The sequence below is a fragment of the Chitinibacter sp. GC72 genome, from assembly GCF_009760905.1.
GTDB lineage: Bacteria > Pseudomonadota > Gammaproteobacteria > Burkholderiales > Chitinibacteraceae > Chitinibacter.
In genome coordinates this window covers 1-57,671 of record NZ_VIRW01000003.1, presented here as the reverse complement: position 1 = coordinate 57,671, position 57,671 = coordinate 1, and the positions used below count along the sequence as shown (strand labels likewise).

The 57,671-nt window shown below is 49.9% G+C and carries 53 protein-coding genes and 3 pseudogenes (1 of these 56 running past the window's edge); 32 read left to right on the top strand and 24 right to left on the bottom strand.

The window, feature by feature from the left end:
• The 17 genes from FLS37_RS03585 to FLS37_RS03505 all read left to right on the top strand — a co-directional run.
• A protein-coding gene (locus FLS37_RS03585; protein ID WP_157314563.1) for a hypothetical protein crosses the window boundary here: on the top strand, positions 1 to 27 show its 3' portion. It extends 705 nt beyond the left edge of the window; only the last 27 of its 732 coding nucleotides appear in the window; its start codon lies beyond the left edge, outside the window; it ends in the stop codon at positions 25 to 27.
• Positions 28 to 36: 9 nt separating this feature from the next.
• On the top strand, positions 37 to 363 hold the full coding sequence (locus tag FLS37_RS03580) for a hypothetical protein (protein ID WP_157314562.1): 327 nt from the start codon (positions 37 to 39) through the stop codon (positions 361 to 363).
• A 115-nt stretch (positions 364 to 478) separates the two neighbouring features.
• Positions 479 to 3,811 carry a phage tail tape measure protein gene (locus FLS37_RS03575; RefSeq protein ID WP_157314561.1) on the top strand — a complete coding sequence of 1,111 codons (3,333 nt, stop codon included), beginning with the start codon at positions 479 to 481 and terminating at the stop codon, positions 3,809 to 3,811.
• Positions 3,808 to 4,182: a hypothetical protein gene (locus FLS37_RS03570; RefSeq protein ID WP_157314560.1), complete on the top strand. Its 375-nt coding sequence runs from the start codon at positions 3,808 to 3,810 to the stop codon at positions 4,180 to 4,182. The genes FLS37_RS03575 and FLS37_RS03570 overlap by 4 nt, the downstream gene beginning before the upstream one ends.
• A 24-nt stretch (positions 4,183 to 4,206) precedes the next feature.
• The gene (locus FLS37_RS03565) at positions 4,207 to 5,202 is read left to right on the top strand and encodes a hypothetical protein (protein WP_157314559.1); all 996 of its coding nucleotides are present in this window, start codon (positions 4,207 to 4,209) and stop codon (positions 5,200 to 5,202) included.
• Complete coding sequence (locus tag FLS37_RS03560; protein WP_157314558.1) at positions 5,199 to 6,239, top strand: hypothetical protein; 1,041 nt, start codon at positions 5,199 to 5,201, stop codon at positions 6,237 to 6,239. Before FLS37_RS03565 ends, FLS37_RS03560 begins: the two co-directional genes overlap by 4 nt.
• A complete protein-coding gene (locus FLS37_RS03555; RefSeq protein WP_157314557.1) occupies positions 6,236 to 6,994 on the top strand; it encodes a hypothetical protein in 759 nt (252 codons plus the stop codon). The genes FLS37_RS03560 and FLS37_RS03555 overlap by 4 nt, the downstream gene beginning before the upstream one ends.
• A gap of 479 nt (positions 6,995 to 7,473) precedes the next feature.
• Entirely contained in the window at positions 7,474 to 8,733 is a 1,260-nt protein-coding gene (locus tag FLS37_RS03550) for a hypothetical protein (protein WP_157314556.1), read from the top strand.
• Positions 8,730 to 9,236, top strand: a complete 507-nt coding sequence (locus tag FLS37_RS03545; protein WP_157314555.1) for a hypothetical protein — start codon at positions 8,730 to 8,732, stop codon at positions 9,234 to 9,236. The genes FLS37_RS03550 and FLS37_RS03545 overlap by 4 nt, the downstream gene beginning before the upstream one ends.
• Positions 9,229 to 9,537: a hypothetical protein gene (locus tag FLS37_RS03540; RefSeq protein ID WP_157314554.1), complete on the top strand. Its 309-nt coding sequence runs from the start codon at positions 9,229 to 9,231 to the stop codon at positions 9,535 to 9,537. The genes FLS37_RS03545 and FLS37_RS03540 overlap by 8 nt, the downstream gene beginning before the upstream one ends.
• Before the next feature lie 3 nt (positions 9,538 to 9,540).
• The gene (locus tag FLS37_RS03535; RefSeq protein WP_157314553.1) at positions 9,541 to 9,765 is read left to right on the top strand and encodes a hypothetical protein; all 225 of its coding nucleotides are present in this window, start codon (positions 9,541 to 9,543) and stop codon (positions 9,763 to 9,765) included.
• Positions 9,762 to 10,412, top strand: a complete 651-nt coding sequence (locus tag FLS37_RS03530; RefSeq protein WP_157314552.1) for a DUF6441 family protein — start codon at positions 9,762 to 9,764, stop codon at positions 10,410 to 10,412. Before FLS37_RS03535 ends, FLS37_RS03530 begins: the two co-directional genes overlap by 4 nt.
• A 112-nt stretch (positions 10,413 to 10,524) precedes the next feature.
• Positions 10,525 to 10,815, top strand: coding sequence for a DUF6127 family protein (locus FLS37_RS03525; RefSeq protein ID WP_157314551.1), 291 nt, complete (start codon positions 10,525 to 10,527; stop codon positions 10,813 to 10,815).
• Positions 10,812 to 11,288, top strand: coding sequence for a hypothetical protein (locus tag FLS37_RS03520; RefSeq protein WP_157314550.1), 477 nt, complete (start codon positions 10,812 to 10,814; stop codon positions 11,286 to 11,288). Before FLS37_RS03525 ends, FLS37_RS03520 begins: the two co-directional genes overlap by 4 nt.
• Positions 11,285 to 11,782 (top strand): lysozyme, encoded by a 498-nt coding sequence (locus FLS37_RS03515; protein ID WP_157314549.1) that lies wholly within the window; start codon positions 11,285 to 11,287, stop codon positions 11,780 to 11,782. Before FLS37_RS03520 ends, FLS37_RS03515 begins: the two co-directional genes overlap by 4 nt.
• 49 nt (positions 11,783 to 11,831) lie before the next feature.
• Positions 11,832 to 12,968, top strand: a complete 1,137-nt coding sequence (locus tag FLS37_RS03510; RefSeq protein WP_157314548.1) for a hypothetical protein — start codon at positions 11,832 to 11,834, stop codon at positions 12,966 to 12,968.
• A 359-nt stretch (positions 12,969 to 13,327) separates the two neighbouring features.
• Positions 13,328 to 14,464 (top strand): hypothetical protein, encoded by a 1,137-nt coding sequence (locus FLS37_RS03505; protein WP_157314547.1) that lies wholly within the window; start codon positions 13,328 to 13,330, stop codon positions 14,462 to 14,464.
• 130 nt (positions 14,465 to 14,594) lie between these two features.
• Here the strand turns inward: FLS37_RS03505 and FLS37_RS03500 are convergent, their stop codons facing one another.
• The 11 genes from FLS37_RS03500 to FLS37_RS03450 form a co-directional block, all read right to left on the bottom strand.
• Positions 14,595 to 16,577 carry an N-6 DNA methylase gene (locus FLS37_RS03500; protein WP_157314546.1) on the bottom strand — a complete coding sequence of 661 codons (1,983 nt, stop codon included), beginning with the start codon at positions 16,575 to 16,577 and terminating at the stop codon, positions 14,595 to 14,597.
• 310 nt (positions 16,578 to 16,887) lie between these two features.
• Positions 16,888 to 17,769, bottom strand: coding sequence for a plasmid partitioning protein RepB C-terminal domain-containing protein (locus FLS37_RS03495; RefSeq protein WP_157314545.1), 882 nt, complete (start codon positions 17,767 to 17,769; stop codon positions 16,888 to 16,890).
• Positions 17,766 to 18,665: a plasmid partitioning protein RepB C-terminal domain-containing protein gene (locus tag FLS37_RS03490; protein WP_157314544.1), complete on the bottom strand. Its 900-nt coding sequence runs from the start codon at positions 18,663 to 18,665 to the stop codon at positions 17,766 to 17,768. The genes FLS37_RS03495 and FLS37_RS03490 overlap by 4 nt, the downstream gene beginning before the upstream one ends.
• The gene (locus FLS37_RS03485; RefSeq protein ID WP_157314543.1) at positions 18,662 to 20,227 is read right to left on the bottom strand and encodes a recombinase family protein; all 1,566 of its coding nucleotides are present in this window, start codon (positions 20,225 to 20,227) and stop codon (positions 18,662 to 18,664) included. The genes FLS37_RS03490 and FLS37_RS03485 overlap by 4 nt, the downstream gene beginning before the upstream one ends.
• Positions 20,228 to 21,636: 1,409 nt before the next feature.
• Complete coding sequence (locus tag FLS37_RS03480; protein WP_157314542.1) at positions 21,637 to 22,689, bottom strand: hypothetical protein; 1,053 nt, start codon at positions 22,687 to 22,689, stop codon at positions 21,637 to 21,639.
• Between the two features lie 102 nt (positions 22,690 to 22,791).
• Positions 22,792 to 24,645: a WYL domain-containing protein gene (locus tag FLS37_RS16720; RefSeq protein ID WP_198314470.1), complete on the bottom strand. Its 1,854-nt coding sequence runs from the start codon at positions 24,643 to 24,645 to the stop codon at positions 22,792 to 22,794.
• 142 nt (positions 24,646 to 24,787) lie between these two features.
• On the bottom strand, positions 24,788 to 25,489 hold the full coding sequence (locus FLS37_RS03470; protein ID WP_157314541.1) for a hypothetical protein: 702 nt from the start codon (positions 25,487 to 25,489) through the stop codon (positions 24,788 to 24,790).
• 268 nt (positions 25,490 to 25,757) lie between these two features.
• Positions 25,758 to 26,225 (bottom strand): LacI family transcriptional regulator, encoded by a 468-nt coding sequence (locus FLS37_RS03465; protein WP_157314540.1) that lies wholly within the window; start codon positions 26,223 to 26,225, stop codon positions 25,758 to 25,760.
• Positions 26,222 to 27,562, bottom strand: a complete 1,341-nt coding sequence (locus FLS37_RS03460; RefSeq protein WP_157314539.1) for a recombinase family protein — start codon at positions 27,560 to 27,562, stop codon at positions 26,222 to 26,224. The genes FLS37_RS03465 and FLS37_RS03460 overlap by 4 nt, the downstream gene beginning before the upstream one ends.
• On the bottom strand, positions 27,559 to 28,038 hold the full coding sequence (locus FLS37_RS03455; protein WP_157314538.1) for a DUF2924 domain-containing protein: 480 nt from the start codon (positions 28,036 to 28,038) through the stop codon (positions 27,559 to 27,561). The genes FLS37_RS03460 and FLS37_RS03455 overlap by 4 nt, the downstream gene beginning before the upstream one ends.
• Positions 28,035 to 28,226, bottom strand: coding sequence for a hypothetical protein (locus FLS37_RS03450; protein ID WP_157314537.1), 192 nt, complete (start codon positions 28,224 to 28,226; stop codon positions 28,035 to 28,037). The genes FLS37_RS03455 and FLS37_RS03450 overlap by 4 nt, the downstream gene beginning before the upstream one ends.
• A 246-nt stretch (positions 28,227 to 28,472) precedes the next feature.
• Between FLS37_RS03450 and FLS37_RS03445 the strand changes: the two genes are divergently transcribed.
• Entirely contained in the window at positions 28,473 to 29,648 is a 1,176-nt protein-coding gene (locus tag FLS37_RS03445) for a hypothetical protein (protein ID WP_157314536.1), read from the top strand.
• Positions 29,645 to 30,568, top strand: coding sequence for a hypothetical protein (locus FLS37_RS03440; protein ID WP_157314535.1), 924 nt, complete (start codon positions 29,645 to 29,647; stop codon positions 30,566 to 30,568). The genes FLS37_RS03445 and FLS37_RS03440 overlap by 4 nt, the downstream gene beginning before the upstream one ends.
• A gap of 42 nt (positions 30,569 to 30,610) precedes the next feature.
• Here the strand turns inward: FLS37_RS03440 and FLS37_RS16715 are convergent, their stop codons facing one another.
• Both FLS37_RS16715 and FLS37_RS03430 read right to left on the bottom strand, forming a co-directional pair.
• Positions 30,611 to 31,213, bottom strand: a complete 603-nt coding sequence (locus FLS37_RS16715) for an AAA domain-containing protein (RefSeq protein ID WP_374756828.1) — start codon at positions 31,211 to 31,213, stop codon at positions 30,611 to 30,613.
• A 121-nt stretch (positions 31,214 to 31,334) separates the two neighbouring features.
• Positions 31,335 to 31,706 (bottom strand): annotated as a pseudogene (locus FLS37_RS03430) (IS21 family transposase); the annotation flags it as partial.
• A 104-nt stretch (positions 31,707 to 31,810) separates the two neighbouring features.
• Between FLS37_RS03430 and FLS37_RS17085 the strand changes: the two are divergent.
• Positions 31,811 to 32,074, top strand: a pseudogene (locus FLS37_RS17085) (integrase core domain-containing protein); the annotation flags it as partial.
• Positions 32,075 to 32,081: 7 nt separating this feature from the next.
• Positions 32,082 to 32,504 (top strand): annotated as a pseudogene (locus tag FLS37_RS17080) (DDE-type integrase/transposase/recombinase); the annotation flags it as partial.
• A gap of 42 nt (positions 32,505 to 32,546) precedes the next feature.
• Here the strand turns inward: FLS37_RS17080 and FLS37_RS03415 are convergent.
• The 3 genes from FLS37_RS03415 to tssH form a co-directional block, all read right to left on the bottom strand.
• A complete protein-coding gene (locus FLS37_RS03415; RefSeq protein WP_157314533.1) occupies positions 32,547 to 34,016 on the bottom strand; it encodes an inorganic phosphate transporter in 1,470 nt (489 codons plus the stop codon).
• A 336-nt stretch (positions 34,017 to 34,352) separates the two neighbouring features.
• Positions 34,353 to 35,018 carry an HAD family phosphatase gene (locus FLS37_RS03410; protein WP_157314532.1) on the bottom strand — a complete coding sequence of 222 codons (666 nt, stop codon included), beginning with the start codon at positions 35,016 to 35,018 and terminating at the stop codon, positions 34,353 to 34,355.
• Between the two features lie 285 nt (positions 35,019 to 35,303).
• Positions 35,304 to 38,006 carry a type VI secretion system ATPase TssH gene (tssH, locus tag FLS37_RS03405; protein WP_157314531.1) on the bottom strand — a complete coding sequence of 901 codons (2,703 nt, stop codon included), beginning with the start codon at positions 38,004 to 38,006 and terminating at the stop codon, positions 35,304 to 35,306.
• 60 nt (positions 38,007 to 38,066) lie between these two features.
• On the opposite strand from tssH, the gene FLS37_RS03400 reads away from it, so the two are divergent.
• Positions 38,067 to 38,702, top strand: coding sequence for an FHA domain-containing protein (locus tag FLS37_RS03400; RefSeq protein WP_157314530.1), 636 nt, complete (start codon positions 38,067 to 38,069; stop codon positions 38,700 to 38,702).
• Between the two features lie 25 nt (positions 38,703 to 38,727).
• Here the strand turns inward: FLS37_RS03400 and tssG are convergent, their stop codons facing one another.
• From tssG to tssJ, 8 genes are read right to left on the bottom strand one after another with little or no spacing between them, the layout of a single operon-like run.
• Complete coding sequence (tssG, locus tag FLS37_RS03395) at positions 38,728 to 39,705, bottom strand: type VI secretion system baseplate subunit TssG (RefSeq protein ID WP_157314529.1); 978 nt, start codon at positions 39,703 to 39,705, stop codon at positions 38,728 to 38,730.
• The gene (gene tssF / locus FLS37_RS03390; RefSeq protein ID WP_157314528.1) at positions 39,702 to 41,570 is read right to left on the bottom strand and encodes a type VI secretion system baseplate subunit TssF; all 1,869 of its coding nucleotides are present in this window, start codon (positions 41,568 to 41,570) and stop codon (positions 39,702 to 39,704) included. The genes tssG and tssF overlap by 4 nt, the downstream gene beginning before the upstream one ends.
• Positions 41,567 to 42,058: a type VI secretion system baseplate subunit TssE gene (locus FLS37_RS03385; protein ID WP_157314527.1), complete on the bottom strand. Its 492-nt coding sequence runs from the start codon at positions 42,056 to 42,058 to the stop codon at positions 41,567 to 41,569. The genes tssF and FLS37_RS03385 overlap by 4 nt, the downstream gene beginning before the upstream one ends.
• Before the next feature lie 13 nt (positions 42,059 to 42,071).
• Positions 42,072 to 42,752 (bottom strand): type VI secretion system-associated protein TagF, encoded by a 681-nt coding sequence (tagF, locus tag FLS37_RS03380; protein ID WP_157314526.1) that lies wholly within the window; start codon positions 42,750 to 42,752, stop codon positions 42,072 to 42,074.
• Positions 42,753 to 42,760: 8 nt separating this feature from the next.
• Positions 42,761 to 46,357 (bottom strand): type VI secretion system membrane subunit TssM, encoded by a 3,597-nt coding sequence (gene tssM / locus FLS37_RS03375; protein ID WP_157314525.1) that lies wholly within the window; start codon positions 46,355 to 46,357, stop codon positions 42,761 to 42,763.
• Positions 46,358 to 46,377: 20 nt separating this feature from the next.
• Entirely contained in the window at positions 46,378 to 47,634 is a 1,257-nt protein-coding gene (gene tssL, locus FLS37_RS03370; RefSeq protein WP_157314524.1) for a type VI secretion system protein TssL, long form, read from the bottom strand.
• A gap of 40 nt (positions 47,635 to 47,674) precedes the next feature.
• Positions 47,675 to 49,000, bottom strand: coding sequence for a type VI secretion system baseplate subunit TssK (tssK, locus tag FLS37_RS03365; protein WP_157314523.1), 1,326 nt, complete (start codon positions 48,998 to 49,000; stop codon positions 47,675 to 47,677).
• A 39-nt stretch (positions 49,001 to 49,039) separates the two neighbouring features.
• Positions 49,040 to 49,714 carry a type VI secretion system lipoprotein TssJ gene (gene tssJ, locus FLS37_RS03360; RefSeq protein ID WP_157314522.1) on the bottom strand — a complete coding sequence of 225 codons (675 nt, stop codon included), beginning with the start codon at positions 49,712 to 49,714 and terminating at the stop codon, positions 49,040 to 49,042.
• Positions 49,715 to 49,903: 189 nt separating this feature from the next.
• Between tssJ and tssA the strand changes: the two genes are divergently transcribed.
• The 10 genes from tssA to FLS37_RS03310 all read left to right on the top strand — a co-directional run.
• On the top strand, positions 49,904 to 50,899 hold the full coding sequence (gene tssA / locus FLS37_RS03355) for a type VI secretion system protein TssA (protein ID WP_157314521.1): 996 nt from the start codon (positions 49,904 to 49,906) through the stop codon (positions 50,897 to 50,899).
• A 27-nt stretch (positions 50,900 to 50,926) separates the two neighbouring features.
• Positions 50,927 to 51,445, top strand: a complete 519-nt coding sequence (gene tssB / locus FLS37_RS03350) for a type VI secretion system contractile sheath small subunit (protein WP_157314520.1) — start codon at positions 50,927 to 50,929, stop codon at positions 51,443 to 51,445.
• Positions 51,446 to 51,467: 22 nt separating this feature from the next.
• A complete protein-coding gene (gene tssC / locus FLS37_RS03345; RefSeq protein ID WP_157314519.1) occupies positions 51,468 to 52,976 on the top strand; it encodes a type VI secretion system contractile sheath large subunit in 1,509 nt (502 codons plus the stop codon).
• Between the two features lie 487 nt (positions 52,977 to 53,463).
• On the top strand, positions 53,464 to 53,949 hold the full coding sequence (locus FLS37_RS03340; RefSeq protein ID WP_157314518.1) for a type VI secretion system tube protein Hcp: 486 nt from the start codon (positions 53,464 to 53,466) through the stop codon (positions 53,947 to 53,949).
• 55 nt (positions 53,950 to 54,004) lie between these two features.
• Positions 54,005 to 54,388 carry a CHAP domain-containing protein gene (locus FLS37_RS03335; RefSeq protein ID WP_157314517.1) on the top strand — a complete coding sequence of 128 codons (384 nt, stop codon included), beginning with the start codon at positions 54,005 to 54,007 and terminating at the stop codon, positions 54,386 to 54,388.
• Positions 54,389 to 54,554: 166 nt separating this feature from the next.
• Positions 54,555 to 55,058: a hypothetical protein gene (locus FLS37_RS03330; RefSeq protein WP_157314516.1), complete on the top strand. Its 504-nt coding sequence runs from the start codon at positions 54,555 to 54,557 to the stop codon at positions 55,056 to 55,058.
• 169 nt (positions 55,059 to 55,227) lie between these two features.
• On the top strand, positions 55,228 to 56,028 hold the full coding sequence (locus FLS37_RS03325) for a type VI secretion system accessory protein TagJ (RefSeq protein WP_157314515.1): 801 nt from the start codon (positions 55,228 to 55,230) through the stop codon (positions 56,026 to 56,028).
• Positions 56,029 to 56,057: 29 nt separating this feature from the next.
• On the top strand, positions 56,058 to 56,765 hold the full coding sequence (locus FLS37_RS03320) for a hypothetical protein (protein ID WP_157314514.1): 708 nt from the start codon (positions 56,058 to 56,060) through the stop codon (positions 56,763 to 56,765).
• Complete coding sequence (locus tag FLS37_RS03315) at positions 56,755 to 57,279, top strand: hypothetical protein (RefSeq protein ID WP_157314513.1); 525 nt, start codon at positions 56,755 to 56,757, stop codon at positions 57,277 to 57,279. The genes FLS37_RS03320 and FLS37_RS03315 overlap by 11 nt, the downstream gene beginning before the upstream one ends.
• A 2-nt stretch (positions 57,280 to 57,281) precedes the next feature.
• Positions 57,282 to 57,671, top strand: a 390-nt coding sequence (locus FLS37_RS03310; protein ID WP_255446412.1) for a contractile injection system protein, VgrG/Pvc8 family, incomplete at its 3' end; no start/stop codon positions are given.

Sequence of the window (57,671 nt, the reverse complement as noted above, 5' to 3'; positions counted from 1 at the left end):
CAGTACTTCCGATACGCCTTTGTCTAAGGAGGCCAGATGCGCGCCGTTAAAACACTGACCGTGAGCTCGTTCGCCGTTGAGGTTCGCGAGCTGACCGTGGCAGACATCCGGCTTTGGCTACAGGACCTGCTCACGGTTCCTGAGCCGGATCTGATCGCAGAAGCCTTGTTTGATGAACTGTCTCTCACCGACTTACCCCGGCTGACCAGCCTGATGCCGGCGCAAATCGACAGCCTGACACCCTCGGAATTACGTCAGGTAATTGAGGCCGCCAAGGCAGTGAATGCGGATTTTTTCGGGTTGCGGCAGAAGCTGACGCTGGCTGCCCGAACAGTTCCCAACATAGTCCCCAACACAGCCTGAACTGGCTCACCCGCACCGCCTGCACCCTGATACGCCTTGGGCATGCCGAGGTGTGGGCTTATCCGTATTCGATCTTTATCGCTGCCATCTGCGAAGCTTCTGACCCGAGAAAATAGTGCCGAATAACCTTGCCCTTGCCATCAAAATTGGTCTGGATAGTGCGGATGTCGAAAAAGGCCTGTCACGTCTGCAGTCCCAGTACCACTCGGCGCTGAACCAAATGCAGGCGACGTCAGGCAAGCTAACAGCCTTCGGCCAGATGAAACGGGAGGTCGAAGAAACCCGCAAATCCTGGGAAGCGGCGCAAGCCGACGTAGCGCGATTGGCGCGCGAAATCAAAGCGACTGATGCACCCGCCAAGGCATTGACAAGCAGTTTTGCCGCCGCCAAGCGTGAAGCGCAAGCCGCCAAGCAGGCCTATCAGGCCCAGCAGCAAGCTCTGGAAGGGTTGCGGCGTGAACTCAAACAGGCCGGCGCATCCAGTAATGAAGCTATTAGCCAGCAGGCGCGACTGCGCAGCAGCATCAAAGCAACGCAGGATGCGCTGGCCAAAATTAAAGTGACTGATGCATCCCGGCAAACGCTGGGCATTCGCAGCAATGACAGTATTCTCGGTGAAATCAGCCAGGCTCGCGCTGCTTATGACGCTCTAAAGGCATCCGGGCTCGCGTCCAGTCAAGAGCTCGCCCGTGCCAAGTTGGCCATGACCCAAAAAACCCGCGAGCTACGCGGAGAGCTTTCCGGCATTCCCATTTTGCTGGATCGGGTGCGTGCCGGTGCACTGGGTCTGGCAGCGGCCAGTACCGGCATCGCCGTTGCGGCTCGGGAGGCTATCCGGTTTGAATCGGCGATGGCCGACGTCAAAAAGGTCGTCGACTTTGATAGCACGGCCGGTTTTGCCCAGCTCAGCCGCGACATCAAAAACCTCTCGCGCGAGTTGCCACTGAGCGCCGATGGTTTGGCACGGATTGCCGAGGCCGGTGGCCAGATGGGCATTGCCAGCAAGGACATCAAAGGCTTTGTGGAAATCACCGCCAAGATGTCGGCGGCATTCAAACTCATGCCCGATGAAGCCGGTACGGCGATTGGCAAGCTGATGAATCTGTTTTCGCTGTCAGTCCCGCAGGTCGAAAAACTCGGCGATGCGATTAATCAGCTGGGCAATAAAACCAACGCCACTGAAAAAGACATTATCGATGTGCTGGTGCGCACCGGCGGCATGGCCAAGCAGTTCGGCCTTTCCGCCCAGCAAACTGCAGCGCTGGGTACGGCCTTGCTCAGTCTGGGCAAAACACCGGAAGTCGCCGCCACCGGCATCAATGCACTGTTGCTGAAACTGCAAACCGCTAAAAATCAGGGCAAAGAATTTCAGGATGCCTTGGCCCGCCTTGGTCTTTCGAGCCGCCAACTGGCCAACGACATCGCCAGCAATCCGCAGCGGGCGCTAGAGCAGTTCCTGGCGACACTCGCCCGACTGGACAAACAAAGCCGAGCAGAAACGCTGGCCAGCCTGTTTGGCATGGAATATTCCGACGATATTGCCGCACTGGTGGAAGGCTTGTCGCAATATCAAAAAGCCGTCGGCATTGCTACGGACGGCACCGCGAGCGCGGGCTCAATGAACCGCGAGTTTGCCGAGCGCATCAAAACTACCGAAGCCCAGCTGCAACTGGCCAAAAATGCCATGAGCGAAGCCGGCATTGCGCTGGGCTCTGTGTTTTTACCTTTGATTGTCAAAGCTGCCCAAGCCATCGCCAGTCTGGCACAAGGCTTGGCCGATTTGATTGAGCGCTTCCCGAAACTCTCAGCCACGGTGGCGACGGCGCTCACGGCCTTTGCCGGTTATAGCGCCTTGCGTGGCGTCTTTGGTCTGGGCAGTGTCGCCGTTGCCAAACTGGCCGAAGGCATTGGCGCGCTGGGAGGAGCCGCTACATTGACGGCCAGCGGTGGTTTGACCACCTTGGGTGCAAGGCTAGCAGCATTGGCACCGCAAGTCGCCGTACTGACTGCCGCACTGATGGCGGGTTACTGGGCCGGAGAAAAGCTGGCTGAAGCCATGTTTGGCGAAAGCGAGGCACAACGTAAAGAGCGAGAAACACTGGCGCAAACGGTGCAGATCTACCGTGAGTTCAATGCCCAGAAAGAACGTCTGGCTCAGTTGGGCGCACCGGCTGGGGCACTGCAGCAGGTTGAACAGGCCAAGCAGGCCGCGCTGGCCAATCGGCAAAGTTATCAGCAACAGCTTGAAGCCACTCGTGCTTATGTCGATGGCGCGGCTGCACTGGTGCAAAAGCTTGGCAACGAACGGCAACGCGTCAGCCAGCTTGAAAAAAACCTGTTCATGGCCCAAGTCGCCGAAGAAAAACGCCTCACCGAAGAAGGCTTGCGCAACAAAATTCAGGCGCTGGAGCAAGAAGCGCAGCAGCATAAATCCGCCGTGCAGGCTGCGCTCAATGAGGAGAGGCAATACGTCGAGCGGGTGCGCGAGCTGCGCGGCAAGCTGTACGACGCCCAGACCAGCACAGAAGATCGCCTGCGCGAAATCAAGCGCAAAGGCATGAGCGAAGAGCAGCAGCAAGCCGATCTGGCCGCCCAAGCCCGCGAAAAACAGGCGCGTGCCGCGCAGTTGGCGACGATGGCCGAGCAAGCTGCTGCCAGTGGTCGCAGCAAAGATGCAGAACGGCTGGCACAGCTGGCGCAGCGCGAAGCCGAGGGCTCGCAGTCACAGGCCGAACGGCTGACCGATAATGCGCAGGCTTATCAGCTGGTCGCGGAAAGTAGCCAACTGATCGAACGCGCCATTCAGGCCGAAATTGATGCCAATGAAGTCGCCGCAGCGCTGTCGGCACAAAAAGCTACTTCTGAACAGGCCGCTTACGAGCGCACCCTCGGACAGATTGAGGATCTGAAAAATGAACTCAAGAGCCTGACCGAAGAAGATCAGCAAGTACAGATTCGCGCCGAAATTGCGGATGCCCAAGCCAATGTCGCCCGCCTGCAAAATGAACTCGACGGTCTGAAGGATAAAACTGTCACCGTTACGGTGGTCGAACAGACGGTGGCGGCACGTCAGCATGGTGGGCCAGTGGGATTACAGCGCGGCGGATCGCTGAGTGGCTACGGCGGTGGCGACCGGATTCCAGCCCTGCTGGAAGCGGGTGAGTTTGTGCTGCGCAAAGAAGCCGTGCGGCGCTATGGCCTGGGCTTGATCTGGCAACTGAACCAGCTGCGCGTTGACCCTGGACGTATTGCTCGCTACGCCATGGGCGGTCTGGTGGGCATGTCATTACCCATGGCGAGTATGGCCAGCACCACCGCCAGCCCCTTGCAGGATGTGGTGACCGTCAATCTGAACGTCGGTGGCAAGACGTTTCCAATGCACACCGAACGACAGCAAGCCCGGCAACTCGTTGCCACCCTCAAATATCTTGAGCGAGGCAGTGTATGAGTCTGCCCGAAATCAGGCTCGCACACCTGACCTTGCCCAGCCAGCTGGAGTGCCCAGAGCTACTGGAAAGTTTCGGCATCGCCCAGACCAGCAAAACCACGCTATCCGGACATCAGGTGGTGTTTAGCCACCCCCTGCACAGCCGACCGCTGACGCTGATCGCCCGCGATGGTCTGGCGTGGTTGAACCAAGCCCAGTGCGTGCAATTGCAAGCCATGGCCACGCAGTCTGATGGCGTCTTCGAGTTATACCGAGGCGATCAACGCTGGTCGGTGCGCTTTCGGCATGAAGAACCGCCAGCACTGCGTCTCACCCCGGTTTGGCCGTTTGCCGACCGTTACTTTGGCGAAATTCGCCTGATCACCGTCTGATCCGTCTTCGGATCTGGAGAAACCATGCCCATTCAACCCGCTGAAATTCGCTGGATGCGCGCCAGCGCGATCAATGACGGCCCCAGCAATGGTGGCCGAATGAGCAAAAACATTGTGCCCGATGGCGTCAAGAACAACATTTTCCCGGATGTCCCCCAGGCCGAACGCATGGCGGGCTCGATCCGTTACCGTAAATTGTTTATCCAGTTTGCCAATCCGGATAATCTGGAAGCTATTACACCCAAGGTGTTTGTCGAATCACACACCCCAGCGGGTGATTCGGTGCTGATTATGGCTGGTACATATATCGACACACAGAACGATCTGAACGGCAACGAACGCCTATATGGCGCTGGTATCTTGCAAACCAATGCCGCCTCTGGTGCGACACTGATCGAGGTGAGTACCGAGGGCGCAGCGCTTAATTTGTTCCGGGCTGGAGACCTGCTGCGGATTACCAGTAAAAGCTCGATCAGCGACCCAGCTGGTTCGGAGGAGTTTGTGTCGGTAGCGAGTGCTCCCAGCTATATTGGCGATCTGGCGCGAATTACACTGACAGTGCCACTGGCCAATCCCTTCAACGCGGGAGCCAAGGTCGCCAGCTGTTATCAGCCCGGCAATATCAAAGCCAGTTGCACGGCACCGCAAGTGAATGCTGGCAGCGGCAGCTTCAACCATGCCAGCTTCCCGATCAAGGTCGATCACATTGGCGGCATCACCCAGAACTGGCTGCTGACCTTTGTCTCGGCAACGGCATACAATGTCGTCGGTGATCTGCTCGGTGCAATCGGAAGCGGTACGATTAATGCGCCATTTAGCCCCAACAACGCTGATTTTGGGCGGCCGTTCTTTACGCTGGATCAGCGTGCATTTGGCGGGACGTTCAAGGCGGGTGACACGCTGGCGTTTACCACGCATCCGGCCGCCATTCCACTCTGGTACAAACGCGTCGTGCCTGCCGGTGCGCTTGCCTATTCCGGCAATCAGGTTATTGTCGGCGTGGATTGCGAGTCGGCATGAGCGCAGTCAATACCAATCTGACCGTCCAGATCGACCCGGCAGGCCTGGCGCCGATTCAACTGGAAACGTCCAGCAAAGACAGCAAGCTCAATCGCCCGGTGCAGGTGAATTACACCGAACCCGCCAGCCTGTTCTTTAGCGCCAGCTGGCGCTTACTGGAGCAAACTACCGAGCGCATCGAGCCTTGGGACAAAGTGCTGGAAGTTACCACGCCCGGCCAGAGCCATGTACGAGCCTACTGCCAGCCAGATCATCGCTTACAGTATCACCTGTCCGAGCCCGCGCCATTTATTCCCGGCCGAGAAGCTGTGCATTACGACTCGATGGCGGGCAAGTTTGACTACACATCTCTTTCGATGATGTTGCCGCGTTACACCTTCACGATCCCCGGCAGAACCGATCAGCAATTTGTGCCTGTTGAGGATCTGGGCTCGCGGTTCGATGAGGAAGTTGAAAGCCTGAGTTTCTCGTTCCAGCGCGAGCTCATGCTCAAACGCCCGCATGCGGCGCAGCATGAAATCCTGTTTGCCAGCCAATTTATCGACCGCCAAGGGCAAGCCACCACTCCTCCACGACTCGACCCAAACAATCCACGTCGCTTGCTGGCCGATCGAGAGGTGGCTGGCGGGATGATCGTGCGCTATCAGACACATTATCGGCTGCTGCGCTGTAACGTCGGCCTGCCCACTGGCGAGATTCTGGATGAGCTCAAGCTCGCTTGGTTGCGCGGAGATATTACCGACGCACCGATGCCGGAACTGCTGCTGATCGCCATGAGTGAATTTGGCGTGGCCCAGTGCGCTCTGGAGCGTAAAGTCTGGCCCAAAGGTATCGCCAGTGTCAGCCTGCGCCAGATGCTGGACCGGGACAAAACCGACAAGCAGCTAACCGAAGTTTCCCGGCAAAGTCGTACCGAGCGCATTGTTTCACCAACAGATCCGAATGCCTACATTGATGTTGAGCGAGCCCAGTCAATCACTTTGCAGGATGCGCATGGCAGGCCATGGGAGCTCAAACTCAAGGATAACGGGGCATGAGTATTGATCTTGGTCCGTTTAGTCGAATTACAGCCTGCCAATTTGGACCGCCAGCTGAGTGGGATTGGGGTGAAGAGTATATTGAATATGGCGTTAATCCCCGGTATGAATTTGTCTACTTCGCTCCATTCGACAATGCGCTGTTTAACTACCATATTTCTGAACAATACCTAGGCTATAAGCTGCTCACATTTACTTTCGACCCCAATGATCCGGTTGAAGAAAATGAGGAATATCACCCACCTTATGAAGAAAAAACTCGGCTTTCATACGGTGAGCCATATGGTGCAGTTGTTGAATTTATAATGGTGAAGCCAAGCGTGTATCGACGCGAACTCAGTTTTATCTCGGGCAAAACACTTGTCCAGCAGATACAAATCAAGAACACTAGTGGTACACCAAAACGATTGTTCTACGGCGTTAATTACGGCGTTTTTCAAGCCTGGTATCAAGCGCCCCCGGGACAAAATCCTTATCGAGAAATTTTTACTGCCAGTGGTTCAGAGTTCACAGCATCCTTTTGGGGTGGGATCAGGCAGCTCACCGGCCGTTTTGAAAACTGCGACCATTTCAATCCTCAATGGTTATGGCCACATGATTATCCGAGCGTAGCCTTACTTCGTGAAATCCTAGCGGGCACCAATCCCAGCGCCGAATACTTGGATTACATCCTAGGACTGATTGATCTGGGCACACTCGCGCCTGGAGAGGAAGTCCACTTCACTGCAAGATACACAACTGCTGCAAGTGCTTAATTCGATAAATTATGGCGATAGTCATTCGGCGACAGCACAGCGCCAAATATCATGTGCGTTTGAGCGCCTGGCACAGTGCTTTATGGCGATCGCCTCTGCTTCAATTTCATCAGTCGAGCTTTACATATAGGATTTCGAGCCAACTGATCGCTGAGTATTCGGTCGCCCAAACGATCCGAAACCAACATGCTCAGGCCTGCCCACTGCAGGACATTAACCGGATAGTTGGCAAATTGAGTTGTGCTTGGTCTTACCGAACAGGCAGTGCCCATTGCAGTCCTTATGCGAACTTGCCACGCATACAGCAAACTTTGGTAAGCCGCTACGCCAAAAGGCAAGCAGCACAGAACGAACTGACTGCACGTTACGATCAGCGTGAGCACCACCAAGTACAAGCCGACTTCTCGAGCCGCTACGTACATTTGGTGGGACGAAGCCTTGCTGCCCATTGGAGCACATCACCTCGATGCCGAAATGCAATGAGTTGCGGGTATAGCCTGCAAAGCTATGTATTCACTGGCCATTCGGTCGGATACGCCTTGAATGAACGAGTGCAAACCGAACTCAATGCGCCATATGATTTGACCCACAATAATCGCAGCCTGAAGCAGCTACGAGCACACTTCGACTGCCAGGATCAATCCAGCCGCGTGGTCATGCTCAGCCCCTATATTCGCTACCAAGGGCTGGAAGTGTCTGTGGAGTCGTTCAGCGTGAGCAGTGATGAGCGTTCTCCCTACTGGTTGGCCCGGATTGAATTAGCTGATCCGCTGAGCTTGAATCGTTTGGAACTAGGCGAGCAGATCGAACTGGTTTTGCCGCAGGTGAGCTTTGTGTTGCGCATCGATGGCCGCGCACTAAGCCGCTCGGCGCCGAGTAATGTGAGGCTGAGCATCACAGCCATTTCGCCGCTGGCCTGGCTGGCACCTCCGCATGGTTTGCCCGTCAGTCGATCCTGGGCTGAGCCGGTGTGGGCCAGCGAGGCGGTAGCGGAACTGCTGGCTGGATTGGAATCGGACGGCACAGCCATCGACTGGCAACTGGAAAACTGGCTGATTCCACCCGGCAAACTGCAGGCCATTCAAGCCAACCCGCTGGAGCTAGTCAGCCAGATTGTTGCCACCGCCGGTGGCCTGCTGGAATCACTGCCCGATGGAGGGCTGCGTGTTCGGCATCTTTTTCCGCTGACTCCTGTCCGCTACGGTGAAAGCATTCCAGCGCTAACGGTTAGCGATCACGATGTTTTTGAATGGGGCGATGCCGATGAGCTGCGGCCCGACTATGACCGGATTCGCATCAGCGATGGCAGCAGCTTGGGTCGACAGGATCAGATTGAGTACGTTGCTGACGAGCACGACCGGCATAGCGGGCTGGTGCATGTTATTCCTCAGCCCTGGCGGGTAATTACGCTGGCGCATACTGGCAATATCGACACACGCATTAGTGCGTGCGGCATCGTTGAGCTTACCGAGACGGAATTGCTGGAGTTCAAAGCGGGTAGGGCCAGCTCTCGCTATCCGATAGATGAACTCATTAGCATGCGCTGGCAATACGCTGAGTTGGGCCCGATCAGTATCGCTACCGATGGCCGGACGCTGTCCACTCTCACCACAGTGTGTGGTGGTTACAGCCTGGCGCAAGTTCACTACCGCACCCGGGCGTACACCTTTCAGGTACAGCACCCACAACAGGAAAGCATCCAGTTTCTGGTGCTTGAAGGCAGCGAAGGAAGCCCATGAGTCAGATTACTACGTCGATCACCATTCAATTTGGCGATGGTAGCGCTCAATCCGGCAGTCTGTCGGCAGAAATCGATAACCGCAGCGATGGACTCAATGGCGGACGCAGCCAGTTCGCGCCGGACGAAGTGGTATGGTTTCTGGTTTACCCTGGCCCGAATGTCCAATACAGCCCCCCCATTTTGTCGGATGGAGAGCTGTTGCAAGGCAGCGAAGTGAATGTGCCGCAGGAAGAAACGCTGACGTTTGCGAATAGCCGCGAAACGCGCCTGGCCAAACCCGCCATCGCCATGCCCGCATTGACGTGGTTCGGTACGGCGTTAGGTGCTGCCACACTGGGTGCTGATGGCAGCACGATCACTTGCGCGAACGCAGGTGTGGCTGTTGCCAAAGCGGCATATCAAAGTCGCGCATACAGCTGGGGCATCAAAGCACCAAGGACTTCTGGTGGCAGCAAGGTGTACAGCATCGCTGTCTATATCGAAGGCAATTTGCGTGCTTGATATCACGGTACAACGCAATGCCGGCCAACATTCAGCACCGGATTTGAGCGATCCGCTGATTACCAATGTGCCAGTCGCGATTAGTCGCGCCCGCGCAGAACTGGATGCCAGCACCAGCGTGCGCAAGCTGCGCATTGTCTGCACCTTTCAGCCGACATTACGACTGGGACAACTGATGGCACTGGATGACAGCCTTCGAGGCGAAACCGCACGCGGCAAAGTCGTTGGTATTGAGCATGTCGCCACGGACGGCGCGCTGCTGACTCATATCGATCTGGAAGTACCTGCGACCCAAAGGTAAAAAATGGACGCCTTGAAACAACTTCAGCAACTAGTCACCCCGCCTACCGGCACGATCACAGGCATCATCACGGCAGCCCATGACAACATGGTTTCAGTGGCTACGGCACAAGGTCTGATTCAAGTCCGCAGCACCAGCCCGGTGCGTGTGGGTGATCAAGTGCGCATTCAGTCTGGCCAGATCATCGAAATTCGCCCCACCCAAAGTAGCGAGCGGTATTACTTGTGACGCTGACCATCAAACTGGATTCCGCGCAGCTGCAACAGCAGATTCAAGCCTGGGGACAGCAGGCGCAGCGGGAAATCTACGCCGCCGCTGCCGAGGCCATGAAAACCGAAGGCCAGCAAATCGCGCTGGCGATGCAACAGCATGCTGAAGCCCGCCTGCAGGTGCAGCGGCGCAGCTTCGCCAAAAGCTTCAAGGCCCGGGTGTACGCCAAGCGCAAGGACAAGCCGCCGATGCTGATCGTCGGATCAAAGATTCCGTGGATTGGCCTGCATGAATATGGCGGAACGCTGAACGGAAAGATGCTCATCCCCTTCGGGAGGCGAATCGGGCGCAAGCAGTTCAAGCAGATCATCAGCACGCTGATGCGCTCAGGCAATGCCTTTTTCCAGAAAACCCGTCACGGCAAAATCCTGCTGTTTGCAGAAAATATTGCAGAAAACGACCGGGCGTTGAACCGCTTCAAACGCGCACACCGGCAAGCCACTGGCCAGAAAACGCTCAAACGTGGTGCCGAAATCCCCATTGCCCAGCTGGTGACGCGCGTGCAGATCAAGCGCCGACTGGAAATCCGCCGTCTGGTCGCCAGCCAACTGCCCGCGCTGCGCGACGCGATTCACGCCGCAGCACAGCAGCGATTTATCCGCTGATGGGTATCTAAACCCAACCAAGCTAATAAATAGCCTGTAAGGCTATACGCTCAGAAGAACTCAATCCGCCGCCGGTTTATTCCGAGGCGGTTTTTTTACGTCGGAGGCCGCGATGCGAACACCCAACCTGAAAGACGGCATGGTGGTCATGCCGCGAGAAGAATTCGAGCAACTGCTCGAGCAAGCAGCCCAATTGGGCGCCCGCCGCGCCTTGGTGGATGTTGGTCTGGATGGCGAAAACGCAGCTGCCGACATCCGTGAACTACGCGGCCTGCTGGAAGCATTCCATGCCGCCAAAAGCACCGCATGGCAAACCGTGATCAAGATGCTGACCACCGGCTTTGTACTAGCGCTGGTGGCCGGTGCCGTCATCAAATTCAAACTGTTCGGAGGTGGACAATGATCGAGACGCTACTTGGAGGCCTGCTCGGCGGCGCATTTCGCCTTGCTCCGGAAATTCTGAAATGGCTGGATCGCAAAGGCGAGCGCAATCATGAACTGGCCATGCAGGACAAGGCGCTGGAGTTCGAAAAACTACGCGGTGCACAGCGAATGGAAGAAATCAGTGCCAGCGCCACCGCTGCGTGGAATACCGGCGCACTCGACGCACTGAAAGAATCCATCATCGGCCAAAGCCGTCACAGTGGCGCCAAATGGGCTGACGCGCTGTCCACTAGCGTACGCCCGATTCTGACCTACTGGTTCATGGCGCTGTACTGCCTGGCGAAAATCGCTATTTTCGCCTGCGCTATGCAAGGCTGCATGGAGTGGGCAGCGGCTGCAACACTGGCTTGGCAAGAAGCTGATCAAGCCCTCTGGGCTGGCGTGCTTAACTTCTGGTTCCTCGGGCGCGTATTTGACCGGGTGCGGCCATGATCCAAGTACCGAAAGCAGCTATCGAGTTGGCCAAACACTTTGAGGGTTTCGAGCGCAAGGCAAAGCGAGGAATCGAAATCACCGCCGTGCCATACCTTTGTCCCGCTGGCTACTGGACTATTGGGTATGGTCATCTCTGCGACCCCAAGCACCCTCCAATCAAACTGGCAGAAGCCGAAATCTATCTTGCGCGCGATCTGCAGACTGCACTGGCAGCGACGCTGCGCTACTGCCCAGTACTGGCCACCGAGCCGGAGGTTCGACTAGCAGCCATCGTGGACTTCACGTTCAATCTTGGGGCTGGGCGGCTGCAGACGTCGACGCTGCGACGGAGGATCAATCAGCGAGACTGGGCTGCAGCTGCAAAAGAGTTGCGGCGTTGGGTTTATGGCAGCGGCAAAATTCTGCCGGGATTGGTAATGCGACGAGCAACTGAAGTATATTTTTTCCTGACAAAATCCACTGATGGATCTCCGTTCCGCTCTATTCAATAAAAATGCTTTCAGATAGAATCAGAAAAAAGTCAATAAAATGGTGGATTTTATGCTTCAGGACGAAATTAGGGCGCTTCTGGAAGAAGAGGAACGTAACACCGTAAGCGATGCTTTTGGTGGCCGTAAAACAGGAGACCAAAAGAAAAGTTATTCTGTGGCTCGGATTCGAGATGCGCTGCTTGCAAAGACCTTTGAACAAAATTCACCAGATGTTGAAGCGGCATTAGCAACCTTACAAGCAAGCCTTCCAAAAAAAGTGTTCAAACTGGTATTGGGTAATTTAATACGATTTTCGTTTCTAATTGAGCTCACAAACCTGAAAATTGGCTCAACAAAAATGAAGACTCGTTGGCTACCAGGTGACATTCTCATGCCTCAAGCTGGCTCGTTTGAGCCTGTCAGGGGCCGCTTTCAACCAGGGAATGATCCTCGATCATCTTCCTTCGAAGAATGTCTTTCTGTTTTCACACACTGTTTGAAAGAGGTGGCTGAAAAATACAATGAGAACTCATCTGTTACCGATAAGATTCTTAATCTTGATGCGTCATCCAGCGTCCCATATGAATTTTTTTTCGACTATACAAACCCGCAAGCAAACCCGGTTCATACTCGAGAAAACGTTTCATGGGTGTTAAATCATGATGTTGTTTGGCTTCTCAAGGCTCGCCCTTTAATAAAGGATCTTCTTGAGAAAAAGCTTCTCGATAAGATTCAAACAAAAACATATAAAACAGATCGGGCGCTCACGGGCAAAGACAAGACGAACCGAGCAAAGCGATGGGAAGTGCTAGCTGGTGATTTTCAGCACTCCACACTAACTGAATGCTGGTCTGTTGAACGTAAACTCTATGAAGATTTGGTCTGTTTTAAAAACTTCCCCGTTGCCACTCGCAACAACTTCGAGTTGGCTGGGCTAATTGAAATTGGACGACCTGTGAGCCGGTGTCCAGTTACACATGAAGTCCTCGACTACGAAATACTATCTGGTGATCCAGTTCACGGAAAGGCCGAATATCAGGTTGGGCACAAACACCCTCTGAAACGCGCGGGACGGCATAGGGGTGATAATGTTTGTTGGCAATCTGCAGATGGAAATAGAATCCAGGGTGACCTAACCATAGAAGAAACCAATTTGCTGCTGGATGGCATTTTTCAAAGGAAAATGACATTATTTCCATCAACATAAGTTATGTTGCATAACCAAGTGGATAACATTCAACTCCCACGGCATAGATGCTGCTTGTTGATTGGCTTTGCCACGGCATAGGTTCGAAGTTTTTTCATTGGGTTACAACAGGCAACTTGAATAAGTTGTGCAATTTTCCGCCATTCGGATTAATTAAAAAACTCTGGCCTATTTGTGCGGAGTCTTATTTCTTTTTGGGATTCGGGTGCAAGTGGGGGATTTCTGTTACTTCTGGAGGTTCATTTTTACGCAAAGATTCAACGGACTTATGTTGAACAATCGCCAGGTCACTGTGCTCACTATTAAAATGAAGTTATTTCATATAAGATCACAAAAATGTCAACATAATGGTGATTTTTGTGTTTCAAGAAGATATAAGGCAGCTATTAGAACAAGAGGAACTCGACACGGTAAGTGATGCTTTCGGGGGGGATAAAACACAAGGCAGGACAAAAAAATATTCTGTGGTCAAGATTCGAGATGCGATTCTGAAAAAGACTTTTGCTAAGGCCCCATCAGATGTCGAATTGGCACTGGCAAAAGCAAAAGCAGCCCTTCCTCGCAAAGTTTTCAAATTGCTTTTGGGCAATTTAATTAGATTTTCTTTTTTGATCGAGCTCACAAATCTCAAAGTAGGTTCAACGAAGTTAAAGACTCGGTGGCTGCAAGGTTACATTCTCATGCCTCAAAAAGAATCGTTTAAGCCGGTAAGGGGAAGCTTTCAGCCTGGAAATGATCCTCGTTCATCGTCCTTTGAGGTATGCCTTTTAGTGTTTATAAAGTGCTTAACAGAAGTAACTAAAAAGTATGAAGAAGACTCGACTGTTGGCCAAAAGATCCTTCGTCTTCATGCATCATCTAGCGTTCCCTATGAATCCGTTTTCGATTATACAAACCCGCACGCAACCCCGGTTCATACGCCCGAAAACATATCTTGGGTTTTGAATGATGACGTTGATTGGCTTCTAAAAGCGCGTCCATTAATAAAAAGTAGTCTTAAGAAAAAGCTACTTGATAAGATTCAAACAAAAACGTACAAAACAGATCGGGCGCTCACGGGCAAAGACAAGACGAACCGAGCGAAGCGCTGGGAAGTGCTAGCTGGTGATTTTCAGCACGCCACACTAACTGAATGCTGGTCTGTTGAACGTAAACTCTATGAAGATTTGGTCTGTTTTAAAAACTTCCCCATTGACACTCGCAGCGACTTCGAGTTGGCTGGGCTAATTAAAATTGGACGACCTTTGAGCCGGTGTCCAGTGACCAATGAAGTGCTCGACTTCAAAAGACTTTCCGGCGATTCTGTTCACGGAAAAGCAGAATATCAGGCTGGACACAAGCACCCGCTGAAACGTGCGGGACGGCATAGAGGTGATAACGTTTGCTGGCAATCGGCAGATGGAAATCGAATTCAGGGTGATCTTACTCTTGCTGAAACCAGAAAATTGCTTGATGATATCTTCCAACGAAGTAATGAAAATCCTCAGCCTTCCTAGGCTTTGATGTCCTTTCATTAGAAACACCTTCTTTTGGTCGAGATTTAAGTTACACAATAATTTACATAGGTCAGTCCTTGGTAACTCCCCTAGCCGAACCCTAGGGGACTCATCAGTTACAATTAAGATGTCAACAGCAAACTGAATCTCGCGCAAGCCTTGCGAGCTCTTTTGCTTCGCCGCGTTTAACAACTGCCAGCCTAACTTGTTCAGTAATCAAATCTCGCTTAACGATATCTAGCGGAACTGGCAAAATGAGTTCATTTATGCGTTCGCCAAGACTATCGATAATATCCTGCGTGAATTGTTTTGACCGAATTTGCTTTTGAACAGCTGATGAACTTAGTATTGCAAGCAAAAGGAAAGAGTTCAAACCGTGGGTATTTTGATTAACCCTTATTTTGTACAAATGGCTTTGATAGAGTATTTGTTTATCAGCTTCAGTAACAATTGCACAGGTTCCTATCAAATAAGTACCATCTTTCACCATTAGGACATCCCCAGCTTGTACATCCTGCTTTTTAGCAAGAGATTCATATATCTCCCTTGAGACTCCATGCTTAGGGTCAGACTTTATTTCCCAATTGCTTATATCGGATGTCCTTATGAATGGGATTGTACCTGTACCATAAGCTAGTTTGCCAACCTCATCACCCGTGGTTAAAGAGAGAACTCCCTCGGCAATCAGCTCTTGAACTTTTAGCAATTTATGAGTTTCTTCAAGTCCAGCCAATTCATGTTCAGCTTGAGGGTCGTAGTAGCGAGGGCACAAAACTCCTCCCGTTACTTGAGCTGTCTCGGTTAGGAATCCAAGAGAGCTCGCTTCATTGATCTTTCCTTGTCTCCTAAAATATTCAAATTTCTGCAATATTTCTGGCAAATCGTTATTTGGTATGACGCGCGCTCGAGAATCTTGTCCGCACCACTTCGCTTCAGCCATAAATATCTTTCCGGGCTTCGTATTACCATCTGACCTCTTCGTTGCAACTAATAGACATGTCTTTGTATGAGTTCCTCCCTTTCCAGATGTTTTAAACAAGGCTTCGGGCATTCCCATGACCGCATGTATTTCCGTATGCAGCAACAGATACTCAACCACGTGGCGATAGGATTTATTTGACAAAATGCTCTCAGGTAAGACCATACCAAGTCGACCACCGGGCCTCAGTAAAGACAAACAACGCTCCACAAAAAGAACTTGTGGGGGCACATTAGTGGAGACCTTATCACCTGGCTCAATCACTCCCGTCTTTTTGTTTTTCGTCCATTTCTTTGCTAGATCGAAAGTCGATATTACTTCTGGATTAGCAGCAATTATTTTTGCGCCAAAAGGGGGATTCGTTAGAATGACATCAAGGCCGTTTTTTGGAAGATATTCACGTAGATTTTTAGATCCATTCTGAAGTGATACGCTATCTCCATTAAGGACAGTTGGATGCCCGCCAGTTAACAAAGAAATATGAACTTTGGCTAGCTGCGCAAGATAAGAGTCTTTGTCAATTCCATATAAGCCACTTGCCAAATTCTCAATAGGCACACCATGCCGCTGACGATGTGCGCAAACCGATGCCAAAAATCCTCCTGCACCACATGCAGGATCAAGCACGGTCTCGTGGGGCTGAGGATTAACTGCGGCAACCAGCAGATTGGTTACAGATCTAGGTGTAAAAAATTGCCCTGAGTTACCTCGAGACTCACTACCAACAAAAACTTCAAAAGCATCGCCAATCGGATCGCTCTCGGAATCCATGATGGAGAAATTTAGCTCCTGCATCACAAATTTCAAGGATGCAGGGTCAAGCAATATTTCAGATTCTTCGGTGTATATCTCCGGAAAATCTGAGCGAACTGTTGCGAATACGGACCGTATTTGTTTTGAAAGCTCAAATGGTTGTGCTGTGAGATCCACGGGAGGCAACTCCCCTCGCTCAATAACAAGTTTACAAAACAGACACTTCAACACTTCATCAAGAAGTGAGTCATCACGGGTTGCACCGACAAACTGTCCTGCAAGATAATTCCGAATGTTACGGAATGCCTCTTTTGGATTCTTTTCCTGTAAACCTAAACCCAGGCTTGGTTGTTTAACATCAATCTTCTTTTTCGGTGGCATAGGACTTCCCAGGTGTTGAAACGCACAAACTATACAAACACTTTCTGTGAGTGGCAAGTCATGGTTTCAGTTCGTGTTGGGTTGTTCGGTGTTGGTAGACGCCCAGCTGCTTACTTTTGGTGGACTAAGGTCTTGGATCACATCTAGCCAATTTATTCAGTGAGTCAGATATCAAGAGAGTCTTTGAATTTTTTAAGCTCGACGTGCTTCAGACGCTTTTTTCATTCCCGAATTCTGAGTTGCTCTAGCGTTATTGGCATCGCTTTGGGTGTGGTGCCTGCTAGTTGTTAACTTGCGTCTCCCTCCAAGATTATTTTCCATCAAGTGCCACGGTCTGAACGATAAGCTCAAACTCTGCCAATACATCAGGTTGGCGCTGCGATAGAAATCGGTAAACAGCTTGATTTTCGATCAGCCTGCCAAGATAGCCCTTGGCTAACACAAGTAGTAGCACGTCTTGGCCATAGGATTTTTCGACTAATTTTAGTTGACCTTGCAGGCTGCCCATTTCCCGCTCCATCTTGGCCATCTGATCTGCACTGATGCCGCGAATTTTTCTAGGTTTTGTTTCACCTACTAGCAAGTGTTGTGGAGTTGCGGCAAGCAGCGCTTCGGCGTAGACCACGGTAATGTTGTTTGCAGCTAACATGAGCTCGACGCACTCGATTTGGCGGGTAGGCTTCAGTTTGCGTAACACAGCGCCCATATTGGCTGAAAACTGTTGGTCTTTGAGTAGCTCAACCGCCTCGACGCAAATGCCTTCCAACAGGGTTACCTTTTTGTGGATTTGGCTAACATCGACATTCAGCGCTTTCGCGAGCCTCTCAGGGGTTACACCGCGCTCGACCGCTCTGCGCAACATATGGTGCTCTTGAATCGAAGATATGCGATTGATTCTGTTGTTGTAGGTGTAGCTTTCATCATCCGTCGCAACCAGGCATGGTGCATCGGTATAACCAAGCTGCCGTAGAACAACAAGACGAATATGGCCATCGAGCAGTACATGTAAGCCACTGGTATGTGGTTTTCCGACGCTCAATGGTTCAATAAGACCAATAGCTTCCACAGATGCAACGATCTGTTTGAATTTGCGAGAGCCCAAAATACCTTCAGGCGTTTTACGAGACGGTAGAATACGATCGAGCGGTAAGGTTAGCGGCTCAGGGATAAAACCAAGCTGGAGCGCACTCATACTGAAAGCCCTCCGGCCCAGATCCGTTCTGCCAGCTGCTTGGGCAAGGTATCCAGTCCTTCTGCTCGAAGCAAATTTGAGAAATGTTCATCTGACAGCAACTGACGCAATGCCTCGATTACGAATAACAAACGCTGCTGGGTAAATTCTGCCTTCTTGACCATCAGTTTTTGCCGTTCAACTTCTTGTTGATAATTGCGTACCAGACTTGAAGTTGTAACTAATGCAGCTTTACGAGATGGATTATGGGCTAGGCTCTTGCCCAATGATGTACGCCGCTGCAGTACGCGTCGTGCCTGCATCAGTTGCGCTCCGCGCAGTTGGCCGCTTTCATAGGCTTCCTGCAATGCCGTCTGGACCGCATCCTCATCGCTGGCACCGGCGATTGTCATGGCAACATTCAATGGGATTCTGCCGGCTTCAACTGCAGCCAATAATCGTTCTTCGCCTTTTTCGAAAAGATGCAAAATCCCTTTGATGTAATCAAGACTGAGGCCAGTTTTTTGCGCAATTACCTTCTTGTCATATCCCTGCTGGCTAAGTTGCAAGATGCTCATCAATAGTTCAAGTGTGCTGTATTTTCGGCGGGCGATGTTTTCGGTCAGGCTCATAATGAAGGCATCTTCATTATTAACCTGCACAACAAGAGCGGGAATCTGTTGCTCGCCATGCATCATAAAAGCTTTTAGCCGGCCTTCTCCACAAATTAGTAAATAGCGTTTGCCATCCCCCAGATTATCGCGAGGGGTGACCGTCACCGGTTTTTTCAAGCCGATGGTTTTAATGTTGTCGACTATTTCATCAAAAACCTTGTTATTTCGATCGCGTGGATTCAGGACTGCAATTTGTGCTACTGGGATCATCTGCAGTTCTGTCGCTTTGTGCTGCATGCTCATGCGACCCTCCTGACCCTGCTTCGGGCTGCCATGCGGTAAAGATAGTCCAAGCTATCAAAGCGATAACTTTCGAACTCGAGACGGTTGTGTTCTGCCAATTGAATGCGTGGCAAACCGAAATCCAATCGAGGTAACAAGAAATAGTCCAGTGCGGACTGGTTGGTTTCATCGAGGCGAACTGCAACGGTGATATCTGGCACCAAGCTGGTATCGAAGCGGACTTTCCAGCGACGCCGATCATCATCCAGAATCTGGCAACGCGATAAGACCAGCGAGACAGTAAACTCAGCGTTTACGGTCAATAAATCCGAGGCGGGGTCGCGTATAACCCTGCCTCCTACCTCTGCAATCATGCGCTCAGTCTGACCAACTATCTCCGGATGAAGTCGCCGCAAGTATTGATTGACCTCGAGATATTGGTAATCACGATCAGGTGTAAATCCGACCGTCTGGTAAGCACGTATCAAACTACCAAACCGATGCGCATAGGCGGCTGCTGAGGGCATCCCTTCCGCTTCGTCAATGATCAGGCCAGATAAGTAACCACGCTGCTGAAAAAGTCGTCGTAGTTTATCGATCAGTTCTTCATTACTAAAACGGTGGGCCCGCTCACGTAAAATTCCTTGGGCTGTGTAAAACAATTCTGGCGCCACAATACCCTCGAATGCGTTCTCCTTTTTGATCCACATCTCAGGGCTGTTAAGCACCCGGTGTTTTTTGAGTTTGAACGATCGGCGGTTGTACACATTGTTGCCGATGTATTTTTCATTGGAGAGAACCTCACGGATAGTGGCACGGGTCCAGGGCCGACCTAAATCAGACAGAATGCCATCCTTATTGAGCCGCTCAGCAATCTCTGCCTCGAGTAGAGCACTTTCAACAAACCAGCGATAAATCTGATTTACGATAGCAATTTCGTTGTCTGGGCCTGGCTGTAAAATCACCCGGTCAGTTTGGAGACTTTTATGCTCACCACGTGCAAGCTGCCCCTTGATCGATCCTGATTGATCGATAAGTACTCGACGCAAGCCGTAACCAGCCGGACCACCTTGCCGATAACCTAATTCGATTAATCGGCATTGCCCCGCGAAGACTTTTGCTGAGAGCTCGCGACTGTATTCGCCAGCCATTGCGCGCTTGACGCCTTTGACGATGGTGGAGACTGGCGAGCCATCGTTCTCAAATTGTTCGGCGCAGTATGCAACTTGAATGCCTGCATTGCGGCAAATGTACTCATAGTATGCACTTTCATCGGCATCTTGGAATCGGCCCCAACGGCTAACGTCATAAACCAAGATGATCTGAAAATCGGCTTTTTTTGTCTGCACATCCGATATTAGTTGCTGCAGCGCCTGTCGACCATCAATCCGCAGTCCACTCTTGCCCTCATCGGCATAGGTCCGAACTATCTCAATATTGCGCCTGACAGCGTACTCGCGAATCTTATCTGCTTGATTCTCGGTCGAGTATTGCTGATGCTCAGTCGACATCCGAACATATTGGGCAGCACGCAAATTCAGCGAAAATTCTGATGCGTCTCCCTCGATATGATTTGCTTGCATAAGTCCCCATCTTCTTATGACTACTGAGGCTCTCGAATTCTTGCCACTGGCGTGAAAGAGATCCCGATCCCAATCTTGCTGCCACAAATAACAGGGGCTTGATTAGACAAAAAGACAAGAGCCAATTGGAATTACCGTAGTCACAAAAAAACGACGGCGCGATCAAGTCATCTCTTAGCACTCGTCTTTTTTGCATAAGGGCTCTACAGATAGCAGGGTGATCTCAACCAGCCACTTCTCAGGCAAACCAAATGATCTGCTTTGTATTGGCTTGATGGAGTAGATGCCAGCTGGTAGTGGGGCAATACAAGATGACTCGTCCATCTTTGCGGGCACGAAATCGACGCATGTCGATTGCTGCTGCGGTTGATTTGAATTGAGTTCATGCTGTTTCTGACGATATGATCGCCAATAGTCTGGATGTCGATCCAGCCAGGCTCGTTGGGCATGCGACTGGTTTTCCTGGTAGGCCGGATCCGTTTTCAATTTCTGTTGCTGCCATCGGCGTCGGCGATCTCGTTGGCATTCAGGTTTAGAGCAAAACTGTTGGTTCGGAACTTGTGGGCAAGGCTCAAACTCTGCACCGCAACATTGGCATGGTCTTGTTTTCATTTGGAAATCCATCCGTGGTTAACGAACGGACATCCTGGGAGGATTTAATCGTTTTTGCCTGAATATAAAAGATTATCGATAGGCACGAGTGAGGCAGTTGCCTACCGTGGAGTTCGGACTCTTGACTAAAAAACTGCGACGCCCCATTTCTTTGCCGCATTATCGAAGGAAAATGCAAGCACCTGTTTTGCCGTTAAAATTAGATGATCGACCTTGATGGACGTGGGTTCGACTCCCACAGCGGGAGTTGAATTCGTATTGATGGTCCCCAAGCCTTGAGCTAAATGCCGTAGTTACTGATTAATTCAGTAAGAATAAGCCTGGTTATATTCAATAAATTAGCTATCTCGATGAATTGGCCAGAGTTGACAGCAGTTACGGCAAATTACCCAGCATAACTGCTAATAGCAGTAGTGGCTTTGGAATTCAACTCCGTCGCCCGCCACCAATACACAAACCCCAACTGTTCTCAGTTGGGGTTTTTCTTTGCCCAGCCCCGCCGCTACAAGCCTTGTGGCGCAAGGCTTCCGGACTGGCTGGTGCTGCTTCTTTCTGGGTTTGCAGAGATGGCATCTCTGTCTGGCCAGCTATATATGTAGTGTCGCCAAAAGCAGCTCAAAATGAAGTCCAGAACCTATACTCATGAAAACCATTTAAATTCAACAATTTAAAACTAGACTTACCGAGTCAGTTTTTAGGGTGGATTGCTCGGGCAATCACGCTAAAAACCAAATCAGCGAATGTACTAGTTGCGCTGTAGGGAATTTTTTCCATGTCTGCGGACAAAGGCTGGCTAGCTAAATGATGGACATTGCTCGATTCAAGCGATCTGCAAATTCATCTTTTGCAATCGCCTTGGAAAGATCAATCAAGCGATAACACCACCATCCATCACCTTCTTCAGCGGTATAACCTTCGATTGGGCCAAGCGATTTGCTGCAAAGCACAAACCTTGCATGCTTGAATAAAAAATCAAGATCACGAGAAACATCATCCGAATTAGCCAACGCCGGATGTGCGATAAACAAATCTCCCCGCCCCAAACCTTCACTGTAATAACAAATCTCCGCATCCCATGCATCGCAGCTCACAGATGCGCTAAGTGGCTCAACCATATTAATTGCAAAGGCTTGATGTGCAGACAAGCCTGTTTGATTGGTTCGCTGACGCTGTTTATTACACAAAACACGTAAAATCGAGTAATTGCCATAATATGTAGTTACAGACTTCACATCATCTTGCTGAACCAACTCCACGATTTTGTCTAAGAAAGCCGATTTCTGATAGGGTTCAGGCTTGCCACTCCGAGAGATGGTGACTGCACGCTGCCGTTCGAGCATATCCAGTGGATGGTTTCCATATTTAACCCGATAAAAGCAATTTCTTTGCAATTCATCGCCACACGATAATCTCGACTGAGCATCTTGGATTTGCTTAAACCATGCTTTAAGTAGGTTTTCAAATCGACCTGACCCCACAAAAAGTAACCAGGCTTCATCTTCAGGTTCGGTGTCATCGCCCCACCAGCTAAAAAAGCGATTGAATTCCAAAAATGGCAACAACTTCGGCTTGCTCTCAGTTGATTCGCTTGCTGGCAACTTTTCTTGGTGAGAGCGATTAACCATTTGGTCAATACGCTCGGTGCACTCTTCGATTGCCACCACTAGATAAGCAAGCAGATCACCCGGGCGCTGGATCAACATTAGCTCGTACATTCGATGCGCTAATGCACAAGCATCATAAATCAGCCGGCTCAGATGCTCAGGATGAATAACAACGCGCATTGTTTTCTTCGTTCCGTAACTCAGCTTAAGCTCAACGAGTTCCTTCTGCAAAGACCAAGTAGTCATGATCTATCCTTCTTGATTGGTAGTCAGATCATGATATCCAAGTCACTAGTGCAGGAGCTGAGCCTGCAACTTCACCAAGTAGCTCATTAACGTGAGCCACACTTACCATCCCAACGTTTCCGCGATGGCTTGTAAACCCGCGAGTGCACTGCTGCACATACTCACGGTGCCGACTGGCCCTTCGGATTCCGTCGGGTTTATGCGGATCAACGTGCTAAATTCGACCTCATCGCGATTCAGCAAGCGTTCACCGGCACGGCGCACGGTCGCAATCGTTGTGCCAGCGCCGAGCTCGATAATCACCAGGCGCTGTGGTTTTTCCAGCCAGTGGTTGAGTCGTTGTCTTTGCTCATCACTGCGTTGACCCAACCATTCCCAATCGCCGAACATCAGGATGTTCGGGCGCATCAATGCCCCACATTGTGGGCAAAGCGGGAGTTTACCCAGCCAGCGACAGGAGTCAGTGTCGATCTCGGGTTCCAGCAAGTCCGCTGATTCGATGCGGGTGTTGCAGGCATCCAAACATTGCAGATGATGAATGGAGCCATGGCACTCTGTCACTCGATTTGCCGCAAACCCAGACTTCTGGAACTGCCCATCAACATTGCTAGTGAACACCGATGATCCATGCAGTAAGCGCTCACCCCAGCGATGCATCAACTGGAACCCTTCATGCGGCTGAGTTTCACGGTATAGCTTGAGCCGATGTCCGTAAAATCCCCACGCTAATTGCGGATTGGTACGAAATGTCTGAGGGCTAGCAACGTCCATGAAACTGAGCTGGGCTTTACCTAGTGCCGGATAGGCTTCCCAGAAGCCGTGACCACCCCGAAAATCCGGCAACCCGGAATCCACGCCTATTCCTGCTCCAGCCGTAATCAGCAAGCCATCGGCATGGCGGATCCGATCTGCGGCCTTTCGAGCAGCCACATGCAATGGACTGAGAATCAGTGACGGAGGGACTGCAATGACTGGTTTGGGCAAGTCCGCCGCGTATTGCCCGAGCGCGGACTGCAGTTGTTCCAGCACCGCCTGACGCAGAGTGGGTGGATCGAGTACTTCGACATCGGCACCATGCCTGAGGATATCCATCACCAGTTCCCGTTCCCCGCAATAAGGAAGCTGCAGCTGGAAATGCTCGGTGTCCAACCATTCACCAGTTTGGTCGGCATGCCAAGTTTCTCGGCTAACGTAATGGGCAGCCTTGCCGCTGAAGCATAGGCGTGCCCACTGCCGCTCACTGCTACTAAAAATCCCGTAACCACCTTCCAGCGCTTGATGCAGTTCATCCTCCGACACATCCAGTGCAAGTTCTTGGGTTAGCGAAACCTCCTCGAAGCTGTCCAGAGCAAACGAGCGGATAGCATTACGCAGATGGCACCACGCCTCAAGATACCAAGCATTGCGGTAATGCGTCAGTCGCTGCGGAGAAACGATGCGAGCCGTTGCCTGCTTGGCTCCCGGCGAGCGGTACTGCAGACTTAGCCGTTGTCGCTGCATGACGGCATGGGCGATTGTTTCGAAGTGTGCCGGAGCAACCGGGCGATGCAGCGAGGGTAACAGGCGGATACGCCGCTGTACTGCATCCGGATCTAGGCCTTCCTGGGCTAATAGCGTGCGCAGGCGAGCCTGAAATGGTCCCACATGGCCAGAGAGCAGACCCGGCTCAAGCTGGGAGAGCACATGCTGCATCGATAGCAGTGCCATTGCTTCCTTCGCGGAAAACCACAGCCCGGGCATTTCGAACTGTCCAGCCAATTGCTCCGATTCGAACCGGTAGCCTCCAACCTCCCGATCCCAGATGATTGGTGCCCGCAACCGATCACGCAGATAGTCCATATCACGCTTAAAAGTAGCTCGGGAAATCTCTAGTTCATCTAGAAACGTGGAAATCGGCACCACCCGGCGCTCATGCAGCAGTTGATTGATGCGAAACAGGCGTTCGGACTGGCTCATCGCGTTAACTCTCATCGATACGTAATCTAATGAAACACTGAACAAAGCAGGTCGCTGAGAGCCCAGCAACCTCAGTTGTTTCCCATGTATGAATAACGGAAGCCCCTCGCTCGTTGATGCGCTGTGGGCATTGCCATGCCAACTAGACTTTTAGGCCATAGTTTTCGCGTAAGTGTGAAACAATTTTGAACAAAGCACGATAGACATTTAGTTCGTTAGCTCCGAAAGCGTAGTAACCTGTGATTAGCTCTTCGCTAGGAAGACTAGGCGAAACTGACCATAATTTTTTTTCGCCGGAGCCGTTGTAAAACTTAACTGGGTATCTAAACTGGCGGCCGACACTTTCAAGCTCACCCCAGCTTCCATAATTTTGAATACTTCCGTTGTAGCATTCACTCCCAATAATCTTCTCCAGCTCAATCAAGAGCGTCTTGATCGGGTCTATCTGCTCTCGAGTTGCGACAATGGATGCATGCTTTCGAGCTTTGCCTTGAAGAAAGTCAAGCTGTCCTTCGTAGTAGCCTTCGTTTTCTTGTAAAGCCTGCAATCTCCATTCTTCAATGGTCTCCAATGCAAGCCCATCAACTGAAAAATCAAGCAGTTTTCGGTAAGCATCAAGTTCAGACTCTAGTGAATTGAAAGTATCATCCCATGCGTCGAAAGTACTGCGAGCGGATTCAATGAATTCATTTTTCAGGTGCGCAAGATCTCCAAAGTCGAAAGCTTGAATTTTGGTGTAAGCTTCTTTTTCTTCAGATATACAAAATTTCTGCATATCCCGATCATTGGGCCATTCGCGCTTCACTCGCGCAATTATTTCAGTTAGCACTTCTTCAGGGATCATGAGAGCTCTCGGAAAAGACATAATGTTTATGAATACAACCTTTCAATTGCAGTAGCATTGTATTGAGCAACTAATTTAGAAAAACCAAGACCGCGATTATTAGCTGACTTCCACGTCAGCTTGCCATTGTCGGCGTACATTGAAGCTGACGCAAAAAAAATATGTCTTGATGTCGCGCTAGTCACAAACGGATGATTGCCAGTTTGGGCCAAATTACCGAAGCTTGTATCAGTAGTTGAGTGGCTGCGTTACATTGCTAAGCAGTCCCTCATTCGTAAGCAGCACTCATTAATTGATTGTCAACGCTGATGCCAACTCGCTCGCGCTGCTCATCCCACAGCAAAGCCGGATCCACTGCCAGATCAAACAAACTGATGTGCTCCGGCAATGTTTCATTCAGGATGGCTGCAACAATGTCTGGCGCCAGATTCGTCAAATTGACCATCCGGCTGACATAGCTGCTGTCGACCCCGACCTGCTTGGCCAGCTCGGTCAGGTTTGCGACCTCACGTCGCTGAATCATTTGCCACCAGCGGTGGCCACGCGCCAGCGCCAGTTGTAGTTGGGTTGGATCTTTGCCTGGCGGGTCAGGCTGCCTGATTGCGCCATCGGGAAGACGGACAACGCTCTTGCCATTGCGGCGACCGATGGTAATCGGGATATGCAACTGCAGCCGGCCGTTACTTAACTCGCCGATTTCGGCTTGCCGGGTGGTGATTTGCTTGATCGTGCTCATGTCGTGGCCTCCTGCGCTTCAGCCTTGCCGGCCATATCCTTGATCACTTTTTCCAGACCAGTTTCACGCAAGCGGATCTCCAGATTACTAGGGCTGATGACTACGCGTTCGATCAGTAATTTGGCCAGCCGCATCTGCTCCTCAGGATAAAGATTGCTCCAGACCTGCTCGAGTCGTCGCAATGCCACCATGATTTGTGCTTCGTCCAGTTCCGGGTCCACCGCCTGCACGGCACTTACAACCCGCAGCCCAACGGTCTCGTTGTTGAGCAGTGCAAAAAGATGCTTGGTGACGGCCCCTTCGATTTCTGAACCTGGCAAGCGATGGATGCCGGAAGCCCCGGCATATTTCTTCTTATCCAGCTGCGAGATGTAGTAGGTGTACACCCGGCCGGCTTTGCAGGTGTAGGTCGGCGACATCGCTCGGCCATCTTGTGTAAACAGCAAGCCTTTCAGCAAGGCCGGACGGCCATTGCGATTTTGCTGGCTGCGTTTGCGGCGGTGGATGGCAAAAATGGCATGGGCCTGCTCCCACAGTTCAGGACTGATGATCGGCGTATGCTCGCCAGGAAACCACTGGCCTTTGAGTGACAGCTCTCCCAGATAAATCCGGTTGTGCAGGTACTTATAGAGCTGCGTTTTGTCGATCGGCTTGCCAACCCGGACCCGCCCCTCTTGGGTGGTCCAGGATTTGGAGAGTACCTTATCGATTTCCAGCTCTCGGGTTAGGCGCGTCGTCGAGCCCAACTCGACAAAGCGCTCGAAGATATGCCGAACCAGTTTTGCTTCTTGCGGATTAACGACCAGTTTGCGATCGACCACGTCATAGCCCAGCGGAGGCACACCGCCCATCCACATGCCTTTACGCTTGGCAGCGGCAATTTTGTCGCGAATGCGCTCACCCGTTACTTCCCGCTCAAACTGGGCAAACGAAAGCAGGACATTCAGCATTAATCGACCCATTGAAGTCGTGGTATTGAACTGCTGGGTCACCGAAACGAATGAGGCGCCGTGTTCCTCAAACACTTCAATCATGCGGGAGAAATCAGCCAGGCTGCGAGTCAGACGGTCGATTTTATAAACGACGACCACATCAATCAGCCCAGCTTGAATATCGGCTAGCAGGCGCTTGAGCCCGGGCCGCTCCATATTGCCACCAGAAAATGCCGGATCATCATAATCGTCAGCCACTGGCATCCAACCTTCACCTCGCATGCTGGCGATATAGGCATGGCCCGCTTCACGCTGAGCATCAATTGAGTTGAATTCCTGATCCAACCCTTCGTCGCTGGATTTCCGGGTATAAACTGCGCAACGAATACGGGGTTTGACGCTCATGTTTTTCTCCTTTTATCGCTTTTGCTGCGCTTGCTTTTCAGGCCAAAGAAAAACGGCCCGGAGCACTGTGTACCGGTAATCATTTCCGCCAGCTGGGTGAGGCTGTTGTAAACCTGTCCCTCATACATCAGCAGCTGATCTGGCAGGACCACCACCTGGTGATTGCGGCCACCATATTCCCGGTTAAATACGGTACCTGGGGTGAGCTGAATTCGAGCCCGAGCCGGCTTACACCCATACTGAATCAGTGCGGCGATGGCTTTGCGATTGCGCTCCAGCAACTCCGGATCGATTTCTTTGTAAGCATTTTCTTGAAGTTGATAGGCGATCCTTCGCTCCAGAAAAACGCGGTTATGCGTGGGCGCGTCAAAGGCAAACAGCTTCAGCCACAGCCGCCGGATTTCTGGCATGGGCAGATCTGGTAATTGGCTGACTTGTTCCAGCACGCTGGCAGGCAATTCAGGTTGGGGGTTCATACCTGGTTCTCCTTGGCAGTAGACACGTCCACATGAACGCTCTGTTCTGCAGAAAAGCCAAGTTGATTCAGCGGGTTGTTGACCTTGTCTGCCAATCTCAAAATGCCATGGCCAAGAATTCGGCAAATTTCAGTGGCCCGTTGTTCCGGACTCATCAGTTCTGGTGGGGTTTGGTTGTGTTGCTGCATTGCTGGGCACTCCGGGTTATTCAACAAAAATCAGTGGTGAAATTGTCCGGTCAGAAATGCCCCAAAGCCACCAACACATAGGAAGCCGGCGCAAGCGGGAGGAAGGTTTCGCCTAGATCAAACATCACATCAGCCAAATATTTAAAAAATATTTGTGAAAGACTATTGAAACCAAGAACGATCGTTCTAATATGTTTCTGCATGGCAGCATTTCTAACAACTCGTGCTCGAAATCAGGAGGCCCAGATGAAGATCTTCAATCCAAAACAGCTATTCCGTGAAATCCCCAAAGCCTCAATTCAGGCTTTGTTTAGCGCGCGCGGGCATGCCACGCACTTCCCCTTGGATTGGGCGCAGGAAGAAGCGGAGTTAGTCATTGAAGCAACAGCGGTTTGGTTGAAAATGGATGCCACTGAAGCCTATGCGGATCTGCACCATGACTTGCAGCGGATTTTTAAGATGGGGCATGAGCAAGGAATCAAGGCGCTGCGTAATGCCACCAATAATGACGATGAGCTGGACGAAGCATTCCAGCACTGCGTGAATGACGCTGAGCGAGCCTGCTGGGCACTAACGCATCGAGATGATCAATTTCGAGCTGCAGAATTGGCACTTGCCTTCGATGGTCGCAGCAATGGGCGGATGTGGAAACGGCACCAGTTACCAACAGGCCTGGAGTTGTCACGCCTGCGCGATGATCTGGTGGCCTTTGGAGATGCAGTGGCCAAGTTGTATCGAAAAGATGGTGCCGGCAGTAAACATCACGTCGAGATTTATGATCGATACCTAGATGGCACGATCCAGCTGTCCTTCTATGTCGAGGGCCCCAAAAGCGACTCCACCGAGTTTGATGATCAAGGTTTCACGCGACGCCCCATTCGACCGGCGATTGAAACCGGCATTTTGTACGATCCCCAGACAGGTTTGGTGGAGTCCATCGTCAAAGGCGGCATCAAGGCTCACGCACAAGTGCAGGGGATCTTTGGCGAGCACATTTTGAAGCAGGACATACAGCCGGAAGCCGTACAAAAATCGCGGCTGTTCTTGAATCAACTGCTGCGTGGCGTCGATTTATTCGACCCAGCGGGCATGGGGATCGAGTTTGCGCGCCTGCGCCGCGCTCGGTATCAGCACAAACAAGTCGCTGGTATGGCCATTTGTATCGATGCGCCGAGTCCAGCGGATCAACCCGATGCCGCCTCGCTGGCGCAAGCTCATCTTAAAACCCAGCAGGATTTGGCTGAAGAATACGATCTTTCTGCCGTCACCATTACCATTGGCCGAAAACAGCCCGGCAAAGACACGGTTAAAACCTTCAGTTTTGATTGCAACGTCGGTGGCAGCACTTCGATCAAGAACCTCAGTGCCGAAAACGCAAAGCTGGCCAACGAGCTACTGCAAGAATGCGGAGTGCTCGGATGAGTGCTGCCTTGCAGACCTTGGCTTGTTTGGTGCGCTGGTTAGACAATCCTAACGCTCCCATTTTGATCGGCGCATCCACTAGGCCAGAGGAGCATTCTGCTAGGGAAACGCTGCTGGGCTGGCGCTGGCTCAAACCAGGCCAGCGGCTAGTCACCCTCAATTGCCCAGAATGCGGACTAGGTGCGCCGGTGCACCCAGAGCAAGACAAGCTCTATTGCACGGACTGCGGAGATATCGACATTCCGTCAGATGAACTTCGCGCTTACCACCTTGATGTCGGCAAGATCATGACGGCGCTTCAACTTGGCTTGAATGCAGGTGCACAGCCGGCGGAGCTCATTCCTCAGCATTTGTGGCTGGTCGGCAAAGTTGCCCGCAAAAACAAGCAGATTCAAGTTTGGCTAGCCTGTGGTTTGGGCAAGTCGGGCGTCGCACAGCAAATCGATGAGATGTTAACGCAACGGCAATTTCATAGTCAGGACATCCTGCTGACGAGCTCTGGGCCTGAGCGATGGCAAAACACACCGCTAGCCCAGCGACAGCCCAAACTGCTCCTCGATTCAGTTCATCTGGGGCGTGCGAATTTTCATTTCGATAATGGCAGGCTGGCTATGAGGCCAGTGCTTGCTAATGAAACCCTGCCAGATAATCTGTCCACCCTCGACTATGTCACTGACGGCTATGCGGTCGTCGACGGTGAGCGCCATAAGCTGACGCCTCAGCAGAAAAAAATGCTGCTGGCGCTGATGCAGCATCCCGATCATGAAATGACAAAGGGCCAGTTACAGCAAGCAGTTGGCAGCACTGCTGCAATATTTAAACCCGTCGATGTATTCAAAAAGACCAACCGGGCTGTCTACGATCGGTTTATTCAGTATCACGATGCCGATGAAGTCTACCTGCTGGTCAATTTCAGTTAATCCTTAACGAGGGTGACGACGATTAGCAATCTACGCGGCCAACTAACTATATTCCGCGAGGACTGGCAATTCCACAAGCGCCTTGAGGACAGGCAATTGTTTGGTTTTGATGTACGCAATATCTCCAACCAAGTACACCGTATCGCGTGCACGCGAGATAGCCACATTCATGCGGCGGTCATCAGCATAGAAAGTTGCGGGGCCAGTATTCCTTACAAATGAAAAGAACACGATGTCAGCTTGCCGCCCCTGAAAGGCATCTACAGTATCAACCTCTATGGCAAGAGCTTCGCTGACCTCGTGTTTTTTCAGTGCTTGGCGCAAAGCTTTACATTGGGCTCGATATGGTGTGATAACTTGGCAGTAACTGCCGGTATAACCTTGCGCCTGAATTTGCTGAAACAACGCTTTGGCCGTGCGGCGGTTGTGCTTGGGGCGATATGAATCAGCAATCAAAGCCTGTTTCAACGCCGGATGATAAGGTGTGAGTTTGCCCGGCTGACTCTCACGTTCGTACTCGGGTGCATTGACGGGGTCTGGGGTGCGAATCCATTTACGGATCGTATTGCGGGCTAAGCCTGTGCGCTTGGCGATTTGATGAAGCGACAGATGCTCGCGGTAAAACATGCGTCGAATTTTGCCAATCATTTCCATGGTGATCACCTTTTATCCTCTGCTTAAAAATTAAGCAGAACAAGTAGAACACCTGGGTCAATTTTCGATCAGCAAACACCGTCAAAGTGGGTCAATTTTCAACCAGCATCAACAGTGGCACAAACCCCTGCGGGGTTTTACCGGCTTTGCCTCGCCATTCGCGAATGAAATCCGTCACACGGCTGTAACTGCCGGTATAGCCTTCGGCCTGAATCTGCTCGAACAATGCTTTGCCAGTTCGGCGATTGTGCTTGGCGCGAAAGGAATCCGCTTTAAGCGCCTGCTCTAAAGTGGGGCAAAACGGAGTGAGCTTACCGGGCTTGGGTTGCCGGACGTAGCGAGGCTCGGCTTTAGAAGCGGGTTTGCGAACCCAAGTGCGGATGGTGTTGCGCGCCAGACCTGTGCGCTTAGAAATTTCATGCAGCGATAACTTATCGCGAAAATACATCCTACGGATTTTGCAAATCATTTCCATGGTGATCACCTTTTATCCTCTGCCTAAGAATTAAGCAGAACAAGTAGAACACCTGGGTCAATTTTGGATCGGCACAACTAGCTAAAGTGGGTCAATTTTCGGTCGGCGACAACAGATGCCAAATTCAGCAAAGTATGAGCCGACGAGGTAATTGCTGGGACAACAGCCCAATGGAACGCTTCTTCAGGAGCTTGAAAACGGAATGGGTGCCAGAGGTAGGTTACAGCTCATTTGTGCAAGCTGAGCGGGAAATATTGGATTGCATGCTGGGCTACTACAGCCAGCTGAGGCCACACCACCATAACGGTGGGTTAGCGCCCAACGAGGCCGAGCGCAATTATTGGCTTGGCTATAACGATGTGGCCAAAATTAGTTGACCACTACATCGTGGGCTGGCGAGTCAGTCGCAGCATGCACACCGAGTTTGTACTGGATGCGTTGGAGCAGGCGTTGTGGGCGCGACAGCCAGAGCGTGAGGCATGGATTCATCACAGCGACCGCGGGTCGCAATATGTGTCGATTCGCTACACCGAACGATTGGCTGAAGCAGGGATCGAGCCCTCCGTGGGTACGACGGGTGATTGTTACGACAATGCGCTAGCCGAAACAATTAACGGGTTCTACAAAGCGGAAGTAATTCACCGTTTAGGTCCGTGGAAAAACCTAGAATCTGTGGAGCTCGCGACACTGGGATGGGTTTCGTGGTTCAATCACCATCGTTTGCTTGGGTCGATTGGCCATATCCCACCTGCGGAAGCAGAAGCAAACTATTATCGCAACCAAAGCGAGCAGGCCATGTTGGTCTGACTCAAACTAAATAGCCTCCGCGAAACCCGGTGCGATTCAGTTTTAGGCAAACAGCGCGCTGGCGGCCCAGAAAATCCCGCCTGAGAGCAGAATGGTGACTGGTAAAGTCAGTACCCAGGCAATCGCAATGCTCTTGACCGTGCCGCCTTGCAATCCGCTCTTGTTCGCCACCATGGTGCCAGCAACCGCAGACGACAGGATGTGCGTTGTCGAGACGGGCATGCCGGTCCAGCTGGCGATGCCAATGGCGCTGGCGGCGGTAATTTGCGCGGCGTTGCCTTGTGCGTAAGTCATGCCTTTATTGCCGATTTTCTCGCCCACGGTATAGACAATCCGCTTCCAGCCCACCATGGTGCCAAGACCCAGCGCCAAGGCAACGGCCACAATCACCCAGCGTGGGGCGTATTCGGTGGTGGTGTTCAGTCCTTTACGCATTTCGTTCAGATCCGCTTTGTCTTGCGATGACAGGCTTGGCAACTTGCTGATTTTTTTGGCGGTATCATCCAGGCAAAGCAAAATACGGCGGACTTTGCGGCGGTCTTCGCTGCTCAGTTGCGAGTAGTTTTTCACGCCGCTCAGTGTACCAATCACCGACTCCAGCGCTGGCAGCGTGGTGGCTGCTTCGCATTTGAACAAGGCAGGCAGCGGCTTGCCGGTGTTGCTACCCAGATTAATCTGCTGAAAACGGGCTTGATTGCTCAGATAAAAATCGCGCATATGGATGGCTGAATCGCGCGTTTGCTGGATTTGCAGCGCCGTGCTGTCCATATTGACGGCAAATTGCGTCGGCGCCAGGCCGATCAATACCAGCATCAGCAAACCGATACCTTTTTGGCCGTCGTTCGAGCCATGCGCAAAACTCATGCCCATCGCCGAGGCAATCAGCGTGGTACGCGTCCAGAATGGCGGGTGTTTTTTGCCATCGACTGCTTTGCGCTCGTCCGGCGTCATGTGCATGCGCGACTCGGGGCGCCATTTTTTCAGCGCCAGCAGAAACAGCCCGGCCAAAACCAAACCAATCGTGGGCGAGATCAGCAGCGAGAGCAGAATATCAATCGCTTTTTTAACGTTGATGCCCGATAGCCAGTACTGATTATTCATCATCGCATTGGCAATACCCACGCCCATAATCGAGCCGATCAGCGTGTGCGAGCTGGAGGCCGGAATGCCGAAATACCAGGTGCCCAGATTCCAGATAATGGCCGCCGCCAGCAGGGCATACACCATATACAGGCCATGACCCACACCAACATTGAGCAATAGATCAACCGGCAACAGGTGAACGATGGCATACGCCACGCCCAAGCCACCCAGAATAACGCCGAGGAAGTTGAAAATACCCGAGCCGATCACCGCCAGATGGGCAGGCATGGCCTTGGTGTAAATCACCGTGGCAACAGCGTTGGCCGTGTCGTGAAAACCGTTGATAAATTCGTAAGCCAGGACAAAAAACAGCGCAAGCGCCAACATGACGGCAGGCCAAGTGGCCATACCGGTAAACAGATCAAGCATACAATGCTCGTGAGAAAGTGAAGATGGGGCGGATTATCGCAGAAAGCAGGGGCAGTTTCGCTGCACTTTGTCGCTTTAAATCAAGAAAATGAAAAGAAAAGTTCATCAAAAAGAAATAATTTCGGTACTCGTAACGCACGGCCAGTCTCTACGCAAGCTCCAGAGGCTTGCGATAAGGCTTGCTCTTGCTACGCCGCCAAGCCGACATCAGCCAGTCACCCGCATCTTAGGATGAAAGCATCTTTGGTATAGCAGCCGACGGGGTATATTGCTGTGATCTATGAATATAAATAGCTACAGCGCTATACCCAATCCATTTTCATTCATGGATTAGCGCTATTGAGCCAGTAGTTGGCGTGCTTCGTGTAGCGAGCTAACAATGGTGATTCCCAGATCCTGTACGGCAGGCAACGGTGGCCGTAAATCGGGTACCATCATCACGCGGCAGCCTGCGGCATGCCCGGCCTGTACGCCGAAATTGGAGTCCTCAAACACCACGCATTGCGCCGCCTCCACGCCCAGCCTAGCGATGGCTTGCAGATAAATTTCGGGCGCCGGTTTGGGGTGCTGTACCTCATCGCCGCAAACGGCAAATTCGATCCGCGGCCACAGATTGGCCAGCTGCAGATGATGTTCGGCAATGCTGCGGCGGGTGGACGTGGCCACCGCTTTGCGAATGCCGTGCTGCTCCAGCCATTCAAACAGCTCGATTACGCCAGGGCGCAACGCAATGGCATCGTGGCTGCGCTGCAGATAAATTTCATGCGTCAGCTCGCGCAGCGCCTGCGTTGGAAAATCTGCCCCGAGTTGCTCATCCAGATAGGCCAACGTTTTGGACGAATGCATACCCACCATGCCCAGCGGAATGGCTTCGTCAATCTCATGGCCCAGCTGGCGTGCAGCATCATGCCAGCAAGTGAGCGCCATGCGTTCGGTATCGAGTAAAAGACCGTCCATATCGAAAATGGCGGCGACAATTGCGGGGTGCATACGGGTGGACATTTGCTCAGTCTTGAGTTTTGGAAAACAATAAGTAACCGAATAAAAGTTTTCACGCAAGGCGCAAAGCCGCAGACAGTATAGATAGTACGGCAAGGCGAAGCAACGATGCGTGGGAGCTTTTGCTAGGGTGAATCGCCTCGGGTTTCCTAGACACTTCCGAGTCGTTCGAAATACTGCTTTTCATACTCTACTGGCGACTGCACCGCCGCAAAGCTTACCCAAACTCTGATGGGCGAGGGTAAGTTTCCAGATACATTTACTCAGGCAATCGTACAAGTGCAAGACCTAACTCAATAACGATGACTCAAGATCTTGTGAAATTAAAGGGCCTAGATGCAGTCGATTCATTGAGTCAACCTTCAGATAGATGTCTTTACTTAATTCGAAACTATCTGCCATCAACAAATGCTGACTAAGTGGCGCAAGAAATTCGTTATTGATTACTGAGTCAATGATCCTTGCTCCGCTATCTACTTGGTCACACTTAGCATGAATCCAAGCCAATACGGCAGAATCCCAGTGCAATTGAGCTTCGTAGCGCTCGAACAAACGTTTTTTGACCTTCTCCAGCTTCGCTGCAATCAAACGCATAAACAAGGAAGGTGACAGAGGGACATATGGAATGGTTTTAACGCGACCAAGAAACGCAGCAGGAAAGGCTGCACGCAAATCTTGACGTAATTCACGATCAATAACATCAACTGGTGGAATCAATTCAGCATCAGCACATAAGCTCAGGATTTTTTCATCGCCGACGTTTGCGGTCATCAAAATCAAGGTATTGCGAAAATCAATATAGCGCCCTTCACCATCTTCCATCCATCCCTTATCGAACACCTGATAGAACATTTCATGAATGTCCGGGTGTGCTTTTTCAATCTCATCTAGCAAAACCACAGAATATGGGCGACGACGAACAGCCTCTGTGAGTACTCCTCCTTCACCATAGCCGACATAACCCGGAGGAGCACCTTTGAGAGTTGATACGGTATGGGGCTCTTGAAACTCACTCATATTAATGCACACAATATGCTCTTCACCACCATATAGCGTATCTGCTAGCGCCAGCGCCGTTTCAGTCTTGCCTACGCCAGATGGCCCAACCAGGAGGAATACACCCGTAGGCTTTTGCGGGTCTTCCAAACCTGCGCGGTTAATTTTGATTTGCCGGCTGATAATCTCCATTGCATGGTCTTGCCCCAGCACACGGGCACCTAAAGTGCCAGCTAATCCCAATACTGCGTGTTGTTCATCTTGCAACATGCGACCAACTGGTATCCCGGTCCAATCCGCAACCAGAGTCGCGACCGCTGCACCATCAACGCAAGGATGAACAAGTTTCCCATCAAGCTGCAACAGCTGCAGTTCATCTTTTAATGCCCGTAACTCTTCACGCAAAGCATCACGATCAAGCACAATTGACTCGGCGGCATCCTGAGCAGAACCAGTCATCATGTCCTGATCCGACAAGGTACGAGAAAGTGCATTGATACTGTTTACCAGCTGCTGCTCGCCAATCCAGCGCTGCTGTAAAAGCGCTTCTTTCTCCAGCTCTTGTTGCAGTTCTTTTTGCAGTACAAAAATACGCTCGGAATGGGAATAACCTTGCTCTGCCTCCTGCCCTAAAATACGCAGCAATTGTTCTTTCTTGGTAATATCAGCCTGCAGTGTTTCAATTTCGCTAGGTATCTGCGATTGACTCATAGACACGCGCGCGCAGGCGGTGTCAAGCAGTGAAATTGCCTTGTCTGGCAATTGACGCGCTGGGATATAGCGGTGCGACAATCGCACAGCAGCCTGCACCGCCTCATCCAAGATCACCACCTTGTGATGCAGCTGTAACTGCAGCGTAATAGCACGCAACATGTCCATTGCGGACTCTTCAGTCGGCTCCTGCACTTGAATAGTTTGAAACCGACGAGTCAGTGCAGGATCTTTTTCGATGTAACGCTTATATTCGCTCCATGTAGTCGCGGCGATAGTACGCAATTTTCCACGCGCAAGTGCGGGCTTGAGCAAGTTGGCAGCATCACCCGTTCCAGCTGAGCCACCAGCTCCGATAAGTGTATGAGCCTCATCAATGAAAAGAATAATCGGCTGACTGGATGACTGAACCTCGGAGATCAATTGTTTTAGCCGGTTTTCAAACTCACCTTTTACGCTGGCTCCTGCCTGCATCTGTGCAATATCGAGCTCAAGCAAACGAACATCCTGCAACAAATCTGGCACCTGACCTGCCGCAATTCGCAAGGCCAGCCCTTCTACAACCGCAGTCTTACCCACACCTGCTTCACCGACCAGCAATGGATTATTTTGACGACGGCGGATCAGAATGTCGATTAGCTGGCGAATTTCGTTTTCTCGGCATGACACTTGATCAATCAAGCCTTCGCGCGCTTGTTGAGTCAGATCTTTAGTGAATCGCTCAATTGCACCTGCTTGACTCATTAGCAATTCATCACTCTCGGCCACTTTGTCGCTAGGTGCCGCATTATCTGCACCTTCGCTCCCGCCTTCAGGAGAACCGAGTAGCCAGTTTGACCAATTCTCAATCAAGCTAGAAGAGCGAAATAAACGAAACTCCTTGCTAACCCGTTCCAAAGCCAGCTGGCCTGCCGGATCTTCCAGCAAGCCTAGGAATAAATGGGCGCCACGAATTCGATTGGCCTTGAATTTCAATGAGGCATAAATCCAGCCTCGTTCTACTGCATGCTCCAGCTCAGGTGCAAAATCAATACCTGCATCGTGCATCTGTAAACGATTTAGAGCATCAGTCACGTCACTGGACATTCTCGCCATATCAACGCCCGTAGCAGAAACAATCCGATGTAAATCGGAATTGGGGAGCTGCAAAAGCAAATTTATCCAGTGGGCAATCTCAACCCGAGCATGATTACGATAACGGGCGAAACGCGTTGCACTTTCCAAGGATTGGAACAGGATTGGATTCAGCCTGCCAAATAATTCAGCACGATTTATTTTACTCATTATCTCACTCTATATTGCATGTTAGAATTATCCCAAATTTTCTAATTCAGGGGTGATGTGATGTATCTTCAGTTGCTTACGACTCAGGGCGAGTCGACTGTAAATCAGCCGCCAATTCAGATTTCAAAACAGAATTTCAGCATGGGTACCTCATTAAACTGTGACTTCCAGTTACCTGATACAGGTGCAATTTCTTCAATTCACGCTGTGATCAGCGATAACAATGGTCAATTAATAATTACTGATCAGGGCGAATTCACACCTGTATGGCTAAATGGTAAGGCACTTGGTTTTGGCGAAAGTAGTGAGCTTCATGCCGGTGATATGCTACGTATCAGTACTCAGCTAATAAAAATGTGCGAGCTGGAAGTTGGACTTACTCCGATGCCTACACAACATATCCCTTATGATTTTTTGCCATTTACAGATCATTATTCGATACCACTTTCAACTACTGCTAGGGTAGCGACTCACAGCAATCTGCCTCGGGCACAAAAAACAAGTGAGTTAGATCAATTATTTTCTCTAAATAGCACTGTAAATACGATGAGCTCACCCAGTTATCTAGACCCCTTGCATGCCCTATCTCAAGCTGAGCAGGTAAGCCCCATTCATTTTGCACAGTCTCGCAATACTCATCACGGCTACATCACTGCAGATGATGCAATCGATGCATTGTTTGGAATCAAGAAATAATAAACTCTGACGAATTGCAAATATTTCAATTCGCATAAGTAATACCACTTAAAGCAGCCTTACAATCTGTCTTAGGCAGTAACCAGCTATCAAAACCAAGCCGCACACCTTGACCTAGTTTGAATTTTCGAGCAGTAGTTGTAAGCACTTCGAGCTGAATGCGCCAGTTGTAATGAAGCCCAATCCAGTTTCTGACGAGTGAATTTATACGCTGCAAAGAGATAGACTCTGGATCGAGTTGATCGTATTCGCTTTGCAGCATTGGACCTAGTAAAATCGAAAATCCAAATTGAACATCAGGTACTCTCTTGCCCAACACCATGCTTTGCCCTAGGTTACTGTTGCTTTTCCCTAGGGCAGTGTATTGTTCAGCATCAAGATGTAAAAACTGGAAACAGTTTTCAGTTAGCTTTACCGGAATATTAAGTAGTTGTCGCAGTAATACCTGCAATTCGTGAGTGCTACGGACATTCCTACAAAACTGTCCTGCATGTCGAATTTTAAAATAGTCAGGCAACGCATCACGGCCTTCTAACTCTTCACCCGCATAGCCGGCAATTGCAGCAACCCGCGCAGCAAATAATTGATTGTCATCTCGATCTAGTGCAATTACTGGCTGAACATCAGCCCAGGCTCGATACAGTAAGCATTGCATCCTATGATGAAAGATGTCCGCGAAATCACGCAACCTCCTGTCTGCATGATTATGTAGTTTGTCCCAGACCTGTTCTGTCAAATGCAGTGGCAATGGACCATTTGGCCCAAATAATCCATTTGAAAAATGACGAATTACAGGAACCCCCATAACAGGGTGTATTTCAATTGCACTGATTTCAGTTGCGGCAAAGGCCATGTCGGGCTGATGAGCCAAGCGCACGGCATCTTCATGTGTACGTTGGCTTCGCCCCAGAAGGGGCTTATCAGGATTATTTGCATCTACCCAGCGCATCACTGCAAATAAATTTTGGCGCTGTGCAGAATCGCGAATGAGTGAATGAATCACAGCAAGCCTCTACTGCCAACCTGAGCAGGCCAGACCTTAATCTGCCCCCTATTTTGTGTAGATAGGCGAAACTCGACAAATGCATTAAGCTGAACAAATTGCAGCAGGAATTCACGCAATACTAACCCGAATACAAAACTGCTTGCGCCAGCAAAAGCAATGTCATCAAGACAGATATCAACCGACAGCCCTTTGCTATAGGTGATAGGCCCAGGTTCCGGGTACCGTCGAGTGACAACTCTAGTGCGCATCGCAGATAAACTTTGTGCGTGCGCCAAATGTCGGTTTCGCCCAAATCGGGCATATAACATCAACAAATTCTTCAATGCATTGACTGCGCCAGCCTCATCTTGATCATTCAAATATAAATAATTAAGTGAGAGCTGATTGATCAAGCGCCAAGGTGTTTCTCCTTCTGAAACCGCTGCCGCTGGTTCAGAAGGCGGAACTACAAAGTGTATGGACTCTAATGGAGCCGATTCAACCAGAGTCAAATCTCGCACACCATCCCTCGGGCTCAAAATTGGAAAGGGGCCATTAGTGACAAGTATTTCTCCACCAAACTGGCGAACATCAGGACGCAGCGGCGCATTATTTCGATCTACAACAGAAAGAAAAACCTCGCTAAATTGATAATTTGCAACAAATGATGAGATTGGTTTATTTTCATTTACCAGTCGTGGCTGACGGCGTAATGAAAAAAAGGCCGTTGAAGTTTGCCAGTGCGTACTGGCAGCCCCCGCAAATAGAGGTGTAAAAGTATTTACTTCCGAAAAATCACGGCCAAAACCTTCAATCACTGTCGCATCATATATTTCGTAAGCCAGTGGTTTTCTACGATCGACGACCATATGATACTCAGTCTGCATATCATCAACTAATATCCGATCCATCCGATGTTTGAACAAGTTAATGACAGGAGACGTAAATAAACGTAAACTCTCATTGGAGACCATGCTCGCAAGTGAGGGATCATTAAACCCAAGATGAATTGCAATTGTGACCTGATCGGCAGATGCGCTACTTTGAATAGCAGTAACTAATTGTGCATGAGACAAGGTGAAATAGCGGAATTTATATGGGAAACTAAAATACTCTTGCAACAATCGATAACCTGAGAAGGTTCGAGAATCTGCAGGAAGTAATGTCTCATTTTCTGCAAATCCTTTTGATTTAATGGCATCAGTACCAAGAAAAAAACTCGAGCCATTCCGACTATGAGAATCAGTTAGCACTGACACCCCTAGTTGATGACCGACAACGAGCTCGCACAATTTAGTCGAAATGGAATCATCCCCCGCGGAGAAGAAATCCAAGCTATTAATCGACATACGCCGAAAATCAGCCCCGGGATAGGATTGCAATTTAATTAGTAATGTCGATTTGGTACCGACGGGCCCACCATAAATTGACTCACCTACAATGTACTGTGCATCAGTTATTTTAATCGGCCATACACGAACGTCAAAAGCAGTCACAAACTCGCAAGAAATGTCGATACCAGGCACTGGCTGGGTCAACAGCCTGGCTCCACGCGGTATAGTAAAACCATCATGTAGGCCAGTAGATGTTTTGTCTGGTGTAAATCCAATAATTGCACATGACGGAGTCTGTTTATTCCAGTGTGGGTAAGCACAACTGAGTAAACTATTCGTGAACTCAGGAAATGCGGCTTCCTGCTTAAGTTGAACGCGAGAAGATAAAAAGGCAAACCCCTCCAACAACCGCTCAACATAAGGGTCAACAACTTGACTGCTATCACCTAAATGCCCTGCGATATCTGGATATTGCCGAGAAAACTCCTTCCCCATATCGCGCAAGTGACGCAATTCCTGATTATAAAGCTCAAGAAATCGTTCGTTCATGCTGATCCTGCGCCCATGTCAACCAAGGCGAAACGCCCATTATCCAAATCCAGTCTAGTTTGCAACTCCAACTCAACAGGGTATGGAGTCGAATGAACTAGCCCACGAATTCCATAAGCTAAGTACTGGTGATGTGAATGACGGCTTTCAATCAACGGCACAACAGATATTGAATCAGGCAAAATTCTAGGCTCAAAACGCACAATACTTTCTTCAATCCAGCTTTTAATCTGTTTTACATGCACAGACGATAGACTTTTACCGCTGACACAAGGAAATCCAAAAGCCAGTACAGATTCAGCGACATTCTGTAAAGGGCACTCAAACACGTCTACGGCAGAAATTGCATTCAGCAAAGCATTCAAATCGGCTGAAACGTTTGCCAGTAATTTTGCCTTATCTGCTGGGCACATGTTCTCATTATTCAATGCGCCGGGCTCAGAGACCAATCGATCCCATACTGTTGTGCTGAATAAATTATTTTTCATGAGATTGCATTAATTACCATGGCGAATCAAGATTTTGAAAATCGTTGGCCTGTGGAAGCCGTGGTACGTGAACAAATTCAGTGCAATCACTACTACTACTTGAGTTTCGCCACCAAATAGAATTACCCACAAACAAACGTTCAATGCCAAGTGCAGCTAAGTTGCACGCAAAAAAAGAAATCGCAGAAGTTGTTGGCAAAGTATGGGGTACTCCACAAGAGGTTGCACTCCATTCACTGACTATTTTTCGTGTCAGCAAGGTGTCTTCTCTGTTGCGGACTTCCATCAACACTGGCTGTCTTTCCAATAGTAATTCTAACTGTTGTCTACTTAGGCAATTAAGCACTACACCAATAGCGATCTCTGCAATTCGATCAAACCAACCTGTCAAATCTGCTTGAATAAGTAAATCTGCAGATGCCTCATGAACCAATAAGAAAGGATAGTCACGTCCTACAGAATCCCGACTACGTAACATAACACCCATCAAACCGACACCATTCATTAACTCAGGTGAAATATAAAAACGCCACACCCGTTTATCATTATTACTTTCGTTAATGAAATTTGACCTATTGTAGATTAACTGACTGTCAATCCATTTAGTTAGTAAATCACTGATCTCACAATTCAAACCTCGACTTGTAAATTCAGCAGATGTAGGGATCTTACCAAAAAAAGCAATCTTTTCCATTAAGGTGACTATATGTTTGTAGGACAGCGGAACCTGCTCATCTCTGCTAAAGTAAATGGATTTTGTGCTGTAGATGCAACAATTTCATATTTGACGTAATGATCCTGGATTTTAAACGTGACACGAATAGCCTCAGGGCGGTCTGTTTTTTCAACAATGCCACGATCAATCGCTCGCCACAGAGCCCAATCTCCTTCGTGTGTAATACTGCCAAGGTCATCGCCTTTTATCGATGTTAAGCTCAAGCGAACCTGACCTGTACTTTTTCCAGGCCAGCTCATCTGCATGGGCACAATTGCGTCATGACGATAACGCAATATTTGCCCATCAACATCTAATACCGATTGAATGACATTTGCCCCCATTTCAACTGGCTTTATCGTAAATCTCACCTGAGAATTAATTCCACTATTAAAAAAAATAGTACGAATCGTATCCGCACGCTGGAATTCAGTTAAAGAAGTAGATGTTTGCCCTTTAGCCTCGTTTGCAGTGGCTGTTTTCAATTTCCAAATTTTTCCAGCCATATCAACTTCTTGCGCTAAATTTTTTTGGAAAAAATTATCAAGGATTCCACCTGGAGAAAAATACTTCTGAAAATCATCACGTTTGACCTCCTGAATGCCTGTGCGATTAAATGGATAGCGTTTGTCTATAATTTGCGAGCATGCTTCACCCAATGTATTTTCAATGAGCGCAGATAAATTAATTCTTGCCTCGCCTTGTGCATGGCGCACGCTGACATCAGATAGCGTCTGCAACATATCGTTGATCGGAACAGGCATACGCTGAGCTTCAGCTTTAAGGCGCACTGGCACATCGCTTTGTGGCAAAGCTCCTTTTGACTGTATAGCAACTTCGGTTGCTGACAAATGATTGTATAAATCATTTAACAGAATCAAAGTCGAATCAATGGGTGCAGGAATACCTTGGCCTGGTGAGTTCACCATGCGGTGGATGCTAGTAAAACGACTATCAACAATATATTCCGGTTTACTAACTATTTGTTGTGCGGGCCGTTGCAATACAGGTGCATTCACTAGTCTCTGCAATTTATCTTTTTGTGCCTGCACTGCATTTGTTGCCGCTGATTTGGCTAACGCTTCAGCTGATATTGAAATATTCGCCTCACTTAATGCGACTAAGGAAGTTTCGCGCGTGACGCCCCGCAGAAAATACAGCATCGGTGAATCTGGGGCAGATAGCAAACGTGCCAGATGTATACTTTGTTGTAGGTTTGAACTTGGTGCTATCCGGATGTCATTTACATATCGTTCCCAGACTCCTGCATATTCATTCAAATACAATTGTTTGACTTGTAATTTATTCTGCGCGTAATCATCTGTCCCGGAAAGACTTTCTTTGAGGCTATGTTCCGCTGTAGCAATACCCAGCACCCACGGCTCTTCACTCTGCAATTCTTTTAGCGTTGGATCAAGCGCAGGCAAAAATGCCTTCGAATAGCCATCTGCAGTGTACAACCCTGGTACGCCTTGACTAATTGGAGCACCGCTTGCCCGAACGAATATAGATGCGGCTGAAGGACCAGCTACTTCACTAAGACGGAATGGTGGTAGATTGTCTGCAACCCCCATTCGCTTAATCCGACCATAGACCCGTTGTGATAATGAACTAGCAGAAATAATTGTGCGTATTTCTTTCACTAGGTCATTATTTAGCGGAACTTTACTCTGCACAACCCCCTTGGAAAGCAAATTATTAAAGTGCATTTCAAGTTGTTTACGCTGCTCGATTGTCGATGAACCGGCAAGATGATTTTCCCAATCCATCATAACCCAGGCACGTAGATTTGCCTCATCGTAATGCTTTGGATCATGAAGCATAAGATACATTTTTAATGTTTCATAAAGCATATCCGGATCATTTCGATATGTATCCAACCCCAACTCAAGACGGTGATTTATATAAGTCAGCAGTGTATCTTGCAGCATACGTTCATATGCGCTATTGGATGCTGATTTTAATTTTTCGTGCTGTCCCAAACCAAGCATATTGATACTACTGCTATCGCCAATTGGGTCTGCGATGCGCATTACGCTATTTAAGGCTGGTAAAATTTCGGCCAGATTCATATCGCCGGTCACTTTAACCTGCTCGATATCGCTTTGAGCATCTGGCACCTTAGCATTTACTGTTTCTACGTAGCTTTTATTTTGCTGATAGCTCAGAGTTATCCCCCCAAAAGCAATCAAAGAAACCACTGATAGTGATACGTAACCCAGAGTTCTAGTTAAAGTACGTTTACGATACCAATTAATATTTCGACCAGCTAAATGGCTTTCACCCAGAATCAACTCACTAAATAGACGAGTAAGAAAGTATGGGCGAAAAACCATTTGTGGACCTAATAATTTCGCAAAGGATTGTTTAATACCAAGGCCTTGCGGAATAGCACCGAACAGCGGATCAATAGCTTCGCCTTGTTGGGCTGCACTGGTTAAATACAAACCTCGGAAAAGTACTCGTGGCTGGTAAGGATTTTGACTAAATGCAGCTTCAGCGAAATCAATTAATGATTGGCGGACGGTATGAAAAGATTGTGGAAACCCCCCCACGACTGAACGCCGTAGAACTTCTGCTTCTTTTTGCAATTTGCCGATCAGCATACACTGCAGTCCATTTAGCAGGCTGTCCACGTGACCTGAAATAGCAGAAATTGCAACTTGTTCTTTTTCGCCAGTTGGCAAAGGTAATGTAAACCCCCACACCTGCTGGCGCTCTTCAGCAGTTAGCGATTCAAAATATTCAGTAAATCCATTAATCAAATCGCACTTCGTAACTAAGAGATAGACAGGCACTTCAAGGCTCAATACTTGTTGCAGTTCCTGAATGCGTTGGCGCACCGAGTTTGCTTGATTTTCAAGATCTGCCCGCTGTCCTTTAATCAAAGAATCTGCTGAGATCGTCACCAGTACACCATTAATTGGCTGATTCACTCGTGTACGTTTCAATAATTTGAGGAAATGTCCCCACTCAGCAGAATCCTGCTGCCGATCACTTTCATGCGTTGTATATCGACCTGCCAAATCCAACAGAACAGCCTGATCAGCGAACAACCATTTGCAATTGCGAGTCCCGCCAATCCCATCAATAGCATCGCTACCAAGCGGAAATTTCAAGCCTGAGTTTTGCAGTACCGTTGTTTTTCCGCTGCCAGGTGCTCCAAGCACCATAAACCAGGGCAAGCGGTATAGGTGAGCTTGGCGATCCAACCGCCCGAGAATGCGAGATAGCCAGCCTTGCTCATCCTCCGGACGGACTTGCCGAAGGACTTCAAGAGCTTCACTGAAGCGCTGTGTTAAAGCGGTAGAGGCCTCGCTAATGGCAGTGGTCTCATCACTTTGCATGCCTTGCTCAAGCTCTTTCTGTGCTTTACGCTCACGGTATAATGTGAACAATAAAGAGCCAAAATATGCACCCCAAATTACAAGCAATGCAATAATGCGCATCCAATCTGACGCAAATGGTGCCCACTGCGCAACTTTCACTAACGGACCTACCCACCAGATCAATAAGCTTAAACATATTAAGCCTAATGCCGACCAAAACCATGAACTTGAAAAAATACGAAATAGCCTGCTCATTTTCGAATACCTGAATCTGCTTATTTGTTGGTAATGAATACGGTAATTTCAACCCGCCGATTTTTGGCCCGCCCAATTGCTGTTGAATTGTCAGCCACAGATTCTGAGTCGGCACTTCCTTTTACCTCGATACGCCCGTTGCCTATATCTGAAGCCAATATAGCGGCTACTGACTCTGCACGTGCTTTGGAAAGCTGCCAGTTCGATGGGAAACGTAAATTGCTAATAGGCTGATTGTCCGTATGTCCATTAATGACTACGGCACCAGGGTATTTTTTAAGTTCGAGCCCAATCCGCTGCAGTACAGGCTGAACAACAGGCAAAACATCGGCGCTGCCGGAGCTAAATGAACTGTCCCCTAAAATGGTCACAACTGATCGGTCTTCATAGTCAGCTACGCTTACCAGACCCTCCCTAACTTCCCGCTCCAAAAATCGTGAGAAACGTGCCTCCTTCGCCGGAATAGCTTCACCACTCGATTTAACGCGTAAGCTTTGAATGCTTCCAAAAACTGGATCGGAAAATTGATTTAATCGTAATGATAGAAAGAGGTATAACAGCAAGGTCGCGACGGAAAGCAATACAGCAGCAACCCAAATTGGGACAATCACCACCGATCTTTTATTTTGTTTTGAAACCCCTTGCCATTGGCTTGCCATCTCGCTGTTTGCAGAGGGCCGTAAAGTTCGTAATAACTCCCCCAAGTTTTTTCGAATGACCTCATGCTGCTGCATACCACCATCCAGAACCAGATAACGGCCAGCAAAACCATAGCTCATGCAGATATACATTAATTCAAGCAAATCACGACTTTCGTTTGCAGACTCTTTCAAACGCTCAAGCAGCTGAAAGAATTTCTCGCCACCCCAAGTCTCTTTATGAAAGTGAACTAGTAACGAGGTAGCAGACCATGACCCACCCCACGAAGAGCTAGCAACAATCTCATCCAGAAAAGTGCACATGACATAACGTGCACCAATCACATGCTCGTGGCGAACACCCCGAATGCGCATTGCTTCTTCAAACTCGCCAATTTTAGCGATGAGTAGTTGTTGCAATAGCGCAAGATCACAAGCTTCTTTGGCGTTACGCAATTGAAGTCCTGTATACAACAGCTCGCCAGCCGCAGAAACTATTGGATTGAGGCCAAAAGCTAGGCTTTCTGCTGCTCGTACATCAAATTGATGCACGTCAACATGCCCAGTAGACTGAACACCACCAAATAGCTGTGCCCAAGACTCTTGCGAGCCTTTAGCCTTGATTACCGCATCAGTCACTCTTCCCTCCTCAGTATTCTTTGAATAATTTAAATTTAAATCAGGATCGGATCATCCAGAGCTCGATTTGAAGCCCGGGGAATTCACCCGCTATATGCATGGCCAAACCACCAGAATTGGGTAATGGACGCCAAAAATCGCTACTTTGATCGAATTCGAAATAGCAAAATCCCGCATGAAATGGAATTTGTGGTGGTGCAACAGGTAAATTGGAAATGGCGACTCCCGGCAGATGCAGATTTACAAGCTCACGGATTTTCTCAACAGGGCCAACTTTAATCTGGGATGGCAGACGATTCCGTACTACTTCACTTGCAATATCAGCTTTAACCGCAAGCACAAATCGTGAAGTACCATAGAGAGTGTTATCGGACATAATCGCAATTCGCACCCCTAGCTGACGTTCTTGCAAATCGATTCGAACTGCTGACTGGTCAATCACCAAGGTAAGCAATTCACGCAGCTGCTTCATGATTTGCAACAGGCATAAATGCGGTTGTTCATGCTGATATAAAGGCACATTATCCAGCAGGCGTTTTGCGGGCAAAAATACACGCAAATCCCCCAGCATGTGCTGGCAATAGAAATAAAAATCCGAAAATGGTAGTGCTGGACGTTGAAGTTGTTGCTCTAGGAATGGCAAATGCCGATTTACAGTTTGAAGCATCATAAATTCGGTCACATCCGCCGCACCCGAACCCCGCTCAACCGAAATCCCTTCTGCAATCATTACGCCACGTTGGCGAAACATGCCAAGTAACTCGTGCTGGCATTGACGCACTAACGGATGCTGACAATTGAGCAAAGGAGGAATAAATGCAGCATCAAGCTGCAGACGACCATCAACCAGTTTCTCTACCACACTAGCCACAGGAAGCCCAATGAACTCCGCGCTCATATCTCGCGCAAGTAGTAATTGGTAGTTTTCTTCAGCCAGCGCAATATCAACGGCGAGTTGAGCATCAAACACATCACTGATTGAGAGATCTTTTACACGATATCGGGCGGCATGTTTTTCGGCTCCCAAATAAGCATGCGTAGCACGCCCTTCAATACTCAAAGGAATCGCCAGATAAATCAGTTCATCACGAACATCGGCAGGTACATCCACTGGATCAGGTAATTCAAGATTGTCTGGAAATGAAAAAACGGAGCCATCTTTAAGCACCCCTGCTGCTCGGCGCAAACCGATTTTTCCAACTTCAGCCATACCGGAATCCAGTTCCAGAGCAGAAAATCCCCAGAACCATTCTGTCCCCAGAGCTGCTACACGACTAAAGCGATAATCTATTGAGCGATCCAGCTGCTGGAAGTGCTGCTGCTGGATAAACAGCCCTTCACTCCACACGACGCGATTGTTAATCATGTTTAAATCTTTTAAATCCCGGGAATCAGAAGCTCAGCCTTAACGCAAGCTAGGCAATTTTTTTAGAAGTGCGTCTTTGGTTTTCTCTTTCACCATCTGCTCACCTTGAGCTGCGGCCTGCGAAGCAGCTTTCTCTACAGCTGCCGAGGCCCTTGATCCAAGCGACGCAGGCAAAACACTAGCTAAGCGACCGGCTTTTGATGCTGCCTCGACAGCAGTGAGTACGGCAGTAGAAGGTGGTGAGCTCAATTTAACTTTTGCCGGCGCCACTTCGACCAGCAATGCCAAATTTTGGCGGTAGCCCCAATTAACAAATGGGATTTCGAAAGTCCGAACATCGCCAACCTCACCGGCATTTCGCCAGCGCGATGAATCCACATCACGAAAAGCAACAAAAGTAGCCAAATATTTGGCCTCTGTTGAAATTGGCCGTGTGAAGCGAGTCACATCACTCGGTTGCAAAATCAACTCTTCAATACTTAGAATCTCTGGCGAAAAAGGCTCAGTTGACTGACCAAGCTGGAAATAATCGGCAGACTTGAAAGCCCTATCACCTTTCATTTGATATAGCTTCATAATTACAGGTGATGGTCTGCCATTTGAATCTGGATTCACCGCAGAATCAGCAACGACCAGCACATCCATGTTTTGAGGACGGCTAGCACAAGCGCTCAATAGCAAACATGCAATTGTAATCACAACAAAACTACGCACAAAAACACCTTTATGTTAATCAATTAAAAGCTACCTTGCTTACACTTGACTTTATTAAAGTCTAATCACAATATTGCATCAAGGCAATAGTCAGCAAATCAGAAGAAAACACTAATATTCGATACTATTGCCAATCAGTAAAAAAACCTGTAAACACGACAATCAGAATACAAATTAACTTTTAAAATCATGAACTCAGATGAAATTTTAGCTCTGGCAGAAACAAGTAATAGCGAGCACCCATGCGGCATAAACCTTGAATACAGCGCTGAGTTTTTCTCTCTCGAGGCACTAGTTCAAGGTACCCCAGAACAACAATTTGGCGACACTATCATTCCAGCAATTGAGCCTGACTGGATCAAAGCTCGACAGCAATGTGTCAGCCTTATACAGCAATCTAAAGATCTGCGTCTAGTGACGGTCTTCACACGCAGTCTGATTGCAACCGAGGGTTTGGATTTACTACTCCCCTCTTTAGGCCTCATCGAACAATTACTTACAAAGTATTGGTGGCACCTACACCCTGAACTGGAAGACGGTGATAGCACTTTCAGGCTGAATGCCTTGGGTGCAATTAACGATAATGACTTTCTTTTGCGTCAGTTGAGGCTCACACCAGTCTTACCATTACGCGGTCATGATGTGATCCGGATCATAGATATAGAGCAGCTACATACCGCCCATCAGCATTCAAAATTGCAACTCGGTGAATTACAGCAGCATATTCAGGCGCAACCTGATGCCGCAAAGGCCTTGAGCCGAACCCTGAATGAATGCATCGCCTGCTGCCAGCGCATTGATGACATTTTAGAAAACCACATTTCCACGCACAGCTCAGTTACAGAAAATCTGCAACAGCTTCTTCGGGTAGTCCTCCATCACTTGCCCAATGAGGCACCCGCCCCAGTCACAGGTGATCAGCAGGTTGACACCACGCAAGCCCAACCGATTATTGCTGAATCCACAATCAGAGCAGCTAGTGGTCAAATCCAAAGTCGTGCTGACATCGTGCAGCAGATAGATCTGATGTGTGACTACCTCGCAAAACATGAGCCAAGCAACCCCGCACCGCTATTGCTCCGTCGCGCACAAAAAATACTATCAATGGATTTTCTCCAATTGATGAATGAACTCAACCCGGACGGTGTTTCGCAGATAGAGCATCTTGCCGGATTGAATCGTTAACCCAGTACCATCAAAGAGGACAAAAAAATGGCTAGACCCTCCACCGGAAACAGTGGTCAGAAATTTATTGCGCGTAATCGAGCGCCCCGCGTCCAGATCGAATATGACGTTGAAGTATATGGTTCGGACAAAAAAATTCAGCTCCCATTCGTAATGGGCGTGCTTTCGGATTTGGCGGGTAAATCGGCAGAAAATTTGCCAGCACTTGCTGACCGCAAGTTCATGGAAATCGATGTCGACAATTTTGACAGCAGAATGAAATCACTCAAGCCAAGTACGGCTTTCCGTGTAGCCAACAAGTTAACTGGCGAAGGCGAAATTAGCGTCGATTTGACCTTCGAAAGCATGGACGATTTCAGCCCAGCCCAAACCGCCATGCAAATCGAACCGCTGCGCAAACTGCTAGAAGCTCGCCAGCAACTCTCCAATCTGCTGACCTACATGGACGGCAAAAATGGCGCGGAAAAACTGATTACCGAGCTACTCAATGACCCCACCTTGCTGGCAGCGCTATCCAGTGCTCCCAAGCAGGAAGATCAGGCTTGATACCTGTACGGAGACCCGATAAATGAATCAAGAATTACTCGATCACGCCCAGCAGAGTAACACTACCGTCACTTTGGAGGCGGACAACGACTTTACCCGCCTGCTACAGCAGGAATTCCGCCCTAAGTCTGATGAAGCCCGCTCTGCCGTCGAAGAAGCCGTGCGCACCCTGGCCGCTCAGGCGCTGGGCCAGACCGGCCTGATCAGCTCGGATGCCGTACGCACCATCGAAGGAATGATCGGCGAGCTGGACCGCAAGCTGTCCGCCCAGCTCAATGAAGTCATCCACCACCCCGACTACCAGCAGCTGGAATCGGCCTGGCGCGGCCTGCACTATCTCGTCACCAACACCGAAATGGACGAGATGCTGAAGATCAAGGTGCTGAGCATTTCCAAGACCGAACTGCACCGCAACCTGCGCCGCTACAAGGGCACCGCCTGGGATCAAAGCCCCTTCTTCAAGCGCATTTACGAAGAGGAATACGGCCAGTTCGGCGGCGAGCCGTTTGGCTGCCTGGTGGGCGACTACCACTTCGACCACACCCCGGTCGATGTCGAGCTGCTGCGCGAAATCGCCCGCACCGCTGCCGCCTCGCACTGCCCCTTCATTGCCGGCGCCTCGCCCTCGGTGATGCAGATGGAATCTTGGCAGGAGCTAGCCAACCCGCGCGATCTGACCAAGATTTTCCAGACGCCGGAATACGCCGCCTGGCGCTCGCTGCGCGAGTCGGACGACGCGCGCTACATCGGTCTGGCCATGCCGCGCTTCCTCGCCCGCCTGCCTTATGGTGTGAATACCAATCCGGTCGATGAATTCGATTTCGAGGAAGACACCGCCGGCGCCGCCCACGAACGCTACAGCTGGGCGAATTCGGCCTACGCGATGGCCGTGAACATCAACCGCTCGTTCAAGTACTACGGCTGGTGCTCACGCATCCGCGGCGTGGAATCCGGCGGCGCGGTCGACAACCTGCCCTGCCACACCTTCCCGTCCGACGATGGTGGCGTGGACCTGAAGTGCCCCACCGAAATCGCCATTTCCGACCGTCGCGAAGCCGAGCTGGCCAAGAACGGCTTCATGCCGCTCCTGCACCGCAAAAATTCCGACATGGCTGCCTTCATCGGCGCGCAGTCGCTGCAAAAGCCGCAGGAATACGTCGACCCGGATGCTACCGCCAACGCCAACCTGGCCGCGCGCCTGCCCTACCTGTTCTCGGTATGCCGCTTCGCCCACTACCTGAAGTGCATCGTGCGCGACAAGATCGGCTCCTTCAAGAGCCGCGACGAAATGCAGCGCTGGCTGAACGACTGGGTGCTGCAGTACGTCGATGGCGATCCGGAAAACTCCTCCGAATCGGTGAAGGCCGAGAAGCCGCTGGCCGCCGCCGAAGTGCATGTGGAGGAAGTCGAAGGCAACCCGGGCTACTACACCTCGAAGTTCTTCCTGCGCCCGCACTACCAGCTGGAAGGCCTGACCGTATCACTGCGCCTGGTTTCCAAGCTGCCATCGATCAAGGAAGGTGGTGCGTAATCAGCATTGCTAAATCACTGCCTGTGGAACTTCCCCGTGTTGCACAGGCAGAATTACCAGCACTGAGTAGAAACATTTTCAATGGGTATATAGCTACAGCCCTTTTTTAGCAATGAATACAAGGATATACATCTAAATTTGACCAAGATATAACTCACCGTTCCTTTCCTCAGTAAGCCGCCACACGCCAAATTACTTACATGTGAAATCAATCACACTACAAACTAATTAATAATCAAGTAAATTTGTTACCATTGCGAAGTAAGCGTTCGAAATGAGTAGTCGATTGAAACTGAATTGAATTTCATAGTTGCAGGTTTGCCAGCGAAGCCTTGCATTGAATAAGCAAGCTTGTTTCTTGATATTCCGATGAGCTTTCACTCCCTGCTTCAGTGATAAAACGAGCCGGTCGTTTTGGCCACCGGAGAATGAATGCTTATCAATCTATTGAACCAGTGGCGCAGCCACATAATACGGAGAAGTAATAATGGCAAATGATATGTTCCTGAAAATCGATGGCATTGAAGGCGAATCGCTTGATAGCACGCACACCAATGAAATCGAGCTGCTGACCTTGGACTGGGGCATGAGCCAAGGCGCAAGCATGCATGCAGGTACTGGTGGCGGCGCAGGCAAGGTATCAGTGGATGATCTGGTCTTTACACACAGCGTGGACAAAGCCAGCCCGATCCTGATGCAGGTTTGTATGAGTGGTAAACACATCCCTAAAGCGGTATTGACCGTACGCAAAGCCGGTGAAAAGCCACTTGAATTCTACAAAGTGACCATGACTGATGTGATGGTGACCAATGTGCAACCTAGTGGTAGCAACAATGGCGGTGGTTTGATTGAAACCGTGGGCTTGGCATTCTCGAAAGTGAAGATCGAATACCAGCCACAAGGTGCAGATGGTTCGGCCAAAGGCGGCGCAATCGTTACCGAATACGATATCAAAGCAAACAAAAAGGTTTAATCAAGATCCAGAAAGGGGGAATTTCCCCCTTCTACTGATCGAGCAGGAGTTAGGGATGAGTACCTGGAATAAAGAAGTTGCAGTCAAGCACGCTCAAGATAATGCAAAAGCACAATCGGCAGGCCGATGTGCCCGCTACGTTCGTGAGGCCATTGAAGCTGGTGGGCTTGTTTTATCAAGACATAATTCGGCAAAAGATTATGGCAATAGTTTGAAAACAGCCGGATTTACCAGCTTGCCAGCCAATTCAAAACCACAAGATGGATTTTCTGCAGGAGATGTTGCCATTTTGCAGGGTTTTGATGGCAACCCGCATGGTCACATTCAAATTTATGATGGTCAGCAATGGATTTCTGATTTCAAACAACGTGATTTCTGGCCTGGCAGCAGCTATAGGAAAAACAAACCAAGTTATACTGTTTATCAATACGCTAACTAAGTATTGACATGAACTATTTAATATAATGAATAAACCATCCTGCCCCGGTGAAAATTCATTATACCCACTCCTTGCCAGTCATACTGTTCACTTTTGTGCTGTGATCAACACGTAAAAGATTGAATCATTATGCCACAAGGAGCCCCAGTGATATTGAGAAGAAATAATGTCTAAAGTCGGCTGTTGTCTTATTACTATTTTTATCTTTTTCGGCATTACATCACATGCTGTAGCAGATCAAATCACGGTAGAGAAAAAACTGCTTGACGCACTGACTTGCCAGCATGATTCGCCCGCAGATTTGATCAGAGAGATTGCCCGAACCCCAAGCGCTGGATTAATGATTAGCAACAATCAGCAAGAGGGCTACGACGAAAAAATAGCAATTAAAACCAAGCACGAGCTCCGCCTGTACGGGGCACGTAGCCATACAGTTAATCTGGCATTTGAGAATACGATCAGAAATTTTAATGCCACTGTGTATAGCGTATTCAAAGGTAATCCGCAAAAAGTAATAAGTGCACTTAAATTAAGTAAAGACCAGTCAGAAGCAAGAATTGGCGACTATACCAATCATCCAACGGGCACAGAGTGTCCTGCAACTATCGGACTTACGATAATTAACAAATCAACATTCGCCCTAGGTTGCGGCTGGTGCAATGGTGACTAAGTTGTGGTTCTAATTTAATAAAAACCCACACAGCCTTTTATAAAAATAAAAACACCTTAAACATTCGGTTCATTAGAAACCTCGATACAGATCAATTTAAAACTACAAAAATGCAAGAAGCTATCAAAAACGGTTTATACACATTACTTCGACTGCCCAGAATTCAAAAATGACAACCATTCTTTCACCACAATCTCTCGCCGAGCAACTTACCGAGATTCAGGATCGCGTACGCAATGCACCATCAGATCCGCAGCACCGGATCGCGCTAACCCAGCTACTTTGTGTCAATGGTCAATGGGAGCGTGCTCATTTGCAAATCGAACATCTGCAAAAAGCTGATCAAGCCTATGCTCGGTTTACTCAAACCTATGGCGGTGCGATTCGTGGTGAACAGATGCGTTTAAAAGTGTTTACTGGCCTTGCTGCGCCTCACTACTTGCTCAACACGCCAGATTGGCTACCTCGTCTGGCCAATGCGCTGCAACTGGAACAACAACAAAATACGGCCGCAGCCCAAGGACAAAGACAACAGGCATGCCATGAAGCGCCTGCGATTAGTGGTGAAATTGACGGCCAGCCATTTGCCTGGCTGGCGGATGCCGACCCGCGCATGGGCCCGGCCTTCGAGGCCATCATCGACGGCGATTACCACTGGCTGGCACCAGAAATGCTAACTCAAATACGCTTTTTCCCACCACAGACCTTGTTTGACCTGATTTGGCGTCAGTCCATCATCACCACACATGCAGGCGAAGAGCTGCCAGCCCTGATTCCGGCTCGCTACCCTGGATCAGAAAGCGCAGATGATCAGCATGCACTTTGCCGTGCTACTCGTTGGATCGAACATCCGCACAGCAGCTGGCATGGTCAGGGGCAGCGCATGCTGGCAAGCGATGGTGAAGACTTCAATCTATTGTCCATCGTGTTGCTGGGCTTTGACACTAACAGCAAGGCTGCCGATCAATGAGTTGCCCCCGCTCACCGTTGCCCTGGGGCATGGCAGACCCTATCGGTATGGCCTGCGACTATGCCCGCACGCTCACTTTGCTGGGGCAAGGCGCCAATCCGCAACCCGTCGGGTTCGATTTAAAACAAGGCCAACGCCACTTCGGCTACAAGACATTGTGCGATGCGCTCAAAGAGCTGGGCATGTATGAACGCCAAAAAGGCACAGTGCGCTTTGTCCGCGATGTGATTGATGCGGGCGAATTAATCCGGGGCAATCTGCATATCACGCATCATCCAGTAATTGGCGGAGGTAAATCGGGCGATAGCAAAATTGAAGACACCGAATTCCGCGATCCGCGCATCCCGCTGTATTACGACATTGAATATGTTGAGGTGGCCTATGCACTGGAGCGCCAGTTTATTAACAGCCCCAGCATGTACGCTTTGTGGACCGGCATCAAACCCTTAGCCAGTACAGCCAAAGTAGCCAGCGACACGCTCGGAGCGATTGAAGCCATGGAAAGCATCAGCGATCTGCGCAAAGTCTGGCAAACCATGAGTAGCAGCTATTCAGGTCAGACCTTTAATCCGGTCAAGCAGTACTGGAGCGGCCAGAATAAGCGCGGGCTCTGGCTAGGCAAACTGATTGCGCGTGAATTTAACAGCATTCTCGACTTTGCCGAACAGTTTTCAGTCAATGAAACCAGCGGCAAAGTAGACCCCATTCTGAATCGGGTGCGCATGAATGTTTTCTAAGCTCGAAATTGAAATGGACAACCCAGAGGCAACACGTTTACGACGGGTCTTGTTGCTGGATACCTTGCTCTGCACACTGTACGGCGTTTTCATCACCGCTAGCAGCCTGATTGCAGGGGGAGAACTATCCAGGCGCGAAGACACAAACCAGCAGCTACTACTCACCATTGGGCTAATTATTAGCGGAATATTGCTACTAAAAGCACTGGCTAGCTGGCGTGCCCGTACACAAAGCGGCGGCTGGCTGGGCCTTAGCCTGCTGATAGGTCTGCCATTCTGGCTACTACCTCTCTTGATCGGCTTGATGTTTCTACTAGTACCATTGCTGGATGGGGGTGAGCCGTTTGGATCTCTCTGGGCAGTGCCTGGCATCTATCTCGGGCTGTTTTTCTTCATGGGCCCCACCATGGCTCTCCCTATCGAAGTGTACCCATTCTGGCGTAATAACGGCTCAGTAGCCACGCCATCTCAATCTGCTAGCCAGCAAAGCTGGCTGCCGCATTCCCGAGGTTAATCATGTTCAGCACCCGTACCTTCCGCCTGCGCAGCCCTTTACCCGAAACCCAGCTGTTTTTCCGTAATCTGGCGGGCACCGAGCTGCTTAGCAATATCAGCCATTACCAGCTCGTGGCGCTCTCCCCCAGTGCCAATCTGCCGCTGGATCAGCTGGTGGGCCATCCGGTCACCATCGAGATCGATCTGCCCAAGGGCGGGGTGCGCCATGTCCACCAGTACGTCGCCAGCATGGTGCTCTCTGGCGAGGAAGGCCAGTATTACCGCTATGAGGCCGAGCTGCGCCCCTGGCTGTGGTTTCTCACCCGCAGTGCCGACTGGAAGGTATTCCAGAAGCTCAGCACGCTGGACATCGTCAAGCAGGTGTTCGCTGATCATGGCATTGCCCGTTTT

What these genes read in the sequence shown, in the direction of transcription:
- FLS37_RS03580 (WP_157314562.1), top strand. Translation starts at nt 37, where the DNA reads ATGCGCGCCGTTAAAACACTGACCGTGAGCTCGTTCGCCGTTGAGGTT.
- FLS37_RS03570 (WP_157314560.1), top strand. Translation starts at nt 3,808, where the DNA reads ATGAGTCTGCCCGAAATCAGGCTCGCACACCTGACCTTGCCCAGCCAG.
- FLS37_RS03565 (WP_157314559.1), top strand. Translation starts at nt 4,207, where the DNA reads ATGCCCATTCAACCCGCTGAAATTCGCTGGATGCGCGCCAGCGCGATC.
- FLS37_RS03560 (WP_157314558.1), top strand. Translation starts at nt 5,199, where the DNA reads ATGAGCGCAGTCAATACCAATCTGACCGTCCAGATCGACCCGGCAGGC.
- FLS37_RS03555 (WP_157314557.1), top strand. Translation starts at nt 6,236, where the DNA reads ATGAGTATTGATCTTGGTCCGTTTAGTCGAATTACAGCCTGCCAATTT.
- FLS37_RS03550 (WP_157314556.1), top strand. Translation starts at nt 7,474, where the DNA reads ATGAGTTGCGGGTATAGCCTGCAAAGCTATGTATTCACTGGCCATTCG.
- FLS37_RS03545 (WP_157314555.1), top strand. Translation starts at nt 8,730, where the DNA reads ATGAGTCAGATTACTACGTCGATCACCATTCAATTTGGCGATGGTAGC.
- FLS37_RS03535 (WP_157314553.1), top strand. Translation starts at nt 9,541, where the DNA reads ATGGACGCCTTGAAACAACTTCAGCAACTAGTCACCCCGCCTACCGGC.
- FLS37_RS03525 (WP_157314551.1), top strand. Translation starts at nt 10,525, where the DNA reads ATGCGAACACCCAACCTGAAAGACGGCATGGTGGTCATGCCGCGAGAA.
- FLS37_RS03520 (WP_157314550.1), top strand. Translation starts at nt 10,812, where the DNA reads ATGATCGAGACGCTACTTGGAGGCCTGCTCGGCGGCGCATTTCGCCTT.
- FLS37_RS03515 (WP_157314549.1), top strand. Translation starts at nt 11,285, where the DNA reads ATGATCCAAGTACCGAAAGCAGCTATCGAGTTGGCCAAACACTTTGAG.
- FLS37_RS03510 (WP_157314548.1), top strand. Translation starts at nt 11,832, where the DNA reads ATGCTTCAGGACGAAATTAGGGCGCTTCTGGAAGAAGAGGAACGTAAC.
- FLS37_RS03500 (WP_157314546.1), bottom strand. Translation starts at nt 16,577, where the DNA reads ATGCCACCGAAAAAGAAGATTGATGTTAAACAACCAAGCCTGGGTTTA.
- FLS37_RS03495 (WP_157314545.1), bottom strand. Translation starts at nt 17,769, where the DNA reads ATGAGTGCGCTCCAGCTTGGTTTTATCCCTGAGCCGCTAACCTTACCG.
- FLS37_RS03490 (WP_157314544.1), bottom strand. Translation starts at nt 18,665, where the DNA reads ATGAGCATGCAGCACAAAGCGACAGAACTGCAGATGATCCCAGTAGCA.
- FLS37_RS03485 (WP_157314543.1), bottom strand. Translation starts at nt 20,227, where the DNA reads ATGCAAGCAAATCATATCGAGGGAGACGCATCAGAATTTTCGCTGAAT.
- FLS37_RS03480 (WP_157314542.1), bottom strand. Translation starts at nt 22,689, where the DNA reads ATGACTACTTGGTCTTTGCAGAAGGAACTCGTTGAGCTTAAGCTGAGT.
- FLS37_RS16720 (WP_198314470.1), bottom strand. Translation starts at nt 24,645, where the DNA reads ATGAGCCAGTCCGAACGCCTGTTTCGCATCAATCAACTGCTGCATGAG.
- FLS37_RS03470 (WP_157314541.1), bottom strand. Translation starts at nt 25,489, where the DNA reads ATGATCCCTGAAGAAGTGCTAACTGAAATAATTGCGCGAGTGAAGCGC.
- FLS37_RS03465 (WP_157314540.1), bottom strand. Translation starts at nt 26,225, where the DNA reads ATGAGCACGATCAAGCAAATCACCACCCGGCAAGCCGAAATCGGCGAG.
- FLS37_RS03460 (WP_157314539.1), bottom strand. Translation starts at nt 27,562, where the DNA reads ATGAGCGTCAAACCCCGTATTCGTTGCGCAGTTTATACCCGGAAATCC.
- FLS37_RS03455 (WP_157314538.1), bottom strand. Translation starts at nt 28,038, where the DNA reads ATGAACCCCCAACCTGAATTGCCTGCCAGCGTGCTGGAACAAGTCAGC.
- FLS37_RS03450 (WP_157314537.1), bottom strand. Translation starts at nt 28,226, where the DNA reads ATGCAGCAACACAACCAAACCCCACCAGAACTGATGAGTCCGGAACAA.
- FLS37_RS03445 (WP_157314536.1), top strand. Translation starts at nt 28,473, where the DNA reads ATGAAGATCTTCAATCCAAAACAGCTATTCCGTGAAATCCCCAAAGCC.
- FLS37_RS03440 (WP_157314535.1), top strand. Translation starts at nt 29,645, where the DNA reads ATGAGTGCTGCCTTGCAGACCTTGGCTTGTTTGGTGCGCTGGTTAGAC.
- FLS37_RS03415 (WP_157314533.1), bottom strand. Translation starts at nt 34,016, where the DNA reads ATGCTTGATCTGTTTACCGGTATGGCCACTTGGCCTGCCGTCATGTTG.
- FLS37_RS03410 (WP_157314532.1), bottom strand. Translation starts at nt 35,018, where the DNA reads ATGTCCACCCGTATGCACCCCGCAATTGTCGCCGCCATTTTCGATATG.
- tssH (WP_157314531.1), bottom strand. Translation starts at nt 38,006, where the DNA reads ATGAGTAAAATAAATCGTGCTGAATTATTTGGCAGGCTGAATCCAATC.
- FLS37_RS03400 (WP_157314530.1), top strand. Translation starts at nt 38,067, where the DNA reads ATGTATCTTCAGTTGCTTACGACTCAGGGCGAGTCGACTGTAAATCAG.
- tssF (WP_157314528.1), bottom strand. Translation starts at nt 41,570, where the DNA reads ATGAACGAACGATTTCTTGAGCTTTATAATCAGGAATTGCGTCACTTG.
- FLS37_RS03385 (WP_157314527.1), bottom strand. Translation starts at nt 42,058, where the DNA reads ATGAAAAATAATTTATTCAGCACAACAGTATGGGATCGATTGGTCTCT.
- tagF (WP_157314526.1), bottom strand. Translation starts at nt 42,752, where the DNA reads ATGGAAAAGATTGCTTTTTTTGGTAAGATCCCTACATCTGCTGAATTT.
- tssM (WP_157314525.1), bottom strand. Translation starts at nt 46,357, where the DNA reads ATGAGCAGGCTATTTCGTATTTTTTCAAGTTCATGGTTTTGGTCGGCA.
- tssK (WP_157314523.1), bottom strand. Translation starts at nt 49,000, where the DNA reads ATGATTAACAATCGCGTCGTGTGGAGTGAAGGGCTGTTTATCCAGCAG.
- tssA (WP_157314521.1), top strand. Translation starts at nt 49,904, where the DNA reads ATGAACTCAGATGAAATTTTAGCTCTGGCAGAAACAAGTAATAGCGAG.
- tssB (WP_157314520.1), top strand. Translation starts at nt 50,927, where the DNA reads ATGGCTAGACCCTCCACCGGAAACAGTGGTCAGAAATTTATTGCGCGT.
- tssC (WP_157314519.1), top strand. Translation starts at nt 51,468, where the DNA reads ATGAATCAAGAATTACTCGATCACGCCCAGCAGAGTAACACTACCGTC.
- FLS37_RS03340 (WP_157314518.1), top strand. Translation starts at nt 53,464, where the DNA reads ATGGCAAATGATATGTTCCTGAAAATCGATGGCATTGAAGGCGAATCG.
- FLS37_RS03335 (WP_157314517.1), top strand. Translation starts at nt 54,005, where the DNA reads ATGAGTACCTGGAATAAAGAAGTTGCAGTCAAGCACGCTCAAGATAAT.
- FLS37_RS03330 (WP_157314516.1), top strand. Translation starts at nt 54,555, where the DNA reads ATGTCTAAAGTCGGCTGTTGTCTTATTACTATTTTTATCTTTTTCGGC.
- FLS37_RS03325 (WP_157314515.1), top strand. Translation starts at nt 55,228, where the DNA reads ATGACAACCATTCTTTCACCACAATCTCTCGCCGAGCAACTTACCGAG.
- FLS37_RS03320 (WP_157314514.1), top strand. Translation starts at nt 56,058, where the DNA reads ATGGCAGACCCTATCGGTATGGCCTGCGACTATGCCCGCACGCTCACT.
- FLS37_RS03315 (WP_157314513.1), top strand. Translation starts at nt 56,755, where the DNA reads ATGTTTTCTAAGCTCGAAATTGAAATGGACAACCCAGAGGCAACACGT.